This window comes from Peribacillus sp. NPDC101481 (genome assembly GCF_044767165.1).
GTDB lineage: Bacteria > Bacillota > Bacilli > Bacillales > DSM-1321 > Peribacillus.
Window position 1 is genome coordinate 1601482 of record NZ_JBIWNJ010000002.1, and the last position, 57671, is coordinate 1659152.

Annotated in this window: 53 protein-coding genes (1 of these 53 running past the window's edge); 42 read left to right on the forward strand and 11 right to left on the reverse strand. The window is 40.2% G+C overall.

Annotation, left to right across the window (positions count from 1 at the left end):
* The first annotated feature begins 69 nt into the window (after positions 1-69).
* From ACIROD_RS17685 to ACIROD_RS17755, 15 genes are all read left to right on the forward strand, one after another.
* The gene (locus ACIROD_RS17685) at positions 70-933 is read left to right on the forward strand and encodes a branched-chain amino acid ABC transporter permease (RefSeq protein ID WP_402942513.1); all 864 of its coding nucleotides are present in this window, start codon (positions 70-72) and stop codon (positions 931-933) included.
* A gap of 1 nt (position 934) precedes the next feature.
* Complete coding sequence (locus ACIROD_RS17690; protein WP_101221911.1) at positions 935-1930, forward strand: branched-chain amino acid ABC transporter permease; 996 nt, start codon at positions 935-937, stop codon at positions 1928-1930.
* Entirely contained in the window at positions 1927-2697 is a 771-nt protein-coding gene (locus ACIROD_RS17695) for an ABC transporter ATP-binding protein (RefSeq protein WP_402942516.1), read from the forward strand. The genes ACIROD_RS17690 and ACIROD_RS17695 overlap by 4 nt, the downstream gene beginning before the upstream one ends.
* The gene (locus tag ACIROD_RS17700; protein WP_402942519.1) at positions 2690-3397 is read left to right on the forward strand and encodes an ABC transporter ATP-binding protein; all 708 of its coding nucleotides are present in this window, start codon (positions 2690-2692) and stop codon (positions 3395-3397) included. Before ACIROD_RS17695 ends, ACIROD_RS17700 begins: the two co-directional genes overlap by 8 nt.
* A 22-nt stretch (positions 3398-3419) precedes the next feature.
* The gene (locus tag ACIROD_RS17705; protein WP_101222243.1) at positions 3420-4601 is read left to right on the forward strand and encodes an ABC transporter substrate-binding protein; all 1182 of its coding nucleotides are present in this window, start codon (positions 3420-3422) and stop codon (positions 4599-4601) included.
* A 272-nt stretch (positions 4602-4873) separates the two neighbouring features.
* Complete coding sequence (gene murQ, locus ACIROD_RS17710) at positions 4874-5782, forward strand: N-acetylmuramic acid 6-phosphate etherase (protein WP_402942982.1); 909 nt, start codon at positions 4874-4876, stop codon at positions 5780-5782.
* Positions 5783-5793: 11 nt separating this feature from the next.
* The gene (locus tag ACIROD_RS17715) at positions 5794-6651 is read left to right on the forward strand and encodes a MurR/RpiR family transcriptional regulator (RefSeq protein WP_101221915.1); all 858 of its coding nucleotides are present in this window, start codon (positions 5794-5796) and stop codon (positions 6649-6651) included.
* A 32-nt stretch (positions 6652-6683) separates the two neighbouring features.
* Positions 6684-8054: a PTS transporter subunit EIIC gene (locus ACIROD_RS17720; RefSeq protein WP_101221916.1), complete on the forward strand. Its 1371-nt coding sequence runs from the start codon at positions 6684-6686 to the stop codon at positions 8052-8054.
* Positions 8051-9061, forward strand: a complete 1011-nt coding sequence (locus tag ACIROD_RS17725) for a MupG family TIM beta-alpha barrel fold protein (RefSeq protein WP_402942524.1) — start codon at positions 8051-8053, stop codon at positions 9059-9061. Before ACIROD_RS17720 ends, ACIROD_RS17725 begins: the two co-directional genes overlap by 4 nt.
* 211 nt (positions 9062-9272) lie before the next feature.
* Entirely contained in the window at positions 9273-11213 is a 1941-nt protein-coding gene (locus ACIROD_RS17730; protein WP_402942527.1) for a glycoside hydrolase family 3 protein, read from the forward strand.
* 13 nt (positions 11214-11226) lie between these two features.
* Positions 11227-12465 (forward strand): exo-beta-N-acetylmuramidase NamZ family protein, encoded by a 1239-nt coding sequence (locus ACIROD_RS17735; protein ID WP_402942530.1) that lies wholly within the window; start codon positions 11227-11229, stop codon positions 12463-12465.
* Positions 12466-12655: 190 nt separating this feature from the next.
* Complete coding sequence (gene nagE / locus ACIROD_RS17740; RefSeq protein ID WP_402942533.1) at positions 12656-14131, forward strand: N-acetylglucosamine-specific PTS transporter subunit IIBC; 1476 nt, start codon at positions 12656-12658, stop codon at positions 14129-14131.
* A 366-nt stretch (positions 14132-14497) separates the two neighbouring features.
* Positions 14498-14926, forward strand: coding sequence for a DUF1801 domain-containing protein (locus ACIROD_RS17745; RefSeq protein WP_260357525.1), 429 nt, complete (start codon positions 14498-14500; stop codon positions 14924-14926).
* 45 nt (positions 14927-14971) lie between these two features.
* Complete coding sequence (locus ACIROD_RS17750; RefSeq protein WP_402942536.1) at positions 14972-16015, forward strand: oxidoreductase; 1044 nt, start codon at positions 14972-14974, stop codon at positions 16013-16015.
* A 121-nt stretch (positions 16016-16136) separates the two neighbouring features.
* Positions 16137-16457, forward strand: a complete 321-nt coding sequence (locus ACIROD_RS17755; protein WP_402942539.1) for a hypothetical protein — start codon at positions 16137-16139, stop codon at positions 16455-16457.
* A gap of 21 nt (positions 16458-16478) precedes the next feature.
* Here ACIROD_RS17755 and ACIROD_RS17760 read toward each other — a convergent pair whose 3' ends face one another.
* A complete protein-coding gene (locus tag ACIROD_RS17760; RefSeq protein ID WP_402942541.1) occupies positions 16479-17666 on the reverse strand; it encodes an MFS transporter in 1188 nt (395 codons plus the stop codon).
* Positions 17667-17788: 122 nt separating this feature from the next.
* Here ACIROD_RS17760 and ACIROD_RS17765 point away from each other — a divergent pair, with 122 nt between their 5' ends.
* The 8 genes from ACIROD_RS17765 to ACIROD_RS17800 all read left to right on the forward strand — a co-directional run bounded on the left by ACIROD_RS17765 (position 17789) and on the right by ACIROD_RS17800 (position 27095).
* Complete coding sequence (locus tag ACIROD_RS17765) at positions 17789-18235, forward strand: MarR family winged helix-turn-helix transcriptional regulator (RefSeq protein ID WP_101221922.1); 447 nt, start codon at positions 17789-17791, stop codon at positions 18233-18235.
* Positions 18236-18525: 290 nt separating this feature from the next.
* Entirely contained in the window at positions 18526-20115 is a 1590-nt protein-coding gene (locus ACIROD_RS17770; RefSeq protein WP_402942544.1) for a long-chain-fatty-acid--CoA ligase, read from the forward strand.
* Positions 20116-21021: 906 nt separating this feature from the next.
* On the forward strand, positions 21022-22125 hold the full coding sequence (locus ACIROD_RS17775) for an amidohydrolase/deacetylase family metallohydrolase (RefSeq protein WP_402942547.1): 1104 nt from the start codon (positions 21022-21024) through the stop codon (positions 22123-22125).
* Complete coding sequence (locus ACIROD_RS17780) at positions 22103-23212, forward strand: DgaE family pyridoxal phosphate-dependent ammonia lyase (RefSeq protein WP_402942548.1); 1110 nt, start codon at positions 22103-22105, stop codon at positions 23210-23212. Before ACIROD_RS17775 ends, ACIROD_RS17780 begins: the two co-directional genes overlap by 23 nt.
* Positions 23209-23964: a 2-dehydro-3-deoxy-phosphogluconate aldolase gene (gene dagF / locus ACIROD_RS17785; protein ID WP_101221925.1), complete on the forward strand. Its 756-nt coding sequence runs from the start codon at positions 23209-23211 to the stop codon at positions 23962-23964. Before ACIROD_RS17780 ends, dagF begins: the two co-directional genes overlap by 4 nt.
* Complete coding sequence (locus ACIROD_RS17790; protein WP_260357533.1) at positions 23957-24970, forward strand: sugar kinase; 1014 nt, start codon at positions 23957-23959, stop codon at positions 24968-24970. Before dagF ends, ACIROD_RS17790 begins: the two co-directional genes overlap by 8 nt.
* Before the next feature lie 16 nt (positions 24971-24986).
* Complete coding sequence (locus tag ACIROD_RS17795) at positions 24987-25709, forward strand: GntR family transcriptional regulator (protein WP_402942553.1); 723 nt, start codon at positions 24987-24989, stop codon at positions 25707-25709.
* Between the two features lie 60 nt (positions 25710-25769).
* Complete coding sequence (locus ACIROD_RS17800; protein WP_402942556.1) at positions 25770-27095, forward strand: GntT/GntP/DsdX family permease; 1326 nt, start codon at positions 25770-25772, stop codon at positions 27093-27095.
* A 213-nt stretch (positions 27096-27308) separates the two neighbouring features.
* On the opposite strand, the gene yppF is transcribed toward ACIROD_RS17800, so the two are convergent.
* Both yppF and ACIROD_RS17810 read right to left on the reverse strand, forming a co-directional pair.
* Complete coding sequence (yppF, locus tag ACIROD_RS17805) at positions 27309-27491, reverse strand: YppF family protein (RefSeq protein ID WP_214746539.1); 183 nt, start codon at positions 27489-27491, stop codon at positions 27309-27311.
* A gap of 253 nt (positions 27492-27744) precedes the next feature.
* Positions 27745-29037, reverse strand: coding sequence for an MFS transporter (locus ACIROD_RS17810; RefSeq protein WP_402942561.1), 1293 nt, complete (start codon positions 29035-29037; stop codon positions 27745-27747).
* 1388 nt (positions 29038-30425) lie between these two features.
* On the opposite strand from ACIROD_RS17810, the gene ACIROD_RS17815 reads away from it, so the two are divergent.
* The 11 genes from ACIROD_RS17815 (at position 30426) to ACIROD_RS17865 (ending at position 41683) form a co-directional block, all read left to right on the forward strand.
* The gene (locus tag ACIROD_RS17815; RefSeq protein WP_402942564.1) at positions 30426-31241 is read left to right on the forward strand and encodes an IclR family transcriptional regulator; all 816 of its coding nucleotides are present in this window, start codon (positions 30426-30428) and stop codon (positions 31239-31241) included.
* Positions 31242-31515: 274 nt separating this feature from the next.
* On the forward strand, positions 31516-32049 hold the full coding sequence (locus ACIROD_RS17820) for a cupin domain-containing protein (protein WP_034312308.1): 534 nt from the start codon (positions 31516-31518) through the stop codon (positions 32047-32049).
* Between the two features lie 121 nt (positions 32050-32170).
* Complete coding sequence (locus ACIROD_RS17825; RefSeq protein ID WP_101221932.1) at positions 32171-33109, forward strand: VOC family protein; 939 nt, start codon at positions 32171-32173, stop codon at positions 33107-33109.
* Between the two features lie 101 nt (positions 33110-33210).
* Complete coding sequence (locus tag ACIROD_RS17830) at positions 33211-34002, forward strand: SDR family oxidoreductase (RefSeq protein WP_101221933.1); 792 nt, start codon at positions 33211-33213, stop codon at positions 34000-34002.
* Between the two features lie 30 nt (positions 34003-34032).
* Positions 34033-35721: a thiamine pyrophosphate-binding protein gene (locus ACIROD_RS17835; protein ID WP_402942568.1), complete on the forward strand. Its 1689-nt coding sequence runs from the start codon at positions 34033-34035 to the stop codon at positions 35719-35721.
* 12 nt (positions 35722-35733) lie between these two features.
* A complete protein-coding gene (locus tag ACIROD_RS17840; protein WP_402942571.1) occupies positions 35734-37179 on the forward strand; it encodes an aldehyde dehydrogenase family protein in 1446 nt (481 codons plus the stop codon).
* 16 nt (positions 37180-37195) lie between these two features.
* Positions 37196-37981: an aspartate dehydrogenase gene (nadX, locus tag ACIROD_RS17845; RefSeq protein ID WP_101221936.1), complete on the forward strand. Its 786-nt coding sequence runs from the start codon at positions 37196-37198 to the stop codon at positions 37979-37981.
* 38 nt (positions 37982-38019) lie between these two features.
* Complete coding sequence (locus ACIROD_RS17850) at positions 38020-39321, forward strand: aromatic ring-hydroxylating oxygenase subunit alpha (RefSeq protein WP_402942575.1); 1302 nt, start codon at positions 38020-38022, stop codon at positions 39319-39321.
* A gap of 21 nt (positions 39322-39342) precedes the next feature.
* Complete coding sequence (locus tag ACIROD_RS17855; protein ID WP_076371322.1) at positions 39343-39852, forward strand: aromatic-ring-hydroxylating dioxygenase subunit beta; 510 nt, start codon at positions 39343-39345, stop codon at positions 39850-39852.
* A 42-nt stretch (positions 39853-39894) separates the two neighbouring features.
* Positions 39895-40683: an SDR family NAD(P)-dependent oxidoreductase gene (locus ACIROD_RS17860; protein ID WP_230176370.1), complete on the forward strand. Its 789-nt coding sequence runs from the start codon at positions 39895-39897 to the stop codon at positions 40681-40683.
* A gap of 40 nt (positions 40684-40723) precedes the next feature.
* Positions 40724-41683 carry a VOC family protein gene (locus ACIROD_RS17865; RefSeq protein ID WP_402942578.1) on the forward strand — a complete coding sequence of 320 codons (960 nt, stop codon included), beginning with the start codon at positions 40724-40726 and terminating at the stop codon, positions 41681-41683.
* Between the two features lie 279 nt (positions 41684-41962).
* Here the strand turns inward: ACIROD_RS17865 and ACIROD_RS17870 are convergent, their stop codons facing one another.
* The 3 genes from ACIROD_RS17870 to ACIROD_RS17880 are packed head-to-tail and all read right to left on the reverse strand — an operon-like array spanning position 41963 to position 42587.
* On the reverse strand, positions 41963-42421 hold the full coding sequence (locus ACIROD_RS17870; protein WP_402942985.1) for a GntR family transcriptional regulator: 459 nt from the start codon (positions 42419-42421) through the stop codon (positions 41963-41965).
* Positions 42382-42504, reverse strand: a complete 123-nt coding sequence (locus ACIROD_RS17875; RefSeq protein WP_290370100.1) for a hypothetical protein — start codon at positions 42502-42504, stop codon at positions 42382-42384. The genes ACIROD_RS17870 and ACIROD_RS17875 overlap by 40 nt, the downstream gene beginning before the upstream one ends.
* Positions 42477-42587, reverse strand: a complete 111-nt coding sequence (locus ACIROD_RS17880) for a GntR family transcriptional regulator (protein ID WP_402942581.1) — start codon at positions 42585-42587, stop codon at positions 42477-42479. Before ACIROD_RS17880 ends, ACIROD_RS17875 begins: the two co-directional genes overlap by 28 nt.
* Before the next feature lie 599 nt (positions 42588-43186).
* Between ACIROD_RS17880 and cuyA the strand changes: the two genes are divergently transcribed.
* Positions 43187-44182, forward strand: coding sequence for a D-cysteate sulfo-lyase (gene cuyA, locus ACIROD_RS17885; protein ID WP_402942584.1), 996 nt, complete (start codon positions 43187-43189; stop codon positions 44180-44182).
* Between the two features lie 158 nt (positions 44183-44340).
* Here cuyA and ACIROD_RS17890 read toward each other — a convergent pair whose 3' ends face one another.
* The 5 genes from ACIROD_RS17890 to ACIROD_RS17910 all read right to left on the reverse strand — a co-directional run bounded on the left by ACIROD_RS17890 (position 44341) and on the right by ACIROD_RS17910 (position 51804).
* On the reverse strand, positions 44341-45972 hold the full coding sequence (locus ACIROD_RS17890) for an amidohydrolase (RefSeq protein ID WP_402942588.1): 1632 nt from the start codon (positions 45970-45972) through the stop codon (positions 44341-44343).
* Between the two features lie 43 nt (positions 45973-46015).
* Positions 46016-47359 (reverse strand): APC family permease, encoded by a 1344-nt coding sequence (locus tag ACIROD_RS17895; protein ID WP_402942591.1) that lies wholly within the window; start codon positions 47357-47359, stop codon positions 46016-46018.
* 98 nt (positions 47360-47457) lie between these two features.
* Positions 47458-49068, reverse strand: a complete 1611-nt coding sequence (locus ACIROD_RS17900) for an amidohydrolase (protein WP_402942988.1) — start codon at positions 49066-49068, stop codon at positions 47458-47460.
* Positions 49069-49101: 33 nt separating this feature from the next.
* A complete protein-coding gene (locus tag ACIROD_RS17905; protein ID WP_402942593.1) occupies positions 49102-50445 on the reverse strand; it encodes an APC family permease in 1344 nt (447 codons plus the stop codon).
* Positions 50446-50940: 495 nt separating this feature from the next.
* Positions 50941-51804, reverse strand: a complete 864-nt coding sequence (locus tag ACIROD_RS17910) for a MerR family transcriptional regulator (RefSeq protein WP_402942596.1) — start codon at positions 51802-51804, stop codon at positions 50941-50943.
* A gap of 435 nt (positions 51805-52239) precedes the next feature.
* On the opposite strand from ACIROD_RS17910, the gene ACIROD_RS17915 reads away from it, so the two are divergent.
* The 7 genes from ACIROD_RS17915 to ACIROD_RS17945 all read left to right on the forward strand — a co-directional run.
* Positions 52240-52743, forward strand: coding sequence for a DinB family protein (locus ACIROD_RS17915; RefSeq protein ID WP_101221946.1), 504 nt, complete (start codon positions 52240-52242; stop codon positions 52741-52743).
* A gap of 574 nt (positions 52744-53317) precedes the next feature.
* Positions 53318-53965: an RNA polymerase sporulation sigma factor SigH gene (gene sigH / locus ACIROD_RS17920; RefSeq protein WP_402942599.1), complete on the forward strand. Its 648-nt coding sequence runs from the start codon at positions 53318-53320 to the stop codon at positions 53963-53965.
* A gap of 415 nt (positions 53966-54380) precedes the next feature.
* On the forward strand, positions 54381-55355 hold the full coding sequence (locus tag ACIROD_RS17925; RefSeq protein ID WP_402942602.1) for a sugar-binding transcriptional regulator: 975 nt from the start codon (positions 54381-54383) through the stop codon (positions 55353-55355).
* Between the two features lie 68 nt (positions 55356-55423).
* Positions 55424-55846 (forward strand): transcriptional regulator GutM, encoded by a 423-nt coding sequence (locus tag ACIROD_RS17930; protein ID WP_260357550.1) that lies wholly within the window; start codon positions 55424-55426, stop codon positions 55844-55846.
* A gap of 20 nt (positions 55847-55866) precedes the next feature.
* Positions 55867-56412: a PTS glucitol/sorbitol transporter subunit IIC gene (gene srlA, locus ACIROD_RS17935; protein ID WP_402942605.1), complete on the forward strand. Its 546-nt coding sequence runs from the start codon at positions 55867-55869 to the stop codon at positions 56410-56412.
* A 13-nt stretch (positions 56413-56425) separates the two neighbouring features.
* Positions 56426-57451: a PTS glucitol/sorbitol transporter subunit IIB gene (gene srlE, locus ACIROD_RS17940; protein ID WP_402942608.1), complete on the forward strand. Its 1026-nt coding sequence runs from the start codon at positions 56426-56428 to the stop codon at positions 57449-57451.
* A gap of 56 nt (positions 57452-57507) precedes the next feature.
* Positions 57508-57671, forward strand: the 5' portion of a protein-coding gene (locus ACIROD_RS17945) for a PTS glucitol/sorbitol transporter subunit IIA (protein WP_402942611.1). 202 nt of this gene lie beyond the right edge of the window; 164 of the gene's 366 nt are visible here — the first part of the coding sequence; it begins with the start codon at positions 57508-57510; its stop codon lies off the right edge, out of view.

Below are 57671 nucleotides of genomic sequence, written 5' to 3' on the forward strand. Positions count from 1 at the left end.
TATGGACAGGATGGTAGGCCAGGGAATGAACAGCAAAGTGAAATTCAATAATTTTCAAGGAGGAAGTAAATGGAAATTTTGATCCAGCAGCTTTTTAATGGTTTGACGATTGGCAGCGTATATAGTCTTGTTGCCCTGGGATTGACGCTAGTATATGGAATATTGCATATCCCGAACTTTGCCCACGGTGCCCTATATATGTTGGGTGGATATATCACGTTATCAATGATGACCTTATATGGGGTCAATTACTGGATTGCCATGTTCGTATCCATTATCGTTGTTGGTTTGTTGGGAGTCCTTTTGGAACGTTTCGTGTTTCGCCTGTTAAGGGAGGCACCTCCATTGCACGATAAGATAGCGGCAATCGGAATTCTCCTTTTTCTTGAAGCCTTTGCCCAATTTGTCTGGGGTGCCGACTTCCATACAATGCCTTCTCCATACGGCCAAGTGGTCAATATCATGGGCCTGACGTTCACACTTCAGCGATTATTGATCATCATATCAGCTATCGCAGTGATGGTTTTACTTTACCTTTTCCTAAAGAAAACTTATGCCGGCTCGACGATTATAGCGATGTCCCAAAGCCGTGAAGGTGCTTCATTAGTGGGAATCAACATTAATAAAGTCGCAATGCTTACCTTCATGATATCGGGAGGATTAGCAGCCATCGCTTCATCCCTTGCATCACCGATTAACCTTGTTTTTCCCGGCATGGGGCATTTAGTCATCCTAAAAGCATTCGTCATTATCATATTGGGCGGGATGGGGAGCATCCCGGGGGCGATCGTAGGCGGATATATCCTAGGTTTCAGTGAGAGCCTGGGCGCAACTTATATTTCAAATGATTATAAAGACATCATTGCATTCATTCTTTTAGTCGTAATATTAACCGTGAAACCAACAGGTCTTTTTGCCAAGGGGGAGAGGTAGCGTGAAGATATTAACGAAAAGAAATGGGATTATCGCACTTATCATCTTTGCTTTTTCATTCCCCTTTATCGCTCAAAACGATTATTATCTCCATATGCTGACACTTTCGTTCATCTGGGCGATAGCTGTTTATGGAATCAATTTATTATCAGGATATACTGGATATCTCTCGCTTGCACATGCTGGATTTTTTGCGATTGGAGCATATTCACTTGGCCTCCTGACGGTAAAAGCGGAAATGAACTTTTGGCTGGCACTTGTATGTGCATGCTTAATCACATGTGCAATTGGGTTTTTAATCGGTTTGATCGCGCTGAGGACAAAGGAACACTTTTTCGCGATTTATACCCTATGTGTGGGTTACATCATATATCTGGTCATCGATAAATGGGAAGGACTTACAGAGGGGGTTAGGGGATTGATCGGTATCCCTGCTCCTGGCAATATAGGGCCGATCACCTTCGATACTGCAGCATCCCAATATTATCTAGTCCTCATTTTCCTGCTTGCAGTGATTTTAGTCGTGTATCGAATTATACGCTCGTTGACCGGCAGGACGTATATGGCCATCAGGAACAGCGAGGACCTTGCAAAAACCATTGGTATATCCACAATGAAGAATAAGTTAACCGCATTTGTCCTTTCCACATTCTTTGCAGGTTTGGCAGGTGCTTTGTATGCTTCATTCATTCGTTTCATTGGACCTGATATCGGATCAACTGCCATAATGTTCGATCTATTGATGTATTTATTGGTTGGTGGAATCGGGACACTTTCAGGTCCTTTGGTAGGAACATTATTGTTAGTAATCCTTTCGCAAAATCTGCAATTCCTTCAAGAATATCGAATGTTGATATTCGGGCCATTGCTTACGGTGATCATTATCTTTTATCCGCGCGGAATCGCAGGTGCCTTCTTTGATTGGAAAAGAAAGCGAAAAGATAATGAACTGTCCAGGGTGAGAAGCGAAATGCACATAAAAGCTGAGGAGGGATGAATTTGCTAATCGAAACGAAGAGTTTGACAAAGCGGTTTGGAGGATTGGCGGCCGTCAATAATGTGGATTTTACGATTGAAAAAGGTAGAATCAATGCAATAATCGGACCAAATGGTGCAGGAAAATCAACTTTTTTCAACTTGATCAGTGGCTTTCATCGACCAACTTCCGGGACGGTCCTATTTAAGGGGATTGATATCACCAAACTTCCTGCCAATGAAATAGCGGGGCTCGGAATTTCAAGAACCTTTCAAACGACAAGCCTTTTTGATCAAACGACCGTGTTGGATAATGTCATTGTCGGTCATAGGCTGCGAACCAAATCCAATCTGGTGGATGCCATTCTAAGAACAAAACGTTTAAAACGGGAGGAAGCGGCTTGCAGGGATAAGGCAATGGAGGTTCTTGATATTGTCGGATTGACGAAATCGGCTGACAGAATGGTCTCCAGCATCTCGCAGGAGGAAAAGAAACGGACAGCCATTGCCCTTGCCCTTGCGACTGAACCGGAAATTATCTTTCTTGATGAACCTGCTGCGGGAATCAACCCTGATGAAACGGAAGGCTTGACAGAACTGATTAAAAAATTGAATCGATCGGGACTGACCGTTTGTTTAATCGAGCACAAAATGCATATGATCATGAACTTGGCAGACCACATCATGGTCCTTAATTACGGAGAAAAAATTGCCGAGGGCACACCTAAGGAAATCCGCGGAAATGAAGCGGTGATTAAAGCCTATTTAGGAGGGAGTGCCAGTGCTTAAGTTAACCGATGTCGCCGTGAATTATGGTAGTTTCACTGCGATAAAACATGTGAATATCGAAGTTGCCAAGGGAGAGATCGTTGTTTTGTTGGGAGCTAATGGGGCAGGAAAAAGCACGACTTTTCGTTCCATAAGCGGAATCAGTAAGCTGTCCAAGGGGGAAATTCATTTTCTGGGCATGCCGATAGCGGGCCGTGCCCCGGATAAGAATGTTCGGGAGGGAATCGTCCAGTGTGCCGAAGGACGTAAACTGTTTCCACAAATGACCGTCCAGGAAAATCTGAGGATGGGTGCTTATGTGCATCGAAAGAAGAAAGCGGAGATCAAGGATTCCTTGGAATACGTCTATCACTTATTCCCGATTTTAAAAGAAAAGCATCATGATGAAGCGGGAAGCCTGAGCGGCGGGCAACAGCAGATGCTCGCAATTGGAAGAGCTTTGATGTCGAAACCGAAATTGTTGATGCTTGATGAGCCTTCGGTGGGACTCGCTCCACTTATTGTTGAACAAATGTTTCTGGTCATTGAAGAAATAAACCGCGAAGGAATCACGGTCCTGCTTGCTGAACAAAACGCGAATGCTGCTCTCGGCATTGCAGATAAAGGATATGTTTTTGAAAATGGGGAAATTGTCGTTCAAGGGACAGCAAGTGAGTTATTAGCCAATGATGAAGTAAGGAAAGCGTATATTGGAGCCTGAAAAAATTGAATGGGGGATTTTCATGAAAAAACTGAAAGTATTATTTATTTTTCTCCTGCTAATGATCACTGTGTTGACTGGGTGCAATAAAGGGGATAGCACTGTGTCAAGCAGTGGCAGTAAAGGCAAAAGTGATAATGTCGTTAACATCGGTTTTAGCGGTCCTTTAAGCGGTGCGGCAGCGTTATATGGGAAACGGACATTGAATGGTGTAGAAATGGCTGTCAATGAAATTAATGATGCTGGCGGGTTTGAAGTAGATGGTAAGAAATACACATTAAATTTAGTTTCGTTGGATGATAAATACCTTCCAAATGAAACAGGGTCGAATGCTAAACGGTTAATTCAGGAATATGATACGCCGATCATTTTCACGCCTCATAGCGGAGGTGTGCTGGCACTTCAGGTTTTTAATGAACAAGAGGAATTCATAATTGGGGCATATACGAGTGAACCGGCAGTGACCGAAAGCGGAAATTCATTAACCGTTCGAATTCCACCGAATTACGAGGGGTATATTGAACCTTTTACAACATATGCAATGGAACATTTCGGCAAGAAGATTGCCGCTTTGCCAACATCTTCGCAATACGGTAAAGACTGGACGGAGGCCGTGCTCCCACATTGGGAAAAGCAAGGCGGAAAAGTCGTTTATAATTCATCGATTGATTTCGCCAAAGAAACCGATTTCTTTACGATTGTCACCAATGCCTTGAAAAAAGATCCTGATGTGCTATTTATCGGTGGTGCTTCGGAACCTACGGCAAAAGTAGCGAAGCAAGCTCGGGAGCTAGGCTTTAAGGGTGGTTTCATCATCATGGATCAAGCAAAGCTGGATCAAATGAAGCCGATTGCAGGGTCATATGAAACATTGGAAGGCTCGATTGGCGTTTTGCCACTGATGGACTCAGATGAAGAAGCAATACCTGCTTTCGTTGAGAAATATCAAAAGAATTATAAGGAAGATCCAAGCTCAGAAGTAGGATTGAATTATATCGCCATGTATGCGTTTGTAGAAGCGATGAAATCTGCAGGCAGCGTTGATGATGCCAAGGCCATCCGTAAGCATATGCAAGATGGACTTTCCAATATAGGGCCAGATCAAAAAATATACGATATTCCCTCGATTGATGAAAATGGAGGATTTGCATCAACTATTGTCGTCGGTGCAGTAGAAAACGGGAAAGTAGTCCCTATTCGTTAACTGGGTAAAGGAATGAGGTATCCTGGGGCCGAAGTAGTATACTAGTTTGGCATTTTATTATATAACTTGTGCGTGTATCGTTCCCAAGTTTGGGGACGGTACACGTTTTTTTATTGTTGAAAAAATCCTGTGGTGCAAGATCACCAAAAATATCTTGTATCCGAGTAATGAAAACGCTATCATTGAATATAATATGAAATATAATTTCATTATTTTCTATTAAAAAACGAAATTATATTTAAGTAATTGTTTATGGGAGGATTTAATTGTCTATGGAAGAACATTTGCGTTCATTAACGACTGAATTACGGAACGAAAAGACAATGAATATCGACAGTGTAAATACGATGGAAATCATTTCTGCAATCAATAAAGAAGATTTTAAAGTGGCAGCAGCGGTTGAGGAGGTATTGTCAGAAATTGAAACGGTGGTTGAATGGGCTTGCGAATCGTTAAAAAAAGGGGGGAGACTCATTTACATCGGAGCAGGAACGAGCGGAAGACTCGGTGTGCTTGATGCAGTGGAATGTCCCCCGACTTTCAGCACACCGCCTGATAGTGTACTGGGAATAATCGCAGGAGGGGAAAAGGCGTTTGTTCGGGCTGTTGAAGGAGCAGAGGATAAAGAAGAGTTTGGGGAATGTGATCTGATGGATGTGGGCCTTACAGCAAATGATACGGTTATTGGCATTGCGGCAAGCGGTCGTACCCCTTATGTGAAGGGCGCTTTACGTTATGCAAGAAAAGTCGGGGCTAAAGCGGTTGCTTTATCATGCAATAAAAACGCGAGCATCACAGAAGCAGCGGATATAGGGATTGAAGTGGTTGTCGGACCGGAAGTGTTAACAGGATCCACGAGAATGAAAGCCGCAACCGCACATAAAATGGTACTCAATATGATTTCAACGGCAACCATGATCCGGCTGGGAAAAGTCTATGAAAATCTGATGGTAGATGTAAATGTCAGTAATCAAAAACTGAAAGACCGTGCAATAAGCATCATAGAAACTGTAACGAATGCTGACTATGATCAAGCATTGAATACGCTTGAAAAGGCAAATAATCAAGTTAAGCCAGCGATTGTCATGATAAAAACGGCAACAGATTATGAAAAAGCAATGGAGTTACTGGAAAATGCTGATGGAGATGTCAGAAAAGCCATCTCAATCTATGAAGATTAAGGAGGGAAGAAATGGCTACAGGAGGATTATCAATCATACAGACAATGTTGAGCAAGCTGCCGCAATCTGAACAAAAACTAGCAGAATATATTCTCAAGAATCCTCATGAAGTTGTGAACAGCACTGTACAGGAATTAAGTACGTCTGCCCAAACAAGCGGGGCTGCTGTTATTAGGTTGTGTAAGTCGCTTGGCATAAAAGGATTTCAAGATCTGAAAATAAGGATTGCTGGAGATTTGATGAAGACCGTTGAACAGGGCTACCGGGATATCGAACCTTCCGAATCACTGTATCGGATTGTTGAGAAAACAACGAGTAATTCGATTCAGACCATCCGGGACACATCTGAAATAATCGATCACGATAATCTCAAACATGCGATAACGCTGATGCTGAATGCTAAAACTGTCCACTTTTGCGGTGTTGGTGCTTCGAATATAGTTGCGGCTGACGCTCAGCAAAAATTACTTCGCATCAATAAAGGGGCAACGGCTTTTACAGATATGCATTTAGTTGCAACCTTGATTGCAAATGCTGATGAAAATGATATCGTTTTTGCCATTTCATTCTCAGGGGAAACACCTGAAGTTGTCAATATATTAAAGCTGGCAAAAGAACGTGGGGTAAAGACGATTGGGCTGACTCATTATGGCCAAACAACGGTATCTTCTTTGTGTGACGCTACACTGTATACATCCTTTTCGAATGAAGCACCGTTTCGAAGTGCAGCCACATCCTCACGATTGGCACAATTATATATGATTGACATTTTGTTTTTGGGGATGGCTTCAGAGCAATATGAAGAGACTGTCCAATATATTGATAACACCAGGTCTGCCATTAAATCGATGACAGATCGATATAAATGATTGATACGAGATTTGACAAAGGGGGCTTTTGAATGGGTAAGGGGGATAAGTACGCCAGTTTAGCCGAAGAATTATTGGGGAAATTAGGCGGGGCATCAAATGTTGCCGATGCTGCACATTGTATGACCAGACTAAGGGTATTGCCAATCGATCGTTCGAAAGTAAAAATGGAAGATATAAAAAATACTGAAGGCGTTTTTGGCGTCATTGAAGAGGAAACGATACAAATCGTCCTCGGTCCAGGCGTGGTGAACAAGGTTCATGCAGAATTTGAAAAGCTTTTGGAAGATTATTCAGGCAATTTGAACTTAAAGGAAGTAGCCTCGAAAAATAAATCAGAGATTGATAGGAAAAATGCAAAACCTTTTAAACTTTTTTTACGCAGGATTGCAAGTATTTTCATCCCTTTAATTCCCGCCCTAGTGGCATCAGGTTTGATAACCGGTATTACAAAAGCAATCGTTCAAGCAGGCTGGCTAGCAGCAGAATCACAATTAGCCATCATTTTAACCGTTATCGGATCGGGGCTGTTTGCCTACTTGGGGATTTTGGTTGGGACCAATGCAGCAAAAGAATACGGTGGATCACCTGCACTAGGTGCACTTGCAGGCATTTTGGTCATCAACCCCGCTGTCGGTGACATTTCATTGTTCGGTGAAAATTTGCTCCCTGGCCGCGGTGGGTTGATAGGAGTCCTCTTTGCAGCTATTTTCATAGCCTTGGTGGAAAAACAGGTCAGGAAATTCATTCCTCAATCACTGGATATCATTTTGACGCCAACCATCGCTTTACTCATTACTGGGATTGTCACTTACATTGTATTTATGCCGGTAGGTGGGTTTTTATCGGATGCCATTACGACTGGGTTATTGAATGTATTGGATTTCGGCGGTGTTGTAGCTGGATTCGTCCTTGGTGCAGCCTTCCTCCCTCTCGTCATTACTGGTTTACATCAAGGTTTAACGCCTGTCCATCTAGAATTGATAAATTCGATTGGAGATGATCCACTGCTTCCCATTTTGGCGATGGGTGGCGCGGGCCAAGTGGGAGCGGCATTTGCCATCTATATGAAAACGAAGAAAGCAAGTTTGAAGAGAGCAATCGGAGGAGGCCTTCCTTCCGGGATGCTAGGTATCGGCGAACCTCTTATATTTGGAGTGACCCTGCCATTGGGCCGGCCTTTCTTAACGGCATGTTTAGGTGCAGGAGTAGGCGGAGCATTCCAGGCTCAATTCGGAATCGCAACGTCGTCCATCGGTGTGTCCGGACTGCCGCTTACCTTTTTAGTTCATCCAAATCAAATCGCTCTGTTCCTCGCTGGACTGTTCATTTCCTATATAGCAGGATTTATTTTTACGTATCTGTTTGGATTTAATGATGAAATGGCGGTTGAATTCAAGTGATCGGAATCTCTTTTTATCTACAAGACCCGCATGCAGAAACACAAATCAAACATGCTGCTGACCTGGGAGTGAAGAGAGCATTTACCTCGCTTCATATTCCTGAAGAAAAGGGCGAACTGGTAAAGAGAATGATCAGGCTTTTAAAGCTTTCAGAATCCTGCGGAATGGAAATCCATGCAGATATCTCAATAAAAACGCTTCATCATTTGGGGATTAGCAAATTTATGGATTTATGGAGATTAGGTATTAAAGGTATTCGCCTTGATGATGGATTTGATAAAGAAACGGTCATATCCTTATCCAAGGTGTTTTCACTTTCACTGAATGCAAGCACGTTGAATGAAGATGAACTTTTAGCCGTGCTTGGAGGCGGTGTGGAACCGGAAAATCTGATAGCTTGGCACAACTTTTATCCAAGGCCTGAAACGGGCCTTGAGGAAGAATTCTTTCATGAACAAAATCAAATGTTCATGAAATACGGCATTCCGATCTTTGCTTTCATCCCAGGTGCAGGAAGTAAACGCGGTCCAATTCATGAAGGTCTTCCAACGCTTGAAAAACACAGGTTGATGAATCCTTACGCTGCCGGTATCGAGCTGTTTCAGCATGTGGAAGGAGTTTACGTTGGAGATCAAGGAACGGAGAATAATCTGCTTGAGAATCTGACTGCCTATAAAAATCAAAATATTCTAACTGTTAGAGCGGAATCCCGACTCTTACAAAGCCGTCAGTACGAATTGAGGCCAGATGTTTCTCAAGATGTTTTCCGGCTGCAGAATACCCGGGTCACAGCAAATGTTGAGCCGAGTAATACAGTTGCACGCAGCCTTGGATCCATAACGATGGACAATGATGGTTACGGAAGATATCGGGGAGAGGTCCAAATTTGCAAAAGAGACCTAGGGGCAAATCATCGAGTTAATGTGATTGGGCGAATTATAGAAGAAGATATTCCCTTGCTGTCCCTTCTAAAGCCTGGTCAAACGATAAAACTTATAATTGAGTGACCAATTGGGCTCTATGAATCAATTATACGGAGATAATAGGATATATTTCATGATGGCTTGTTAAAAGAGGCGGCAGAAGGGATTCCCAATGCTGCCTTGGTTTCTTTATAGGATCTATATAGTTCTTTTCCATTCATTTATACCCCTTCATGAAAGTGGTTATGGAATTGCTGCTAACAGAGCTAGAAAGTATACAAGGGAGGAAGCCTAAATGATAAAAAGGATATGTGCCCCTGCTGGAATAGCATTATTCTTGGTTTTATCCATTCTGGGAGGGAATGCGACAGCAAAAGGATCAGAGACTGAAAAAACGGTATCGGATATTCAGGGAATCGTAGCAAACATGACAGTCGATGAAAAAGTCGGTCAAATGCTCATGCCTGATTTTCGTAATTGGCAAAAACAAGGAGAAGCGAAGACGACGGGGTTTATTGAAATGAACTCAGAAGTTGCAAGCATCATCAAAAAATATCATCTGGGCGGTGTTATTCTGTTTGCAGAGAATGTAGTCGATACCGAACAAACGGTACGGCTCACCGATGGTTTGCAGATGGCAAGCCCGGACCTTCCGCTGTTCATAACGATTGATCAGGAAGGTGGAATCGTAACTCGCCTTCAAACTGGAACGAACCTTCCTGGCAATATGGCACTTGGTGCAGCCAGAAAAGAAAGTTATGCTTATCAATCCGGAGAAATCATTGGCAAGGAACTGTCGTCACTTGGCATAAATGTCAATTTCGGGCCGTCTGTCGATGTCAATAATAATCCTGGAAATCCCGTTATTGGCGTTCGTTCCTTCAGTTCTGATCCGGAACTTGTAGCAAAGCTGGGCATTCAAACGATAAAAGGATTGCAAAATCAGAACACGATAGCAACGACCAAGCATTTCCCCGGCCACGGAGATACAGCAGTCGATAGTCATTATGGTCTTCCCCTTGTTTCTCATGATAAAGGTCGTTTGCGTTCCATCGAGTTGATGCCTTTCCAAAGGGCCATTGATGCTGGAGTTGATATGATGATGACTGCACATGTTCAGTTTCCTGCATTCGATGACACTACCTATATCAGTAAAAAAGACGGTCAAGAGATTATGGTTCCTGCAACGTTGTCACATAAAGTCATTACGGGTCTATTACGTGAAGAAATGGGTTTTGACGGTGTTGTGGTTACAGATGCATTGAATATGAAAGCCATCGCGGACAACTTCGGACAGGAAGAAGCCGTAGTCCTTGCCCTGAAGTCTGGTGTTGATATTGCATTGATGCCTGCACAGGTTAATTCGCTTCAAATGGAAAAGAATTTAACCTCTGTATTCAATGCAGTGAAGGCAGCAGTGGCAAGCGGGGAAATTCCTCTAAATCAAGTCAACCAATCTGTAACGAGGATCCTTGAACTAAAAGTGAAAAGAGGGATATTAAACCCTGATGAAACTCCGATCGATAAAAAAATCGACACCGCGCTTCAAGTGGTAGGGAATGAAGATCATTTGAAAAAAGAACGGAAAATCGCGGAAGATGCCATCACCTTATTGAAAAATGAAGACAAAACATTGCCTTTCAAACCTAAGAAAAATGATAAAGTTTTAATTCTTGCTCCTTTTGATGACCAAGTTGAATCCATGTCCAGGAGCATCAGCGAATTAGCTGATAAAAAGAAAATAAAGAAAGTCCAAATAACGGGTATGAGTTTTTCAGGAAAGTCATTTACTGATCAAGTGGCAAGGCTCATTGATGAATCGGACTTTGTCATAACTGGTTCCTATGTTGTCAAAAACGATCCGGCTGTCAATGATGGAGTGATCGATGATAGCATTCAAGATTCTTCGAAGTGGGCAACAGCCTTCCCTAGAGCGGTCATGAATCATGCTAATAAGAAAGATAAAGAATTTGTATTAATGAGTTTAAGAAACCCTTATGATGTTGCAAACTTTGAAGAAGCGAAAGCGGTTCTTGCTGTTTACGGGTTCAAAGGGTATTCGAATGGGCGTTATAGACAGCCGAATATCCCGGCAGGAATTTCGGCCATTTTTGGAGTATCAAAACCTAAAGGTACTTTGCCGGTTGATATACCATCAGTAATTAAGCCCTCTGAAAGTCTTTATAAATTTGGATATGGATTAGATATTAAATCTGGAAGACCCATTAAAAAATAGGGAGGGAAGCAGTTTGAAAAGAATGATAATCCTATTTACCATTTGTCTGTTGACTTTCGGCATTGTATCCTCAAAAAGTGTAACCGCTGTTAAAGAGAAGAAAAAACAAAAGGTCAGTCCCGGTATTGAAGTCCTTTTAAAAGAAGAAAAGAACGTGTTAAGCGGAAAGAAAGTCGGCTTGATTACGAACCCAACTGGCATCGATTCAAAATTAACCAGCATCGTCGATCTACTTCATGATGATCCAGACATTAATTTGACAGCGTTATTTGGTCCTGAACATGGAGTGCGTGGAGATGCGCAAGCTGGTGCAAGCGTTGAATATTATATTGATGAAAAAACAGGGTTGCCTGTTTATAGCTTATATGGCAAAACGAAAAAACCGACGCCTGAAATGTTAAAGGATGTGGAGGTCCTTGTTTTTGATATCCAGGATGTCGGAACACGCTATTACACTTATATCTACACGATGGCATATGCAATGGAAGCAGCCAAAGAAAATAATATCCCCTTTATCGTGCTGGACCGGCCGAACCCACAGGGCGGGGAGTCGGTAGATGGGCCGGTACTTGAACCTGAATTCTCATCGTTTGTCGGTTTGTACCCAATACCGCTAAAGCATGGGATGACAGTTGGGGAACTCGCGACTTTGTTCAATAAGGAATTTAATATTGGTGCAGATCTAAAGGTCATCAAGATGAAAGGCTGGAAGCGAGATATGGACTATGATGATACTGGTCTCCCTTTTGTCTTGCCGTCACCGAATATGCCCGCAGTTTCCACTACTTTCGTATATCCGGCTACAGGCTTGATCGAGGGAACAAATGTCTCGGAAGGCAGAGGGACGACTAAACCATTCGAGTTGATTGGTGCTCCTTATATAAACAGTGATGAGCTTGCTGGGAAATTAAATGAATTAAGGTTACCTGGCGTAAAATTCAGGGCAGCCTCCTTTACACCTACATTTTCAAAACATGCAGGTAAACTCAGCCACGGAGTGGAAATTTATATAACAGATAGAGAGGAATTCAAGGCTGTCCCTACTGGACTTCACATCATCAAGACCATTCAGGATCTATATCCTGATGATTTCGAATTCCTTGCAGCCAAAAATTTCAATTTATTGATTGGCAATGGCTGGGTAATGTCCAGAATTGAAGAAGGTTCATCAGTAAATGAAATCATGAAGGAGTATCAAGTAAAGCAGGATGCTTTTAAAAAGGTTCGTAAAAACTACTTGCTCTATAAATAAGTGAAAAAAGAAAAGTCCGGTTGGACTTTTCTTTTTTTTATGAACTTTTGATGGAGGATTAAATCGCTAAGACTTTATTTCTGAATATAGCCAACTTTATATATGAAATGAAGTTCTAAAATGGAAGGAACCGTTGTCTAATAGAATATGGGGTTTGCCCTAAATCAGTAATTGACAGGAGGAAAGCGGGATGAAAAAATATCTTCAAAAAATTGGACGTTCCTTGATGCTGCCAGTAGCCGTATTACCAGCAGCCGCCATTTTAATGGGGATCGGTTATTGGATAGATCCGGCAGGATGGGGAGCGGGAAGTCCTTTAGCGGCTTTCTTAATAAAAGCAGGTTCTTCGATTATAGACAATATGGCTATATTGTTTGCTGTTGGAGTGGCGTTGGGGATGTCGAAAGGAAAAGATGGAGCCGCCGCTTTAAGCGGGCTGGTAGCCTATCTGGTTGTAACGACATTGCTTTCCACGGACTCTGTAGCGATGCTGCAGGGAATTGATGCAAAAGATGTAAATCCAGCATTTGTGAAAATAGAAAATGCATTTGTCGGAATCCTCTCGGGCCTTATAGCGGCAGCTATGTATAATCGGTTCAGTAAGGTCGAGCTGCCGGATGCACTCGCTTTCTTTAGCGGTAAACGCCTTGTCCCGATCCTTACTGCGGTTGTCATGTTACTGGTTTCCCTATTATTATTCTTCGTATGGCCGCTCATCTATTCCTGGTTAGTTATATTTGGGGAAGGAATAAGTGAATTAGGAGCTGCTGGAGCAGGACTCTATGGATTCTTTAATCGGCTTTTGATACCAACAGGTTTACATCATGCGTTAAACTCCGTATTCTGGTTCGATGTGATAGGACTTAACGATATCGGTAAATTCTGGGCTGGAACAGGAGTAAAAGGAACCACAGGCATGTATCAAGCCGGATTCTTTCCCGTCATGATGTTCGGTTTGCCGGCAGCAGCTCTTGCCATGTACCATACGGCAAAATCACGGAAGAAAAAACAAGTTGCCTCATTAATGCTCGCAGCCGGTTTCGCTTCATTTTTCACAGGAGTTACTGAACCGTTGGAATTTGCTTTCATGTTTGTTGCACCAGCCCTATTCGTTGTGCATGCCTTATTAACAGGAATATCATTAGCTATTGCTGCGACTTTCCAATGGACAGCAGGTTTCGGTTTTAGTGCAGGATTTATTGACTTTATTTTAAGTTCAAGGTTGCCATTGGCAAATGAACCGTATATGCTACTTCTTCAAGGACTGGCTTTTGCTGTCATCTACTATTTCTTATTCCGATTCTTGATTACAAGGTTCAATTTAATGACTCCCGGAAGAGAAGATGATACAGAAGATGAGCTTGATGGCGGAGGAGCGACTGCGGAAGCAGACAGCAGTCAAGGCGGGAATAATGAGAGTAAATTCTTTGGAATGGCTTCCGCTATTTATGAGGGATTAGGCGGAGACGCAAACGTTACATCTGTAGATAACTGCGTTACCCGTTTAAGAGTTGAAGTGGAAAATATGGGAGCTGTCGATCAGAATAAAATCAAATCAACAGGGGTTGCTGGAATCAATATCGTGGGTCCCCAAAGCATTCAAGTCATCGTAGGGACACAGGTACAATTCATAGCTGATGAAATTGAAAAAATCCGGCGGCAATAGGTCTGGATAAACTGCATTTTGCCTTTTAATGCAAAAATCTACGATCAGAATTATATTTTCTGATCGTAGAGATTTTTATGATAAGTACCGATTTTTAACGCACAAAAGATTTATCTTTATAAACTCTGTTCTTAAAATAGAATAAAACGAATTAATGTTCTATAATATAAAAGGGTATTGAATGAAGGATTTGCCATGAAGCTTGGAGAACTAATAATGAAGATCGTCCGCCAATCATTGATATATCGGGGATGAAGGTAATATACATACATATCAACCTAAAAACATGATTGTATAGGGTACTAATATACTGTGCAATCGATATCTTATGAATTTTTTCTACCTTTTATAAGGGAGGTTCCGGTCATGTATAAACAAAAAACCAAAGAAACTGACAGTAGTGTCATTGAGTTCATTGAGAACGTCGATAATCCGAAAAAACGTGAAGATGCATACGAATTGTTGGATGTTTTTACCCAAACGACAGGTTATGAGGCAAAGATGTGGGGACCGAGCATAATTGGGTTCGGTACCTATCATTATAAATATGAATCAGGTCACGAAGGCGATGCCCCCCTGGTAGGCTTCTCGCCTCGAAAAGCAAAAATCAGTTTATATTTTGCTACGGGAGACAAAAAAAGAGAAGAATTGTTACAGGCATTTGGTAAACACACTTCCGGGAAAGCGTGTGTGTACATCAATAAAGTGGCAGATATCGATATTAACGTATTAAAAGAATTGATTAATCAATCTGTCAAGTTTTTGAGAGATACATACCCGGACAATGAAATATAATAAAATGTATGTTTAAGAGGAACAAGAAAGCGAGTGGGAACGAAAATGAGAAAAATTAAAGTGGGCATAGTTGGATACGGATTGTCAGGAGCTACTTTTCACGCGCCGTTATTAAGTGTTTTAGGGCAGTTTCAAATAGCGAAAGTTGTCAGCTCCAATAAGGAAAAAGTCCAAAAAGATTTGAAAGATGTTGAAGTGGTAAGCAGCTTAGAGGAGATTCTTGAAGACCCATCCATTGATTTGGCTGTTATTACGACACCGAGTGGTTTACATTATGAAATGGCCAAGCAAAGCTTGTTAGCAGGGAAGCATGTCATTCTTGAAAAGCCAATGGTAGTGGAAGCTTGGGAGGCGGAGGAGCTCATTAAGATTGCCGAGGAAAAGGATCTGCTATTAAGTGTCTATCATAACCGGAGATGGGATAATGACTTTTTGACCGTGAAAAAACTTATGGATGATGGAGTGCTTGGGGAAATCAATACATACCAAGTCCATTATGATCGATACCGGCCTGTGGTCAGGGATAGATGGAGGGAAAAACCAGGTCCGGGATCAGGCATGCTTTATGATTTAGGATCACATCTCATCGATCAAGCACTTCATTTGTTTGGGTTGCCGCAATTCGTTTGGGCAGATGTATTTTCCCAAAAAGAAAATGCAGAAACGGATGATTATTTCCATGTAATATTAGGATATGAAAAGCTGAGAGTTATCTTGCATTCAGGCTCAATCGTTCCGTTTAATGGACCGCGCTATCAGGTGCATGGAAGTAAAGGATCATTTATCAAGTACGGTCTTGACTGCCAAGAGGCAGCCCTAAGTGAGGGGAAAAAACCTTTGGATGACTCTTGGGGTGCAGATGAACCCGAATTCTATGGTAAGCTGGTTACGGTTGAAGGTGAAAATGAGACACATGAAACCATTGAAACACTGAATGGATCTTATTTAACATATTACCAGGCAATTGCAGATAGTATATTGAGCGGAAAAAAAGCTCCAGTAACCGCCCAAGAGGGATTATCGGTCATTAAAATCATTGATGCAGCTTTTGAAAGCAGTAAAGGGAAAAAAGCCGTATATATTAAATGATCATTTTCCCCTAATAACAATATAAATGAGAAAAACTGAATGATAAGCGGCCTTATTCTCTATTAGAGGAAAAAGGCCGCTTTTTGTTTTGGTCAAATAAAATCATTAACTTAAGAAGCAAATGGTTTCGATTGTTACGCAAGATTTTGAGCTGTTTCCGCATGAAAATGGAGCGAATATCCAAGAGATTGAAGCGTTACTCGTGAATTCGGATCATATACTCGTGAGATTCATCCATTTACTCGTGAATTTGACGCATTTACTCGTGAATTTGAATGTTACGGAAGATTTAGAGCTGCTTACGGAAAATGGAGGGAATATCCGCGAGATTTTACTTTTACTCGTGAATATACAGTTTTGGAGGATTTCAATTGATATAAAAATCATAAATGAAAAACCCCCGAATGGCGGCTGCTACTCGGGGGTTTTGTTAAGGCATTAAACTTGAAATGCCTTCTAAGCTCTAGGATAATGCCTTCGCATGAAGAGATCGCTTTTGCCAAGCCATGGTAATCATCAAAGTAATGAATAAAAGGATAAGGCCCAACATGAACGGATAGGTAATGTGTACATCATACATCATTCCGGCAAGTGTAGGTCCGAGCACATTTCCAATGCTCATATACGCATTATTCATGCCCATTGCAAAGCCCTGTTCATTCCCTGCCATCTTGGAAATCAGTGTGTTAAGAACTGGACGCAAGATGGAAGTGGAAAGGAAGATGATAAGCGAAATCAAAAAGAAAATCAGGTAACTTGTAGCAAAAAGTGATAGAAGGAAACCGATTGCTGCAACACTGATAAAGATATTCAGCACATTCACTTCCCCGAAACGCTGTACAATCCGGTCGACGACAAACAGTTGCACTATTACACTGACGATACCGGTGGCTGTAACCATGATGGCGATGTCCTTAGGACTTGAATTGAATTGATTATCAAGATAAAGACCAATTACAGATTCATATGCCATTAGGCCAAAGCTCATTACAAGAGTAATGATGAGTGGGATGAAATAAGGCATTTTCACAGATAAGGCAATCTTCCGAATCATTGTTTCAGTTTTTGCATCCATGGATTGTGGAACCTGTGCCGTTTCGCTTTCTTTTAAAACAAAAATCGAAAATACAACAGCTGATAGGGATACCAGAGCAGAAATCAAAAAGGGAAACTTCAAGCCAAAGTCAGCTAAAAAACCTCCAATTCCCGGACCGACTACAATTCCTAGGGACATGGCGGCAGATACTAAACTATTGCCTTTGGCGCGTTGATCAAATGTGGTGATATCGGCTACATAAGCAAAAATTGCGGGTATTAGCAAAGCTGCCCCGATCCCGCCGATGATACGTGAAGCATATAATAACCAAATGGAATTGACTGCATAAAAAATAAACATGGATAATGTCAAACCGACCAATCCATAAATAATCATTTTTCTGCGCCCGAATTGGTCAGTCCATTTTCCGGCAATTGGCGAAAAGATAAGTTGTGCACCCGCGAAAATGGCGATCATTAGGCCAGCGGCGGTTCCGCCTTGATTAATGGAGGCCAGGTATGCTGGTAAAATGGGAATGATGATACCGAAACTTCCTATTGCTATAAACATATTGATCATGAGGATAATGATCTTTTTACGTTGTTCTGCTGACATGGACAGCCTCTCTCTCTCTTTAAAAAATCAATAACCAATTTAATTCGCATGGTTAATTTTTTGATACGTTAATTATGTTATAGTTTTAGATAGATAGTGTCAATAAGAAAGGATTGTCAAACATGAATTCAAGTGAATTGTATAATTTACATCTAGAGATCAGGGAACTAAGCAGACTATCACAAGAATTGGTTGAACCGTTATTGGTTAAATATGATTTAACTTCTGTACAGTATCGCGCATTGCAATTAATAGTCTTGAATGAATCCATAGCTGTTAAAGATGTTTCGAATCATTTGAAGATTAAACCTGCGGCAGGAACTGCACTAATTGATCGGCTTGAACGGAAGAAGTTGATTGAGAGGGTACATAGTGAGGATGATCGGCGGGTAGTTTTTATCCAATCCACTGAAAGTGGAAGGAATACCTATCATTCCATCAATAAGTGTTTTACCAAAATCTTTCGTGACTTTTATAGCGTCCTAAATGGAGAGGAAACGGAACGTCTCAAACAAATCGTTGGGAAGCTTACCGAACATCTGTCGTCATGCATAGAGAATAAAATATAGTCTTCCTGACGTGTACAGTTTCCATTATAATAGAATGAAGATGCACTATATATTTATTAAAGCAGTGAATTTCACTGTTTTAGGAGGTTAATTATCAGAATAATTAAAAAAATTTAGGTAAAAACGTCATTCAATGATTTTATTTTGGTGTAAGTAATCCATTAAAGAAGATATGACGGCTGGAAAATGAATATGTATCAAAAGGATAAGAAGTTTTTTTCTCAGGATTCATCATGACGAACCAGGCAGGGTGCTGAATACAAAGAATCTGAAAAGAAGGAGATGGTAAAATGTTTTCCCCATTAACTCCAATGGAATGGAAGCGCAGGGCCGTAAAATATTATCCTCAAAAAGTGGCAGTCATTGATGAAGAGAAAGAGTTTACTTATAAGGAATTCGGGCAGCGAACAGATCAACTTTCCAAAGCATTGCATTCTTCGGGAATTGAAAAAGGCGACCATATTGCAGTAATGTTGCCAAATACGCATTATATGTTGGAATGTTTTTATGGCATTTGTCAAATGGGAGCGGTAATGGTTCCTTTGAATTATAGGCTTGCTGCAGAGGATTTGGAATATATCATCAAGCATAGCGATTCAAAAATGTTGATAGTCGATGAAGAATTCACCGCTCCAATCGAAAAGATCATTACTAGACTATCATTGGAAAAAATCATTATCGTGCCTGTTGAAGGACATGAAACCACTTTACCTGGGATAGACTATGAGAATTTCATTTTGCATGCAAATGATGGTGGTCTGCCAGAGGTTACAATCGATGAAAATCAACTTTTGACTATAAATTACACGAGTGGAACTACTTCAAAACCAAAAGGGGTAATGTTGACCCATCGCGGGAATTACATGAATGCCGCTAATTTCATTTATCACCTTGGAGTGAAGCATGACGATGTATACTTACATACCTTGCCAATGTTTCACGCTAATGGCTGGGGAGGTGTATGGTCGGTAACGGCTACTGGCGGGACCCATGTATGTTTAAGGAAGGTCGATCCCCCTCTTATCCTCAAATTATTCAGCCGTCATAATATTACATTGTTATGTGGAGCACCTACTGTCGTCAATATGTTGGTAAATGATCCTAAAGCAAAAGAAACAAATATCAAAGTGCGTCCAAGGATGGCAACAGCCGGTGCTCCTCCAGCAGCAGCGCTTATACAAAAGGCACAAGAAATCCTTGGTTTGAATATGATCCACGTATATGGATTAACAGAAACTTCCCCTTTCATCCTATATAACGAGTGGAAGGATGAGTTTGAAGCTAAATCGGCGGACGAACAAGCAATAATAAAGGCAAGACAAGGTATTGAATTGGTTTTCAATGGGGAAACGATGGTGGTCAATCAAGAAGGGAAAGAAGTCGCTTGGGATGGAAAGGAACTGGGGGAAATCATCACTCGCGGCAATGTTGTAATGGAAGGATATTATAAGGATCCGGAAAAGACGGCCGAAGCAATTAGAGATGGCTGGTTTCATACCGGGGATCTGGCAGTTACCTATCCTGATGGATATATTGAGATACAGGACAGGGCTAAGGATTTAATCATTTCCGGCGGGGAAAATATTTCTTCAACAGAGGTAGAAGGGGTATTGTATAATCATCCAGAGGTTTTGGAGGCTGCGGTCATTGCCATCCCAGACGATAAATGGGGAGAAACGCCTAAGGCAATCATTGTGCTGCAGCCCAATGCAAAAGTGACAGAAAAAGAGATCATTACTTTTTGCCGCTCAAAAATGGCTCATTTTAAAGCACCGACAAAAGTTGAATTCGTAGAGTCTTTACCGAAAACGGCAACAGGTAAGCTACAAAAATACCGTTTGAGGGAAATCCATTGGAAAGGATCAAAAAAGGTAAATTAAAGGCTTTCATCGGAACGGGATATATATTGAGGGGGTGTCATAAAAAGGTAAATCAAATGAAGTACGGCAATTAACAAGACCAAGAATGCTTTTAAATAAGCATTCTTGGTTTTTATATTATGGAAAGCAACATTTCCTCTGTAATACTAGGAGCGGGATAAATTAATTAACGAGGGCTTCTAAATGAAAGATTTGACTTGTAATATATATACGTATTTTAGATAAACTTGGTTTTTTACAACTAGCATAACTGATGCATGATAGGCGTGCTTTCCGGAATAATATGCTGCTATTAAACTATTTGGACTGCAAGCAAGTGATCAGGATGTCCTCAGTAATAATAGCTGATCGAAATTAATTTTAAATGTAAAACATAGACTTATTAATTTTATTTATAGCAATAATTATTGGATTAATTATATGGTTGAATAAAAAGAAAAAAGGATCTAAATCAGTTTATAGACAAAAGGGGTTCTATCTAAATTTTGAAACAAAGCTGATTGGAGCGAGTGTCTTGAGGCAATGTTCAAACCCCCTTTAGTCTGACTTAGAGTTAGTTTTTTATTAAAAAAACTTATATCAATGGATTTTTGTGAATTCGTTAAAAAAAAGGCGGGAAGAAAAATTATCTATTTTTCTTCCCGCCTTTTTTATGAATAGCACGAAAATTTTTAAAAATCCTAATGAGATCTTATTATATGAAGAAACTAAGAAGCACATAGAAAAACAAACGATATTCTATTAAAAATTCTGTAAACTTAAATCAAACATTATAACGTTATATTGATTAGTTCGGTAAAATATGATAATCTATTTTTGTAAAGAGAAATGAAATGAATTCTTATTCAGTGTAACCGTATACAAAGTACTTGCAATCGGTAGGAAGTATCGAAAAGGATGAGGGAAATGACAGATACGTTAGTTCTGAAGAATGTAAAGATGTTAGAGGGGAATGCAGCGGATATCATACTGGAAAAAGGGATGATTAAAGAAATCGCACTTCCCGGAACTGCAACAGGCAATAAGATAATAGATTATGATCAAAAAGTTTATGTTTCGAGCGGATGGATTGATATGCATGTACATGCTTTCCCGGAATTCGATCCTTATGGTGATGAGGTTGATGAGATTGGATATAAAACTGGTGTAACAACGGTCATCGATGCGGGAAGCACGGGGGCAGATAGGATATCTGATCTGGTTATCAGTTGTGAAAATTCCAAAACGAATGTTTTCGCCTTTCTGAATATTTCGCGGATAGGTTTGAAAAGGATTGATGAGTTATCGGATATTTCATGGCTGGACGAAGGGGAATTAAGGAAGGCAATTTCCAAGTACGGGGAGTTTATCGTTGGACTTAAAGCGAGAATAAGTAAAAGTGTGGTTGGTCCAAATGGTGTCCAGCCATTAAAAATCGCTAGGAAGTTTTCGGCTGAAACTGGTTTACCATTAATGGTTCATATCGGTTCAGGGCCGCCTGATATTAAGGAAGTCCTTGATTTACTTGAGGAAAAGGACATTATTACACATTTCTTAAATGGTAAAGCGAATAATTTATTTGATGTAAGAGAAGAGCCACTGCCTGAGTTAAGTAAGGCGATTGAACGTGGTGTTCATTTGGATGTAGGTCATGGAACGGCAAGCTTTTCTTTTAAAACTGCCGAAATGGCAAAAAAGCGGGGGATTCGTTTCAATACGATCAGTACGGATATATATCGTAAAAACAGGGAGAATGGGCCAGTTTTTAATATGGCAAATGTGCTTACAAAATTTTTGTACCTCGGTTATCCATTAAAAGAAGTAATAGATGCCGTTACGGTCAATGCAGCAGCTTGGTTGCATAAACCAGAGCTTGGCAGGATTTCAACTGGGGATATTGCGAACTTGACCTTATTCTCGATCGAGAATGAACAGACCCTTTTATTGGATTCCGAAGGTGAAAAAAGGATGGCAGAAAAAAGAGTTGTTGTAAAAGGAGTGGTTATAAATGGAGAATTCATTGAACGCTAAATACGGTTTGAAAAGAGTCATCAATGCAAGTGGAAGAATGAGCATATTGGGGGTTTCTTCCCCAACTGACACAGTGATGGACGCGATGAAAAAAGGTGGGCAAAATTATGTTGAAATTTCTGATTTAGTCGATAAGTCAGGCCAGCATATAGCGAATTTGCTTCATTCCGAAGCAGCGGTCGTCGTAAACTCAGCATCAAGTGGAATTGCGCTTTCCGTAGCGGCGATCGTGACTGAAGGAAACAGAAGGAAAAGTGAAAGGCTTCATCAAGATCCCATTCAAAAGAATGAAATCATCATGCTGAAAGGCCATAACGTTCAGTATGGTGCACCGGTTGAAACCATGATTTACCTTGGTGGAGGAAACTTGGTGGAAGTTGGGTATGCAAATGAAGGGAAGGCAGAGCATATTGCTGATGCCATAAATGAAAATACTGCCGCCATTTTATATGTGAAATCGCATCATGCTGTTCAGAAAAATATGATATCGGTCGAAGAAGCATGGGAAGTGGCCAAAAAGAATAGTATCCCTCTGATTGTCGATGCAGCAGCTGAGGAGGATTTAGAAAAATATATACAATTCTCCGACTTGGCGATCTATAGTGGATCAAAAGCCATTGAAGGACCCACATCAGGTATCGTTGCTGGCAGAAAAAAATATATCGAATGGGTAAAGGTTCAACTGCACTGTATCGGAAGGAGCATGAAGGTTGGAAAGGAAACTACCTTTGGGCTGCTTCAGGCATTGAATGAGTATTTTGACAAGACAGATAATAGCGAAAAAGAAAAGGCTAGTTTACAAATTCTCACATCACTTGACTCCATTGATGGCGTAAAAGTAACGATAGTACAGGATGAAGCCGGCCGTGCCATATATAGAGCCCGCATTTCCATTGATCCTTTGATAACGGAAACAACGGCGAAAGAAGTGAACGAGCAGCTCAAAAATGGGGATATTGCCATTTATACACGTGATTATGGGATTCGGCAAGGCTTTTTCGATATAGATCCGCGTCCATTGCAAGGTGATGATATACATGTCATAGAAGCACAATTAAGAACAATATTAGGAGGAAAACAAGGATGACAAACATAAACAAACGGTTATTGAATGATCGTGTAGCCTTAAATGTACTTGCAAATAGTGTAGAAAATGCAGCGGAAGTCTTTGAAGCAGCGGAAGGCCATGTATTGGTGGGTGTACTCTCAAAGGACTATCCAACTGTGGAAGCTGGTGTTACAGCAATGAAAGAATACGGAGAAGCCATTGATGAGGCCGTTTCAATAGGATTGGGCGCGGGCGATAATAGACAGGCAGCAGTTGTCGCAGAAATAGCAAAATACTATCCAGGTAGTCATATTAACCAGGTTTTTCCGGCTGTTGGTGCCACCAGGGCCAATTTAGGTGAGAAGGATAGCTGGATAAATTCACTTGTTTCTCCAACTGGGAAAGTCGGTTATGTGAATATCTCCACTGGTCCAGTAAGTGCAGGTGCAAGTGAAACTGCCATTGTGCCTATAAAAGCTGCCATTGCGCTTGTTCGTGATATGGGAGGAAATGCATTAAAATACTTTCCGATGAAAGGCCTGAAGCATGAAGATGAATATCGTGCTGTGGCAAAAGCTTGTGGTGAAGAGGGATTTGCTTTGGAACCAACAGGTGGAATCGATTTAAATAATTTCGAGACCATTTTAGAAATTGCATTAGAAGCAAAAGTGCCTAAAGTCATTCCCCATGTATATTCTTCTATCATCGATGAAGAGACTGGTAAAACGAATGATGAGGATGTACGGAAATTATTGGCCATAACAAAAAAATTGGTTGAAAAATATGCCTAAAAGGATTGTGGCATTCGGGGAAGTTATGATGCGTTTGCAGGTACCAGGGTATGAATTACTATCACAGGCTAACACTCTGCAATACTCCTTTTCAGGCACGGGAGTAAACGTAGCTTCTGCGATGACAAAGCTTGGACATGATGGGTATGTTGTGACCAAGTTACCGGATAACCCCCTCGGGGATTCAGCGATCTCAGCTCTGCAGCGCTTAGGAATTGGAAGGGGCTACATCTCCAGAGGCGGCAAATACATGGGGATGTACTTTTTGGAAAATGGATTTGGACAGCGGGCGAGCCGTGTCACATATTCCAATCGACTGGAAAGCAGTTTTAATACAGCCACCTTATCCGATTATGATATGGATATGATTTCGGAAAGTACGGATATCATCCATTTTTGCGGAATCACGCTTGCAATGGCGGAAAATGTACGGGAAAGTATGAAGGCGCTGGCTGGAAAAGTCAAAGAAAAAGGCGGTACAGTCTGTTTCGATTGCAATTACCGTCCCTCTTTATGGGAGGGAGGTTATTCTGACGCAAAGCCTCATTATGAAGAAATGCTTTCTTTGGCTGATATCGTCATGATGAATGAGAAAGACGCCCTATATATTTTAGGAATGAAGTCAGAAGGCTCCACAAGGGAAGAGCAGCTTATTGAGTTGATCCCTGAAGTGGCCAAGAAATTCAATATTCAATCGATAGCAGGGACACATCGTTCAATCAACAGTGATAATAGCCATACGCTGAGGGGGTATATATACAAAGAAGAGACATTTTACTTTTCCGATATCCTATCATTTTCCGTATATGATAGAATAGGTTCAGGCGATGCTTACACAAGCGGAATCCTGCATGGCGAATTGCTAGGATATTCCCCTGAAAAGACAGTTCGGTTTGCGGCTGTATCAGGAATGCTGGCATGTACTGTCGTTGGAGATACTCCTTTGGCAACCGAAAAGGAGATACTCTCGGCAATGGAAGGTAAAATGGAAGATATTAAGAGATAAAGGCAGGAGATTAGGAATGAATGTGAACAGAAAAAATGGACCGATGTATTTACAGATAAAAGAAATATTAAAGGATCGTATTTTACATGGGGTTTATGCCATCGACACAAACATTCCCTCTGAGCCTCTTTTGGAAGAAGAATTTAACGTAAGTAAGGTCACTGTCCGTAATGCAATCAAAGAACTCGTTCAAGAGGGGTATGTTGAAAAGAAAAGCGGCAAAGGCACTAGAGTCATAGCTAATGGTTCGATTGTCAAATTTTCCAAAGGAAAGCGTTTCACAGAGCTTTTGGTGGAGGAAGGGCACTCCATTTTAAAAAAGGTGTTAAACATAAGTCATGTTGACCTTTCTTCAGACTCTAAGCTGCATTCTTTATTTGGTGACCATTGCTTATGTATTGAACGGATATATTTATTGGACAATGAGCCTTATATTTACTTTACACATTATGTTTCACTGGATTTAAACCAAGAAGAAATAGAAGAGGTCCAGATCAATTCTTTGTACCGCTTTTTGGAAGATCAAAACGTCAAACTTGAAATTTTCAGAGATGAGTTTGCCGTTGCTATCGCTCCGGATCACATTTGCGAAACACTGAAAATCGAAAACAATAGTCCAGTACTAAAGAGGATTCGGATTTCCAGTGATGGGGACGGAAATGTTATGGAATACAGTGAAGGATATTACAACACGGCTAAACAGAACTACATTGTGACATATAACGAGCCGGTACAATAATCCCATTTATTGTATTGGTTGGTTTGATTGTAAGCGATTTCTTGAGAATGGGGAGAACATATGGATCTATATTTATTAGGAATCACGCTGGTAGCAATCGTAATAGTTATTTTGGGGGTATCATGGTGGAAATGGCATGCATTCATTAGCTTGACTGTAGCCAGTTTATTTTTAGCGGTTTTTTCCGGACTGCCAATGGACAAGATTGTTGGGGCTTATGAAACGGGTGTCGGAGCGGTCCTTGGTCACCTTATTGGAATATTGGCATTGGGTACCATCTTAGGAAAGATGATGTCCGACTCTGGAGCTGGTATGCAGGTTGCTGACTTTTTCATTAATAAATTCGGTGTGAAAAACCTGCCATGGGCCATGCTTTTATCTGGTTTCATCATCGGCATTCCGGTATTTTTCGAGGTTGGTTTAGTAATATTGCTTCCTTTGGTCATTTCCATTCGGAAATCAACCAAAGTGAACATCTTGTTAATTGGTATTCCAGTACTTGCTGGTTTATCGATCGTACATGGGCTGGTGCCTCCGCATCCTGGAGCCATGACAGCTATTGGAATTTATAATGCTAACATGGGGCAGGTACTTTTGTACTCATTGATCATCGCATTCCCGACGGCTGTAATTGCGGGACCGCTATTCGCAAAATGGATTCATAAACGGGTTATTCCTGTTGGAGAACCGGAATTGATCCGTGTCGAAACAAAGTCAAGTGGATTACCCGGCACTGGAGTATCGTTCTTCATCATCCTTTTGCCAGTATTGTTGATGGTTTTAACTGTAGTGGCGCCTTATCTGCCGCTACCTGGTTCGATTGAAAAATTCTTATTGTTTATCGGAAGTCCAGTGATCGCCCTATTAATCTCCTGTTTTGCAGCTTACTATTTCTTGGGCTACAGACAGGGAATGGACAAATCACTAATTAAAAAGTTGACGGAAGAATGCTTATTGCCATTAGCATCCATAATTCTAATTATCGGTGCTGGCGGAGGGTTCAAGCAAATTTTAATTGATAGTGGCGTAGGGACTGCAATCGCTTCCATGTCTGAAGAAATTTCTTTATCACCGATCGTTCTTGCATTCCTTGTGGCCGGATTGATTCGGATTGCCACAGGTTCTGCAACCGTAGCTTTGACCACGGCAGCAGGGATCGTTTCACCGGTCGTTGCCAATATGACGGGTGTTAATCTAGAATTGCTCGTAATTGCCACGGGAGCAGGCTCACTTATGTTTTCCCATGTTAATGACGCCGGTTTCTGGTTAGTAAAAGAATACATGGGATTAACCGTTAAAGAAACTTTCAAAACATGGACAGTGATGGAAACATTACTTTCCTTCGTGGCATTCGGTTTGGTTTTAATTTTCGATATATTCATATAATTAAAGAAAATTTTTGCAAAACATGATTATGTAGTATTTACCTCCGTGAACTGTCTTGTTGTGACAGATCACGGAGGCTTTTATTTAGTTATGAACATACTGGGGAGGGAGAAAAGGAGCGGCTGTACTCTTAAAGATAGGTCGTTGCAGAAAAAACAGTAATAAAATTCATTCAAAATCGTAGTTATTTTTACTATTGACAAGGGTGTAGTTTCATCCGGGTGACGTTTGTTTGGCTCCTCGAAGATATAAGTCCTGACAGAGACTTCTATATTGCAAGATTGACAGCTTCCCGTTTACATATTCATTCTGAATATAATCCAATAATTCATTGGCATGGTTAGGCTTTTGACGTTTTTCCTGAATATAATGGAGAATTAAAACTTCTATATTCACACACTCACCTTACTTGACAAGTATTTTTTTCCATTAACAATATAACATGGGTATTCAAAAAAATATCATTTTTTGAATATTTTAACTATCGACATATTTATACAAATAAAGGATTGATTCGGAGTAACCGGTGGGAAATTTTATTGGGAAATGCAAAAAAGAGCGATATTATTTCGACTTACTTTTAAGTCGGCACAAGAAAAAACCCCTGATAATTCAAGGGTTGGAGGAATAAAACGATTTTACAAGGACTTCATGCCTGTATCTTTTGTACATGTATTGGTGATAAGCGCAGTTCTGCGGATTCTCTCTTAATGGAGAATAAATAAGCTGCCAAACCTAAGAGGGCTGTAAAAATCAGCATGGCGATCGATGAACTGAAGTCCCCGCCAGACAAGTCACGAAGCCATCCCATGATATAACTCGAAAAGCCGCCCATGATATTCGTGAATCCAATTAGACCTGCGGCTCGTCCTGCTGTTTCAGGTGTTGAGTATTTTACCATGAGCATATTGCTTAGGTGGAACACACCGCCTTGACATCCCATTGCCAGTCCCATACATAGTCCGGCCAAAATAGGATTGGGGATGAAGACAGCTACAGTCAAAAAGACAGCCGTCAATGAAAATAGAATCGTGGCCATCAAACTTGGACGTCTGGTTTTGTCAGCCAGAAAACCGCATGCCAAGACAAATCCTAAAGCGAATAGCCAGGAAAGTGAAGTAATGCTCGACATTCCTTCCTTTTCGAATCCTTTTGCCTCAATGAGGTAGGTAGGAAGCCAAATGCTGATTCCGAAAAATAAGAAGGAGCATACGAGCATGCCGAACCAAACGATCCAGAAACGATAATCTTGGGCGAAACTTTTCTTGTTCTCGGAGGGGGCGGTTTCAGTCACTTCATCATCATTTTGGCGAATGAAAGCCAATTCCTCCTTACTTATCCGGGGGTGCTCTTCTGGTGTATTCCTTGTCATAAAGATGAACATCGGGATATTTATAAATAAGTTGAAAGCTGCAAGCATAAAGAAAGCTGCTTGCCAGTGGAGTAAAGATATTACGAGCACCAAGAAAATGGCTCCCATTGCCGGTCCTAAATAGTTTCCGGTAAGCCAAGATGCCTGGGCCCTCCCCAATTCGCGTTTATTAAACCAGTTAGAAATGAATTTTCCGGAAACCGGAATCATCATCCCTTCACCAAAACCAAGAATGATCCTGCTTATTAAAAACATTTCATATGAATTTGCCAGTCCTGACGTGATCATCGTGAGTGTCCAAACGAATAAACCGGCGATGGCTGTTTTTCGGGCCCCTAATTTATCAATGATGAAGCCCCAAAAAAGATTTGAAACTCCATAAGCAATGGTGAATACAAAAGATAGAAGACCGATCTTTGCATTTTTGTCATCGCCTGTCATACCGAGTGCATGCAAGAATTCCGGATCTGTTTGAATGATGGAAATGCCAACTTTATCAATTTGTCCAAAAAACCAAAAGAAAAAAATTGGAACGGCAATATACAACCATCTTTTTTGCCCATTTAACATAATACCATCTCCTTATCGCTTTTTAACATTCCTTAAAACGCTTACATTTGAGAATAAGTGTTTTTTCGGTTATCCCTTTAGAAAGGTACTAGTTTTGAATATTCATTTAAGAGCTATATCCCGCCTTTCTTTATAATTTTGATAGATAAAAAGTAACGGTAGTGTTTTGTAAGGAAAACATAGTTTTACTTTCTTAACGATAAATTAAAATAATTTGATTGTCAATTTAATATTTTGATAATTTTCTATTTTTAGAATATAAGCGCTTTCAGTTCGATATCGAACTTTGTTTCATCCTATGGAGTAGATGGAACTCTATCAAGCAAGGACTTTAAAATGGAATTAATTCTACTTCTTTGTGTCCAAAAAACAAATTATTTACAAATTATCAAAAATTCTGACTTGTTGATGTTGAATTTAAAATCAGGAAAATCTATAATTCATTTATATTGTTTTATATATGAAATACTTAATATGGAAAATTTTGTTAGCGAAGAATATCGATGTATTAAAATTTATTTGTTTTTACTTTTATAATTGGTTATATTTGGTTGTATAACAAAGAGCTGGTCTTTCGATACGTCAATTACGCTGAGCATTCCAAATAGTTTTATATATGTAAATATGCTTTAATTGACACATATACACTATTCTATTTATACATGAAGAGTAAAGGATTGTAAGGTAGAAATGGTTGCCAATTAGAGTACTGCCTGATTCATTATCAGGAATTGCAATTGTTATCCTGCAGTGTGAAACACGGTGACACTTGCTCGGGTATCGCTCTTGGCTTTTACTAGCTGTTTTCCGGAAGTGGTGAAAGCGTTGATTATATCTGATGTGACTCGTTGGACAGCTGTTGTTAACATGAAGGAAAGTAAACGGAAACTTCTGATTTGATTACAATCCATCGAAATGTGATCGGATGAACTTGCAAAGCAGAGGGCAGTGCACTCCTGACGCCAAATGTTATGGCTAGTTAGGGAAGCACAAGTGCTCACGTCAGGATACTGGTCATTTTCCTTCTCTATATCAAATTTAAAACAAATGGACATCCTATCTTCAATATCTGTCCCGACAGTGTCTTGTGTAGTGACTGAATCAGGTCAGACCTGATAGTGAGTCAAGCATATTTTAAAAATTGATTCCTAATTCCGGGTTTTCCATTATACACGGAAAGATAGGCCATTTAAGTTGCAGCAGGATCCAGGGGTGTTAAGGAAGGTAAAGAAAACAAGCAACCATTGAAGTATGCATCAAAACATTCACCAAATGAACGATCAGAAAAAAATGTACATATACTACAAGTTCTTCTTTCTAGGTATGAAGAAAGCTTGGGTTATAGTCAGGAGAAAATGAGATTTATTCACAACGGGGGGAATACTCAAATGGCAAGCGAAGAAAAAGAGAAAGAGAAATATAGTGCTAATTCATTGGTTAGGGGCTTGGAAATCATTAAGCTCTTTAATGAAGTACAGCCGAGCTTGTCTCTTTCAGAAATAGCAAAACAACTGGGAGTAAGCAGAACAGTACCATATCGTTTATTATTCACATTACAAAATATTGGTTACTTGTCTCAGGATGAACATACCAAACGTTATAGTTTAACTCCTAAAGTTCTTGAACTGGGGTTCAGCTATTTGAATAGCTTGAAATTCCAGGAAATTGTCCAACCTTATATGGAGACCTTGCGTGATGAAATCGGAGCCTCCTGCCATCTTTCCATTTTGGATGGACAGGAAGTTGTTTATGTTGGAAGTGCCCCGATCAGAGGTGTATCCGCTGTCAATGTGAACATAGGTTTGCGGCTGCCGGCACATGCTTTGGCCAATGGAAAATTACTTTTGGCATATCAACCGAAAGAATTGCTCATGCAAATGTTCAAAATCTCAAACCTTACTCCTTATACAGACAAAACACTCACCGCGCCTGGTGAATTTCAAAAACAGCTGGAATCGATTCGGCAAAATGGTTATTCGATGACAAGCGGGGAATTCCACCCTGGCATCCGTTCCGTTGCCGCCCCGATCTTTGAAAGGACTGGGAAAGTATTGGCTGCCTTGAATGTCGTGGCAACAGAATCTGCTTACCAGGAGGATTTCATCGATAAAATTGCCTTGCCGAAACTGTTGGAAGTTTCTCGGCAGTTATCCGTTTATATGGGATATAGCGGGGTTAAGCCTTATCAACACGAAGATGTCTGAACGATTTAAAATCGATTAATAAGTGAATAACCTCTTTCGAAAGTGTGGATCTCCCAATAGGGAAATCCACACTTTTTTTTTGTTAAGAAAAGCAAATCGTTACAATTTTATCCTATAGTGGTGAACGTTCGGATTATAAAAATAGTTTTAAATATTCTAAAAACTCATTGACAATGAAGCGGTTTCATTTTAGACTTAATTCATAGACAAAACAATGTTTTGCTTATGAAACATAATTCGGTTTAGAAACAACAAATAAGGGAGGAATTTTAAAATGACAAAAGAAACTTTCTCAGTGAAGGATTTTGAAAAAAAATATGTTGCCCGATTGAAAGACCGTACTCTTGATTGGAATGTCTTGAAGTTCCAAGAAGAAATTGATCCCGCTTATAGACGCGCACAGATGAGATATATCGGACGTGGTGCCACTGCCAATAACGATACGAATGTAATTGCAGGTGAACATTTCACTTTAAGTACGATGGTGCTTCCTCCGGGATGTATCGGTCCTTTGCATCTTCATGACGATGTTGAAGAAGTGTTTTTCATTCTTGAAGGTGAAGTCACGGCATTAATTCAAGAGGACAGCTACAGTGAAGTGCATGAAATTAAATTAAGTGCGAGAGACTGCATAAGCAGCCCACCAGGGGTTTATCGGGGAATTAGGAATGACGGGGATGTAGAGGCGCGCATGCTAGTGATGCTTGGGGCAGTGAAGCCTAACTTACCGACATATCCTGAAGGCAGTGAACTGGAAGAACTGCGTAAACAACGCTCTAAAGAAAGAGAAGCCATCATTAAAGATTGATCATTTAGCCGAAAGGGCACCTGCATTATGAAAATTAATGAGGCGCCCTTTTCGATTAGATGTTAAATATGGCCAATGCGAATGATCAAAAGGGCAATTTAAATTATGGGAGGTATAAAAAATGCTTGGTATTACTCATTTACGACATATAAGCATGATAACTCCGAATTTCGACGATCAAGCAGAGTTTTATGAAAAGGTTTGGGGTCTGGATAAAGTGGATGTTCCGGAAGAGGAGAATACGGTTTATTTCCGGGGGGCTGGACCGGAACATCATATTCTTAGCCTTCACAAGGGAGAAAAACGAGGGTTGCACCATATAGCTTTTGGCATGGTCGATAAAAATGCGGTGGACCGTGCAGCAGGGATATTACAATCGAAGGGCGTTCGAATTATTGAACCGCCTGGATATTTGGATGAAGCAGGTGCCGGTTATGGCCTTCGGTTTATTGATCCGGAAAACCGCGTGATCGAGCTTTCGGCTTGGGTGGAAGTGCAAACGTCTATTTGGAGCAAGAAAAATGTTGATCCAGTGAAATTGAATCATGTTGTAATGAACACGAAGAACTTAGATATGATCGTTGAGTTTTATACGGACGTACTCGGTTTTAAAGTTACTGATTGGAGTGAGCACCAAATGTCATTCCTGCGGTGCAACAGGAAGCATCACTCCATTGCCTTCAATCAAGATGAGCATGCGTCAGTCAATCATATCGCATACGAAGTCGATTCCGTGGATGAACTGATGCGAGGAATAAGCAATGTCCGAAAAGCGGGCTTGTCAGAACTTTGGGGACCTGGGCGTCATGGGCCTGGAGACAATATTTTCTGTTATTTTCAAGACCCAGGCGGTTTTGTTATGGAGTATACATGTTATCTGGAAACGATCGAAGATGAATCTGAGTGGAGAGCACGTGTATGGAAACGGGTTCCGCATTTAATGGATCAGTGGGGGATTGCAGGGCCTCCGAAACCTGAAGCCCGCAAAGCAATGGGAGGAGATCCCGATCCAGGATGGGTTGATTCTCATATAGATGGTTCTGTCATGGCGGAAAAATGAGGAGGATTTTGATTTCCTCCCATGATACTTGCGCGTAGTTAGCTTCTTGTAGATTAAAGGACAGCATTTGAGGAAAATGGCTTTGAAAAGGAGTGAAGAGAGTGGATTTAGGATTGCAAGGAAAAGTGGCTGTCATTATGGGCGGCACGTCGGGCGTGGGATTAAAAACAGCAGAAATGTTTTTAGCTGAAGGAGCGAAAGTGGCTATTTGCGGCAGAAGCGCTGAGCGTATGGAAAGTGCACAAAGTCAATTACTCTCATTTGGTGAAAAGGCAGATATTTTTGCATCAACATGTGATGTCACCTCAAAATCGGATGTGGATTCTTTCATTAATGGTACCGCTGAGAGGTTTGGCGGAATCGATATATTGGTGAATGCAGCCGGTCAAAGCGTGATGGGTCACTTTTTTGACATAACGGATGAGCAGTGGGAAGAACAGATTCAGTTAAAGTTCTTTGCCATCATATATGCAGTTCGTGCTTCGCATCCTCATTTAGTGAAAAGGGGAGGAGGGCGGATTATTAATATTAATGCGACGCTTGCTAAAGAACCTGAACGTCATATGGTAGCGACTGCAGCAGCAAGGGCTGGCCTCCTTAATTTAAGCAAAACCTTGTCCCAGGAATTGGCCTTTGACAATATATTGGTCAATTCAGTGAGTCTTGGATTGATCCGGACTGATCAATGGGAGCGAAGAAGATTGAAAAATGCGCCTGATATGGACCCTGAAGAGTATTACGGGGACCTTGCGAAAAAACGGAATATCCCCCTCGGCCGCGTAGGCGAAGCGGAAGAAGTGGCCAGTGTCATTGTTTTCCTTGCTTCAGACAAAGCAAGTTATGTAGCGGGTTCGACGATTGAGACGGCAGGAGCGATTGGAAAGGCACTATAAATATATTACTAAAAAAGGTAGGATAACGCGATGAAAATAAAAGAAGAAATAGAGTTTACGACCGCCGATTCCATCGTAAAGGAGCTTGTTCAAGCAGGAGTGGAAGCAGCTTTCGGGATTGTCAGCATTCACAATATGCCCATCTATGATGCAATTCTTAGAGAAGGGAGCATCAAACTCATATGTTCACGCGGTGAGAGCGGTGCCGTAAACATGGCTGATGGATATGCCCGCGCCACTGGGAAATTGGGTGTAGTGATTACCAGTACTGGAACAGGGGCAGGAAATGCTGCTGGTTCCTTGGTGGAAGCTTGGGCAGCTGGTGTTCCCCTTCTTCACCTTACAGGTGAGGTGGCTTCTTCTTATCTTGGTACAGGCAAAGGATACATACATGAGTGTAAAGACCAGCTTTCAATGATGAGCGGGGCTTGTAAAAATGCAGTTAGGCTTAGAAACCCTGATCAAACCGCAGCAGTAGTTAGGAAGGCAATCGAAGAAGCGTTAACTGCACCAACGGGCCCGGTTACATTGGAAATTCCCATCGACTATCAATCGGCGATCATAGAAGATCTTTCACTCGAAGGGCTACGAGCTTCAATATCTGAAACAAATCCAGTGCCATTCATTCCTGAACAAGCTGTGCAAAAAATGGTGGGGGCACGCCGTCCTGTGATATGGGCCGGTGGTGGAGTCATCAGTGCCAATGCTTCGCAAGAGCTGCAAAAATTAGCGGAAATCCTTGGTGCAGCGGTTATAACCAGTCAGTCAGGAAAAGGTTCGATTCCAGAAAACCATGAACAATGCATAGGACATTTTGCGGCATATGAAACAACTAAAGAGTTTTTAAGAAATGCAGATTTATTGATTAGCGTAGGTGTTAGGTTTAGGGGGAATGAAACATCCAACTGGAAAGTGCCGGTGCCACAAGAACATATAGCGATCGATGCGGATTGGCAGGCCATTAACCGGAACTATAAAGCCACGTTAGGATTGGTTGGCGATGCAAAAGATATGCTTGCTGCCGTCATTGAAAAGCTTGAAGAACATTCAGTTCATGCGGAGCCATCTTATTTACAAGAAGTTCTTTCGCTTAGAAATGAAGTACGTGCCCAACTCAGGGAAACGCTTGGACCTTATGAGCAATTTGTGGATGGCATGAGGGATATATTACCAGACGATACTATTCTAGTCCGTGATGTAACCGTTCAGGCAAACGTTTGGGGCAGCCGTTTATTTGAAATCTATGAACCGAGAACATCCATTCATGCATCAGGGGGAGGAATTGGTCAAGGTCTTCCAACAGCAATCGGTGCCCAAATGGGTTGTCAAGATAAAACCGTCGTTCTTATGGCTGGAGATGGTGGGTTCATGGTTAACGTCGGGGAAATGGTTACTGCAGCAGAAGAAAACTTACCAGTTATCATCGTATTATTCGATGACTCAGGTTATGGGGTTCTTCGCAATATTCAAACAGCCGCATATGGCCGGCAGGTAGCCGTGGATTTATTGAGCCCTGATTTTGTGAAACTGGCTGAGTCCATGCATTTTGAAGCGGTGCGTATTGGTTCTGGAGATGAATTCATATCCGAACTGAAAAAGGCTAAGGAAAGACGTAAACCTTCAATGATCGTTGTTGATATGGAAGCTGTGGGGCCAATGGCCAAGCCATTTGGCGGACCGCCAGGAGCTGCAGAAGCATTCAAGCCAAAAAAACTATAAGGAGGATTGAGAATGATTTCGACATACCCATTTGTTTCAGGAAAATATCTAGTTAATGGAGAATGGAGAGAATTACCGGAAAAAGTCGATGTAGTGAATCCGGCAAATACATCGGAAGTAGTTGGCCAGGTGGCAAAATGCTCTGAAGAAATCGTGAATGACGTAATTGAAGCGGCGGAAAATGCTTTTGATACGTGGTCCCGCTCTGATATCGGGGAACGGGCAACCCGTATGAATACTGCGGCAGAAGAGCTTTCAAAAGTTATCGAGGAAAATGTTACAGTGTTTGTACGTGAAAATGGCAAAACACTTGTTGAAGCTAAAAAGGATTTATTGCGCTGTGTTGAAGTCATGAAGGGCTGTGCAGCAGAGTTACTTGATTGGTGGAAGCCTGAAGTCCTCCCAGGAAAACAAAAAGTCCAAATCCGAAGAAGGGCAAGAGGTGTTACGGCAATAATCACACCATGGAATTCTCCGATGATATTGACCTTTAAAAGGGTCATACCTGCTGTTTTGGCAGGCAATGCCGTTGTCGTAAAACCTGCAACGAATTGTCCCTTAACGATCATGACCTGTTTAAAAGTAGTTGCCGAACATTTTCCTCCAGGAGTCATCAATATAGTCTCAGGATCTGGAAAAGCAATCGGCGACACACTATGTACCGATTCACGCGTACGGACATTGGCGTTTGTCGGAAGTACGGAAACCGGGAAAGATATCATGCAGAAATCATCTGGAAATCTGCAAAAAGTATATATGGAACTTGGCGGCAATGATCCTGCCATCATTTTGGAAGATGCCAATATAGATGAAGCGGCTATCAAACGTTTGAGGATGGGGATTTTACGAGCTGCGGGTCAGGTCTGTTCTGCTGTAAAAAGAGTGTATGTCCAAGAATCACGTTATGATGAAGTTGTGGAGAAGCTGACCAAAGAGTTTAGCCGGATGGTAATCGGTGATGGCATTCAGCCTGATGTAACTATGGGTCCATTGAATAATAAAGCACAATATGACTTTGTGAATAGCTTGATCGAACGTACCGCTAAATCAGGAGGAAATATAATCACAACCGGCATCCAGCTGAATCCGGAAACTTGGGATAAAGGTTATTATATGCTTCCTTCCATTATTACTGGCGTCAATCAGCAGAGCGAATTGGTTCGAGTGGAACAATTCGGGCCCATCATTCCAATTTTACCTTTCAAAGATATTGATGAAGCTGTAAAATTAGCGAATGATAGTGAGTTTGCGCTGCGTGCATCTGTTTGGACCGAGAATGAAGATATCGCTGTCGAAATGGCAGATCGTCTTGAAGCTGGTGCTGTTTTCCATAATAATCATACCGTTTTCAGCGACTTGGCCCTGGATTTCCCTGGCTTAAAAGAAAGCGGTGTTTCTCGGGAAACAAGACATTGCGGGTTGGAATTCTTTGCGGACTCATACGGGTTTGCTGATTGAGGAAGGATGAAACTACATGAAGTTAGGTTTAATAGGGTGCGGTAATATCGGAAAATTTCTGCTTCAGGCCATTAATAACGACGGGCTTCTTCCAGGTGGGAGAATCGTTGCGATTTATGCCCGCCGTGAAGAAATTGCCTCACAACTAGCTGAAGAATTCAGGACACAGTCATATGGTGATGTCGACGAACTTCTTGAATCCGATGTAGATTTAGTCATAGAGGCTGCAACGATTGAAGCAGCTGAAGAGTATGCATTGAAAGTGCTTAAAAGCGGGAAGGATCTCTTGCTAAGCAGCATTGGCGTTATGGCGAATTCTGCCTTTGAAGAACAATCAAACCAGATTTGTAAATTGAATAACGTGAATATTCTCCTTCCGTCTGGTGCGATTGGAGGTCTCGATTTACTTAAATCGGCAAAAGCAGTGAATGGCCTTGAATCTGTTTGCATCACCACAAGAAAACCGCCAAACGCATTGCCCGCAGGGTCTTCAGTGACAGAAGAAACGTTATTATTTGAAGGATCTGCTGCAGAAGCGATAAAACAGTTTCCGAGAAACATTAATGTTGCGATTGTGCTGTCTATGGCTGGTCTTGGATCAGAAAAGACGAAAGTGAAAATCATTGCCGATCCAAATGTGTTAAAAAACAATCACCTGATAGAAGCGTCAGGTTCGTTCGGGAAACTGAAACTGGAAGTGGAAAATGATCCGATGCCTAATAATCCGAAAACGAGTTATCTAGCGGCATTAAGTGTTTTGGCGACTCTGCAAAATAAGGAAAAGAGCGTTCAAATCGGGTAATGCATTACGATGTAAAGCTTGGAAGGGAGAGAAAAAGTATGCTTAAAACTGAAAAATCCTTAGAAGAAATGTCGAAACAGCAAGTTGTTAACTATTTGAACGAAACGGTTAAACCAGAGGAAGGCGTTATACCTGCATACCTCCTTGGAGACCCAAAAGTTTATGATATAGAACATGAAAAAGTGTTTTTGAAAACATGGGTTTTTATCGGTCATGAATCTGAAGTACCGAACAAAGGAGACTTCATGACCCGTGAACTTGCTGGCTACTCGCTCATCATAACTCGTGATGCTGAAGGGGAAATCAGGGCGTTTTATAATATGTGCACCCATCGCGGAATGAAACTATGCCGTGCAGATAAAGGGAACAAGTCATTATTTACGTGCCCTTACCATGGGTTTAATTTTAAAAACACTGGTGAGCTCGTAGGAGTGCCATTACAAAAGGACATATATGGGGGGGACCTTGACCGCTCGGAAATGGGACTCCACAAAGTGAAGCTTGAATCCTATAAAGGTCTTTTATTTGGAACTTGGAATGAAGATGCAGAGCCACTTGAAGAGTTTCTTGGAGACATTAAATGGTATTTGGATATCCTTGTAGGACGTGCAGAAATGGAAGTGATCGGGGTTCCGCAAAGATTCGTTGTTAATTCCAACTGGAAAGTTGGTTCCGATAACTTTGTTGGTGATTCCTATCATACGATGGTCACACACGGATCCATTGCAAAACTGGGCATGGTGCCCAATGCTACCTATTCAAAGCGCGGTTTTCAAATCCATACGGATAACGGGCATGGACTAAACTTAGGGACACCTAATCCTGACTTCGCTTTCCCGGAAGAATTGAAAGATGAATTTAAAACAAATTTGTCTGAAGAACAATATGGAGTGTTATCAAACTTAAAGAATATGATTGGGAATGTCTTCCCTAACTTATCATTTTTAATATCCCATACAAAAATCAAAGACCAATTCATCTCCAACACTTCAATAAGGATGTGGCGGCCAATCGGTCACAATAAAATGGAAGTGATCGCTTGGATGCTCGTGGAAAAAAACGCCTCCCAAGATTGGAAAGATAGATCAAGAGATTCATTTATCTTGACTTTTAGTCCATCCGGTATTTTTGAACAGGATGATACGGAAGTTTTTACGGATATTACTGAAGCAGCCCAAGGCCCAATGCCTTTCCTAAAGAATCTAACCTACAATTATACAATGGGTCTTCATCGTGAACCAGTTGATTTTATAGGACCTGGTGTTGCATACGATGATAAATTCACTGAAGCGAGCCAAAGGAATTTTTACAAATACTGGCTTGAATTGATGACGAAATGATAAGTGGGAGGGGGAACGGAAATGAATGTGGAGAAAATGTTGCTCAAATGTGAATTTGAACAGTGGCTGTATGATGAAGCTCAATTATTGGATGATATTGAATTTGATGATTGGTTCGATTTAATGCACTCGAGCTTACGCTATCAAATGCCTGTACGTGTTAATAAAGAAGGGGTGGAACGCCCGGATTATTCAACGGAAATGTTTACATTTAATGATGATATTGAGCTGCTGAAACTGCGAGTGGATCGTCTGAAAACGGATTATGCATGGGCGGAAATACCGCCATCAAGAACACGGCGTTTTGTCTCAAATGTACGTGTTAAAGACTATGTTGAAGGTGAAAAGGCAGTCGTCAAGAGCTATCTGCTTATCTATCGGAGCCGCAGCACGGATATTCAGCATGATTTGATTTCAGGGGAACGAAATGATGAATTCATTTTCGAAGAAGGTAAATGGAAACTTTCAAAACGGATATTCATTGTTGATCAATCAACGATAAATACCAGAAATCTTGCTATCTTCGTATAATATTGACTTGAATAAAAAGAGATAACAAGGAGGCTGGTTACAATGGCAATGGCGTTAAAGGATAAAGTAGTGTTGATTACTGGAGGCAATTCAGGTATAGGAGAGGCTGTCACTAGACGTTTTATACAAGAAGGGGCAAAAGTCAGCATTATCGGACGCTCGATAGAAACGCTAAATAAAATGAAAGAGGAATTTGGTGAAGAAATCCTCATTAACCAAGGTGATGTAAGTAAATATGAAGACAATGAGAGGGCTGTTCAGGCCACTGTCAAGCAATTTGGAAAGCTGGATGTTTTCGTTGCCAATGCAGGAGTCTTTGATGGATTTGCAAAATTTGCCGACGTAACGCCAGATGCACTTTCAGAAGCATTTGATTTTCTGATCGATATTAACGTTAAAGGATCTTTCTTTGGTGCTAAAGCCGCTCTTAAAGAACTGCAAAAATCGAATGGCAATATTATTTTCACCGTATCCGGTGCTAGTTTCTATCCGGATGGCGGCGGGGTTTGGTACACAGCAAGCAAGCATGCCCAAATAGGGCTGATGCGCCAACTTGCTTTTGAACTTGCTCCTGACATAAGGGTGAATGCTGTAGCGCCTGGTGGCACTCTGACAGCATTATCGGTCATTCCTCCACTACGTCCATTCGTTAAAATCGTGGATAATGAAACGAAGGCCAATAGCATTAAAAAAAGAAACCCTCTTCAGCTTGCACAGATGCCAGAAGATCATGTAGCTGCTTATGTCCTGTTAGCATCTGACGCTGCTCGTGCCATCACCGGCGAAGTCATCTCCAGTGATGGAGGATTGTCAGTTCGCGGATTAGGTTGAGTTCATAACAAAATAAACTACAGGAAGAAGGTTTATAGGTATGGCTGAATCACTATTGGGCAATAGGATTATTAATCAACTCGCATTTGTTGTAAATGATATTGATGCTGCTAATCTAGCTTTCACAAGATTGCTGGGCATTAAGAAGGCAGAACCGTTTCTAACTGGTGACAGTTCTGTTTCGAAAGTCACCTTTAGAGGTGTACCAACGGAATCACAATCCAAACTGGCTTTTCTGAATACACCAACCGTCCAATTTGAACTAATAGAACCCGATAAAAATCCAGGAACGATGCGTGAGTTCCTGGATGAAGTGGGTGAAGGGATTCACCATATTGCTTTTGATGTAGACTCTATCCAAAAAAGGCTGCCAATCATGGAGAAAAGTGGATACCCAGCTTTGCAAACGGGAGAATTCACTTCAAGTGACGGCCGATATGTATATGTGGATACACTAAATGATCACAAAACGTTAATTGAAATGCTTGAAAGTTCGGAGCCGAGAGAAACGGAATGGGAAAGACCAGAAGATGCTAGCGTTCAGCCGCTATTAGGGACTAACAAAGTGGAACAGATTGCGTTAGTTGTAAAAGACCTGGATGCGGCTGCAGAAGCATATTGTAAGTTGTTGGGGATTGAAAAACCTCAAATCATCCATTCTGGTTCAACGGATATTACAAACGTGATTTACAAAGGGAAGCCCACTGAAGGTAAGTCAAAATATATGTTCATCGATACGCCGTTAATTCAAATTGAATTAATCGAGCCGGGTGAATCACCCAGTACGTGGAAAGACCATCTTGAAACATATGGTGAGGGTGTTCACCATATCTCTTTTGTCGTTAAAGACATGGAGGCTAAAATGAAGATGTTAGAAGAAATGGGCTATCCGGTCATACAGACAGGTAACTTTTTTAACGGAAAAGGTCGATATGCCTATATGGATACAACATCGACCTATAAAGTCATTATTGAATTGCTAGAACGTTTTGATGAGTAAACATGTACCAATTGATCATCAAAAGGTGTTCTGGATGCAATTGTCTGGGCATTTGGAACTTACATAATTTAAAATAATGAACTCCGCAGGTCATTAAATCAAATCCTAGCAATTTTTCCACCTAATCAGCTGATTAACTTTCTAGTAGTGAAAACGTAAAAAGTATACAAGGCAATGGGCAGGAAGGGGACTTCAACCATGGCCTTGTACGGTTGGAATAAAAGTGAAAAATTTAACAACAAATGGGGAAGTGAAAAATAATTCATAATATTAATATTATTAAAAAACACAAAAAGGAACCCATTTATTAAATTTTATTGTGATACAGGCTTTATGTAATCTAGGTAATATCATTTGGATATGGATCGTATTGACCTTTATTGCCTTTTCTGCATCTTTGTCACGAATGGCATGGATTACCTGTAAGTGCTCGTTGTTTCGTTCCTCATACCAAGATTTATCAACCATTGTAACATCTTCATTACGGGCGGATAAAAAGGAAATTCGAAAAGAAAGCCATAATGAATCCGTAGTCCTTTGGAGAAAGTTATTTCTCGAGTAAGAATATAATAAGCGGTGAAATTCAATGTTCGCACGGCTTGCCGCTATTCGTTCATTACTATTAATTGCCTGTTGAAGTTTATCCGTTGCCCATTCCAGTTTTTTAAATTCCTCTTCCGTAATTCCTTCACAAGCTTTTATATCGAATAGTTTTCGAGCATTTTCCTGAATTCCAATTCCTGCTGTAAAAGTTCAATATCCACATTGGATATGACCATCCCTATACCAGGTTTCACCTGAAGTAAATTTTCCTGTTCCAATTCCTCAAAGCTTCACGAACCGGTGTACGGCTACAATTGAATTGCTGGGCGATATCATCTTCCGTTAAACGGTCTCCAGGCAAAAATATCCCTTCAATGATCGCATTTTTTATACCAAAAAATATTGCTCCCTTAAGGGCTTATAAGAATAATGTTCTATTTGATCTGTAATAAATTGATAGTTATTGGTTTCCATGGTGCTCCTTTCTAAAATCCAATTATATACAAGTGTATTTATTTTATCTTAAACCGATTTAAGTCATTTCAATGCTTCATACTTTTGATTATTTATACAATTCCATTGGATGGATGAAACTATTATTGCTAAATACTCTCACAAGGCTATCTTTACATATTGGCAGGGGATAAAATTCATGGAATCCCCATCCATGCTGAAATTGGGGAACTGCTGATACTTTTGGGGAACCAAGGGTGTCATAAAGTAAGAGGAAGCTCACAGTTGTTTTATTATCATCGGTTTATATTGGTAACATTGCCGTGATGAATGATGTATATGGGGATCCTTTTTACAGATAACCATACAATACAATAGGTGAGATTCATGTTGCTCGATTACATAAAGATGCTATGATTGAAGTCGAAGCTTATACTAAAGAAAAGAATACATCAGATTGATATTTTCTTTAATATACTACATAGAGTATACAGGAGGAGTTTTAAAATGAATTTAGCACAATTTCCTAGAAAGCGATATACACCGACATATACACCAATTGAGAGATTAGATCATTTTTCTGATGTTCTTGGGGGACCATCCATTTACGTTAAACGAGATGATATGCTTGGTTTGACGGCTGGGGGAAATAAAACAAGAAAACTGGAATTCCTTGTTGCCGATGCATTGGAAAAAGGTGCGGATACGTTGATTACATGTGGAGGAATTCAGTCAAATCATTGCCGCTTGACACTGGCTGCTGCGGTTAAAGAGAAAATGAAATGCATCCTTGTTTTGGAAGAGGGACTTTCAAAAAATTCAGAGCCGGATTTTAACGGTAACTATTTTCTCTATCATTTATTGGGGGCTGAACAAATTATAGTTGTACCTAATGGAGCGGACTTAATGCAAGAAATGCAGAAAGTGGCTAAAGAGGTAACAGAGAAAGGACACCGACCTTACATCATTCCGGTTGGGGGATCCAATGTCATTGGTGCAACCGGATATGTTGCATGTGCTCAGGAGATCTTGGCACAGTCCTTTGAGCAAGGAATTGATTTGAAAGCAGTTATTTGTGTAAGCGGCAGTGGGGGAATGCATGCAGGATTGGTGGCAGGATTTCATGGAAATCAAAGTGGAGTATCAGTAATTGGAATAAACGTAAGCAGAGGAAAAGCGGAACAAGAAGAGAAAGTTTTTCAGCTTGTTAAAGAAACTTTAACACATATCGGCATTCCAAATTCAATTCCTCGTGAAGCTGTTACATGTTTTGATGAGTATGTCGGGCCGGGTTATGCTTTGCCTACACCTGAAATGGTGGAAGCAGTCAAGCTCATGGCAAGAACAGAAGGGATATTGCTGGATCCGGTATATACGGGTAAAGCGGCAGCGGGACTTATTGATTTAATACAAAAAGGCACATTTAAGCCGGAGGATAACATCTTATTTGTTCACTCTGGTGGTGCTTCATCTTTATATGCCAATACTTCTCTATTTAATTGAAGTACTGATCATGCAGGAGGCTTAATCTCACATTTTTCAATAAAGTAGGCATGGTTATTAAGCGAAAAACATAAGTCTAACGCATTGGTAGCGGATAGACAATTGTCCATGGTCAAAAGAGGATTCTACAGTTGTAGAATCCTCTTTTAATGACTATTTTACTTATTGATTAGAGTCGTCGAATGATCAAAAACAACTTTTCCATCAACGATCGTTAGCTGTACCTTTGTATTAGGAATTTCCTCTGCCGGTACTTCAAAGAGATTTCGTTCTAATACTATGATATCAGCAAGTTTGCCTACTTCTAATGTACCCAGCTCCTCATCTCTAAAAGAACCATAAGCAGATCCGGCTGTATAAGCTTTCAATGCTTCGGACAGTGTGATGCACTCATGTGGATTCCATACCGTTTCACCGCTGCTATCGATTCTCGTTACTGCACGATAGATTTGCAGAAGCGGATCAAGGGAATCGATTGGGAAGTCGGTTCCGAATGCCAATTTCGCACCGGCTACTTGCAATGTTTTAATCGAGAAAACATGCTTTTCTCGTTCTTTTCCAATTCGCTCGGTGTAAACACCTCTTTCGGACATCGCAAAGTGATCCGGCTGCATTGAAGCTGTCACGCCTAGCTCTTTGAAACGATGAACATCATCGGGGTGGATCACTTCAATGTGTTCAACAGAATGACGCGAATCTCGTTTACCATTTGTCTTTTGAGCTTCCTCATAGGCATCTAAAGCAAGGCGAATCGCTCCGTCTCCAATGGCATGAAAACGAATGCTAAAGCCTTCTTTATCTGCATCAACGACCCATTTTTTGATCGTTTCAGGAGGGAACGAAGATTCACCGCATGTTTTCGGTTGATCAGCATATGGTTCAAGTAAATAAGCGGTACGGGCAGTAATGACGCCATCTATGAATTGTTTAAGTCCTGATACACGTAGTTTATCCGATTGAAACGTATCTCGTAATTGTTTGACACGTTCAAGATTGCCATTTAATGCCGGCCATAAATGAATGCGTGCTGTTAATTCTCCATTGTCTTCAAATTCCTTGAAAACATCATAATCATTAAGCATTTCCAATGCTTCTATAGCAAATAAGTCGTGGACGGATGTTACTCCTAAACTAGCCGCATGGGCAAGGAAATTCGTGAAAAGTTCTCTCTTTTGTTCTTTAGTAAAATCATAGGCATGAAGGATAACCGCATCCATTGCTTTTTCGTATAAAAGGCCATTAGGTTCTCCAGTTTCGTCTTTACCAATAAATCCATACGAAGGGTTTTCCGTATGACGGGTAATATTTACGATTTCAAGTGCCTTTGAATTTACCCATGCGTAATGACCTTCTGCGTGAAACATAAGCACCGGACGATCGGGAAGAATACGATCCAATGAATATCGATTCGGTAATTGCTGCGTATCCCAATATCCCGCATCCCATGAAGCGCCGATTATCCATGGATCTTGCGGACGTGATTCGGCAAATTCACGAATCATTTCCAAAGCTTCTTCTTCTGAACGTGCTGAGAATAAATTGGCACTATTCATCGAAACAGCCCCATCCATCATGTGAAGATGGAAATCATGAAAACCCGGTATAATTAATTGGTCATTATATTGATAGATTTTCGTATTCTTGCCCGAATAAGATTTAACATCCTCCATAGTACCAATCGCAATGATTTTGTTGTCCTTTATCGCAATTGAGGCGGGCTCTGGTTGATCATGAAGACCTGTAAATACAGCATTACTTGAAATAATCACATCAGCTAGTTGTTGATTCATTATCAATCATTCCTTTCAATTCCATAGATTAGCTTCCTTATTATTAAGCTTGTTCAATAGCAAGCTCAGGAGGCGGTTGTCTAAACATTTTCGTAAGATTTAATAGGTACATAAATCCGATCGCAAACCAAGTTCCTCCTAGTATTAGCGAATAGATATCTAACTTTATCCAAAAGAAACCTGTCAGAGAAGCACCAATTAACGGAATAATAAGGTACCGAATTGTCCCCAGTATGGAACGCTGCTTTTTTCGGAAATAATAGTGAGCGATAACCGAAAGATTAACGAAAGTAAATGCGAATAATGCACCAAAATTTATAAGAGATACGGCAGTCGTAAGACTTAAGAATAGAGCGCTTAAAGCAACGACCCCTATAATTAATATGTTGAAGACAGGTGTACGATATTTAGGAGAAAGATATCCGAATATTTTGGCAGGAAGTACACGTTCACGTCCCATTGCATATAAAATACGTGAAGCACTTGTTCCAGACGCTATAGCTGATGAAAAACTTGACATGATCCCTTCAGCAAGCATATAACTTATCAAAAAGTTACCCCCGATATACATTGCAATTTCCATATAGGCAGATTCCGGGGCTTTAAACGATTGGTAGTCTGGCCAGACAAGCTGTAAAAAATAAGAACCGATAAAATAATATAATCCACCAATGATTGTTACAAGATAAATAGCCCTGGGTATAGATTTTCGAGGGTTTTTCGTTTCTTCAGAAAGAGTTGTTACTGCATCAAATCCTAAAAAGGAAAAGCATAATATAGGGATTATGGACATGAAGCCCTGCATATTTATATTTGGATCAATAAAAGGAAGGATCGAAAAAATCGTTCCTGCCCCTTGACCATTTAAAAGACCCTTTAATGAAAAAATCGTGAACAATGCAAGTGTTCCGAATTGCAAGAATAGAAGACCCGTATTAAGCTTAGCCGCTATCTTAATCCCTAGTATATTTATAATCGTAACCGTGACGATAAAGAGGATAATCCAAATGTACATAGGAATCAATGGGAAATAGGCCTTCATTGCAATTCCTAACAATAGAGCACTAATCATAGGACTGAACATATAATCCAGAATGATGGTCCAACCTACGAGAAAACCAATGTGAGGACTTAGGGATTTTTGCGTAAACGTATAGGCAGCACCGGCATTTGGAAAGGCTTTTACCATTTGCGCATAGCTGTATGCCGTAAATAACATAACGATTAAGGCGACGATATATGCGGTTGTAATCATCCCGTTCGTGCTTTGAACAGCTACTCCATATGTTGAAAACAAAGTAGTTGGAGCCATAAAGGCCAAACCAAAAAACACAACATTTTTTAATGGTAGTGAACGTTTAAGAGTTGTTGAGTTTGCATTATCCATATATCAGTCCTCCGTATTTAAATGGCTACATTAATATAAAGTAAACATTAGGTGATAAAGACGCCCTTAAGTGGAGCCTCTTAATATACAGCCGTTTATCAATGCCCCAAAATATCATAAACTACCTTTCCATCAACGATTGTTAATTGTACCTTTGTATCTGGTATTTCTTCCACGGCTACTTCAAAGAGGTTTCGCTCTAAGACTACAATATCTGCAAGCTTATTTACTTCCAATGTCCCTAATTCCTGCTCTCTGAATGCACCGTAGGCTGGTCCGACTGTATAAGCTTTCAATGCCTCGGCAAGCGTTATGCGCTCATGTGGATGCCATACCGTTTTTCCGCTGCTATCGATCCTCGTTACTGCACGATAGATTTGTAGAAGCGGATTGAGGATATCGATTGGGAAGTCCGTTCCAAATGCCAAATTCGCACCGGCTTTTTGCAATGCATTAATCGAGAAAACATGCTTTTCACGTTCAGTACCAATTCGCTCGGTGTAAACTCCTCTTTCTGACATCGCCAAGTGGTCTGGCTGTATCGAAGCAGTTACACCAAGCTCTTTGAAACGATGGATATCATCTGGATGAATCACTTCAATGTGTTCGACGGAATGCCGTGAATCTCGTTTGCCATTTGCCTTTTGCGCTTCCTCATAGGCATCTAAAGCAAGACGAATCGCTCCATCTCCAATCGCATGAAAACGAATGCTGAAGCCCTCATTATCGGCATCAACGACCCATTTTTTGATCGTTTCAGGAGGGTAAGACGTTTCACCGCGTGTTTGTGGTTGATCCGCATAAGGCTCGAGTAAATAAGCTGTCCGAGCGGTAATGACGCCATCGATAAATTGTTTCAGCCCTGACACACGGAGTTTATCCGATTGATACGTCTCTCGCAATTGTTTGGAGTGCTCGAGATCGCCATTTAAAGCAGGCCATAAATGAATGCGCGTTGTTAATTTATCTTTGTCTTCAAATTCTTTGAAAACATTTAGTGATTCTATTGTTTTTAAACCATGTAAGTCATTGACAGCTGTTATCCCAAATCTTGCTGTGTGTGCCAAGAAATTGGAGAAAATTTCCTTCTTATGTGTATTTGAAAAATTAAATGCATGACGGATAACTGCATCCATTGCTTTTTCAAATAGGATGCCATTCGGTTCTCCATTTTGGTCTCTTCCTATAATGCCATAAGAAGGATTTTCCGTATGACGAGTAATATTTGCAATCTCCAATGCTTTCGTATTCACCCATGCATAATGTCCTTCTGCGTGAAACATGAGTGCTGGACGGTCAGGAAGAATACGATCCAATGAATGTCGAGTCGGTAATTGTTGTGAATCCCAATAACCTGCATCCCATGTAAATCCGATTACCCATTGATTTTCCGGTTTTGACTCAGCGAATTCAGAAATCATTTCAAGCGCTTCATCTTCTGAGCGGGCTGCGAACAGATTGACACTATTTAGTGCAACGGCACCTTGCATAATATGAAGATGGAAATCATGGAACCCAGGTATTATTAATTGGTCCATAAACTGATAGATTTTCGTGTGCTTACCTGCGTAGTGTTTAAGTTCTTCCCCAGAACCAATCGCAACAATTTTGTTGTCCATAATTGCAATAGAAGCGGGTTCAGGTTGGTCGGAAAGACCTGTAAATACAGCATTGCCTGAAATAATTATGTCAGCTAGTCGTTGATCCATCATCAATCATTCCCTTCTTTTAGTGCTTTATTATTAAGCTTCTTCAAAGGCAAGCTCGGGAGGCGGTTGACTAAACATTTTTGTTAAGTTTAATAGATAAATAAATCCGATTAGAAGCCAAGTTCCACCTAGTATTAGTGAATGTTTATCCAGTTTTATAAAAAACAATCCAATTAGTGCTGCTCCAGTAAGCGGGATAATCAAATATTGAATCGTACCTTTAAAAGACCTCTGTTTCTTTTGTAGAAAATAATAAGAAACAACCGAAAGATTCACAAAGAAAAAGGCAAATAAAGCTCCAAAACTAATAAGCGATACGGCTGTGGTTAGATTTAAGAAAAGAGCACTTAATGCAACCACACCAATGAGTAAAATATTGAACACAGGTGTCCGGTATTTTGGGGATAGATAGCCGAAGATTTTTTTCGGCAATCCATTTTCCCTTCCCATCGCATACAAAATACGAGAGGCGCTCGTTCCCGATGCAACGGCTGAGGCAGTGGTGGATGTTAATCCTACTGCTACAAAGAAGCTCACAAAAATGTTTCCGCCGATATACATCGCTATCTCTAAATAGGCGGATTCAGGGTTATTGAAAGAATGGAACTCCGGAAAAATTAGTTGAGCAAAATAGGAACCTGTGATAAATAAAAAACCGCCGATCATCGTTATGAAATAGATCGCTTTTGGCAACGTTTTCGTAGGATCCTTCGTCTCTTCTGATAATGTAGTTACTGCATCAAAGCCTAAAAAGCTAAAACATAGTATAGGGATAACAGATAGAAGAGTGGGTACGCTAATTTCAGAATCATAAAAGGGAAGAATTGAAAATAATGACCCTGCACCTTTACCTGCAATAAGCCCTTTAATGCACAAAATAAAAAATAGCGCAAACAATAAAAATTGCAAGAAAAGCATATACGTATTAAGTTTCGCTGCTAATTTAATGCCAAGGATGTTGACAGTCGTAATAACCACAATAAATAAAATGATCCAAACAAACATCGGAATGGATGGAAAATAAGCTTTCAGTGAAATTCCTACAATTAGGGCACTGATCATCGGGCTAAATATATAATCAATGATGATTGTCCAACCAACGATGAACCCAAGATGCGGACTTATCGATTTTTGCGTAAACGTATATGCTGCTCCTGCATTCGGAAACGCTTTCACTAATTGAACATAGCTATAAGCTGTAAATAACATGACAACTAAAGCAATGGCATAAGCCGTTGGCATCATCCCGTTGGTACTATGTACAGCAACTCCATATGTTGAAAAAAACGTTTTTGGAGCCATGAAAGCCAATCCGAAAAAGACGACATACTTCAAAGTAAGAGTACGTTTAAGAGTTGCTGAATTCGTATTTTCCATAAATCAATCCTCCTTGTGAATGTCTTGGCTAAAGATCGTGGATAAAATTCATTAAAGCGCACATAGTAAATAGATGGATTATTCCGAATATTAAATTGGTAATTCCATATATTTATAGGCAATGGAAAAAGTATTCACCTGTGAACGAAATAGCTGCCATGACAGGATGGTGTTTAAGCGTTTTCATAATTTCTCTTTAGTGCTTTCCTCGAAGCGGACGCATGGAGGAGTTGGTAGTGAAAGAGTAGAAAAACGAAAGGAACGCCATCAAAACGGATTATCTTTTTTTGATTTTAAATTTTTTAATAAATGGCATCACTCCTTAGTACAAAGTTATTTTTAAATAATGCCTTGCTATTTCATTTAGGAAAGCATCACTCCATTCAGTATGTATAAATTCATTATAAAGTCTCGTCTAACAGCAGAGTAAACAGTTAATATACAAAAAAAACAGCCCTGAAATGATAATATTTTCATTTCGAAGGCTGTTTACTGTTAGTTTACTTTATCATGAATCGGAATTTGTATTTCATAATAAGCTTCATCATATTGATCAGTCAGAGAAACGTCAACCTGCATAATTCGAAAGGCATCACCAGTAATAACATAGCCATGAGTATCGCAATAATGGAGTAGCTTTTTTAGCTGGGTAAGCATTTTCTCCCTTGTGAGTCCTCCATAGTAGGAACATAAAAATTGCCCTTTTTCAATTTTTTGGGTTGGTTGGTCTGACTCTCCATCCTGAACAAGAATGAATAATTGAGATTGATAGGCACTTAGGTTACCGGTAAAGTCAGATGATTGACGAATTATATCAAAGTAATCTTTCTTGATGAAATCTCCAAATTTATTGCTGGCTAAAGCAGGAATGATTCCACCAATCCTGTTTTCCAGCTCCAAGAATCCAAGAAATAGATTTTCTGTATCCTCCCAACTTACCGGCCTGGCTAGCTGGATGTATTCCCGTTCGTCAAATTGTTTTATCACAATATCCGAATTCCTGTAACTGTTTGTGAAATGTTCAATATTGTATAATCGAGTCATCAATATATTATGGATATCTTGCAATTTCTTAATTTCTTCCTGTATATTTGCCATTGATTCTTTAAGTGATTGAACCGACTTTTTGACATTGCGATTCGTAAGAAATTGCTTGATTTCCCCTAAGGTAAACCCGATTCCCCTTAATTCTTTTATCGTTCCGAGAACTTCATACTGGGAAATGGAGTAATAACGATAGCCAGTTTCAGGGTCAATATGATAGGGCTTTAGCAATCCAATTTTATCGTAATGACGCAATGTATCTACCGTTACGCTTCGCAACTTCGCCATTTCACCTATACTCAGCTTATTTTGCATGGCTTTATCTCCTAACCAACTCTGAATTTATCTATATTAATAACATGATTACCCCTTATTATAAAGTAGTGATTCTTGTTGTGTATAGCTAGTAGTAGGATGACTTGTAGAGCATTGAACTTCCAGGTTTAAGTCGAATAATGGTCTGCAATGTAATGGACGTGGGTTATCCATTACAACTCTTGAAGGATGGGAATATACGAATTTAAAGGAAGTAAAAGTGCAGTTCAACATTTTTCCTGGAAGCTTGTAACAGAAAACTCCAGGAGGCACAAAAATGATTAAAGCCAATGTATATATAAAGTCATGACGGTCAAAGACTAAAATTTTAGTTTCAAAATGAACTGGATTACATGAGTAATTTGTAATGAGGGAACATATGTTTTATAATGTGCCTTGAGTAGGTAATTATCTATCGGATAGAGGAGGTATTATATGTATTGTACAATTTCGGATTTTATTAAAGAATGGAATAAAGAAGCAATACTGACTCAGAATGTTTTGGATAGTTTGACAGATGATTCATTAGAACAACAAGTTTATCCCGAAGGTCGCACTTTAGGAAGAATTGCGTGGCATTTCACCACGAATATTCCAGATTATCTAGCTCATTTCGGTTTAAAGATGGACCGTATAGAAAGTTCGGAAAACGTTCCATCTTCAGCTCAGGAAATTGCTATCACTTTTAAAAATGTAAGTTCTCACGCAGCCAAAATTATTGAACAACAATGGACAGACGCATCCCTAGAGCAAATACAAGAAGCGTTTGGTAGACAGGAAACAAATGCTTCCATCCTTATGGGGCTAATCAAGCATATTGTTCATCATCGCGGACAAGTGACGGTTCTGATGCGTCAAGCAGGAATAAAACCTTATGGGGTTTATGGACCGCCTAAAGAAGATTGGATTCATCTAGGTGTTGAGAGTCCACCACTTTAATAATTTATGCATGCTTACGTAATGCCTTAAACTAACGGGGAATTTGCGAATAAGTAAACCCAGTTCTCACTTTTATAATTGAGTAAAAAAGCATCCTTTGAAGGGTGCTTTTTTGCTAAAGAAGGGTTTAAATGGCATTTTCCTTTTTTTTAATTAAAGCTATTAAAGTAAAAGAAAAGGTGCAATAGATTACAGCCTTACCTTTGAATAGGCTATGTTAAACCATTATTGCAGAATAGTTCTTTAGTAGTATAATTTATAATTATGCTATTATTAAGCCACCCTATCCTGAGCGCCCCGCCGTAATTGCCACAACCACCGGCACAACTGTATCCGTCAATGATGAGGAATTAATAAAAAGACGAGATCTTTACCAAATCAATTAAAGATGACCGAATTTGTATAGTTATAGTGCAGGCCTTATAAATATCAGTATTTTGTTGAAAAATGTCGTTATTTGCGAATATCATTATCGTCATTTCTGAGATATTATTATATTGAATGTACTTTAATACATTGAAGTGATAATGCAACTTTTATGTCGGGGCTCAACTTAGCGAGTGGGGGAAAATAAATGAGTGTAATCATCGAGAACAAACAGGAAAACTATGCTCATATGGAAGATGTAATGTTGGTTGGGAAAATCCATAATGGTGATGAAGATGCACTGGACTTTTTAATTAAAAAATACAGATGTGTCGTTCAATCAAGTGCTTTGAAGTATTTTTTAACGGGTGGAGATAAGGAAGACGTCTTTCAGGAAGGGATGATTGGACTATACAAGGCCATTCGGGACTACAAGAATTGCAAAAAATCGTCTTTCAGATCATTTGCGGAACTGTGCATTTCAAGACAAATCATAACGGCTGTTAAAGCGGCTATTTGCCAAAAGCATTCTCCCTTAAATAATTATGTTTCATTGTATAAGCCTATCTATCAAGGGGAGTCGGAGCAATACCTAATTGATCTAATCCCTGAACAGAGACAAAATGACCCAGTTACGATCATAATAAAATCAGAAGAAATTTGCGATATTGAGCTAATTTTAACAAAAGTCCTTAGTGATTTGGAAATTAGTGTTGTTGACTTGTACCTGGAAGGAAAAACTTATTTTGAAATATCAAAGGAATTGAATGTTCAAAAAAAGACGATCGATAATGCACTTCAGCGGGTAAAAAGGAAGTTGGAGCGCTACTTCGAGTCCAGGAGGTTGGAACCATAATCACTATAATCATTAAACATAAAGAATCTATTCAATTCTGAATGGGTTCTTTTTTCATAATTAGTCTACTTGAATTTTCAAATCTATCCTTATCAATGTATCAACAAAAAAATTTCATACAAGAAAAAGGGGTGACAATATGTTGTTTGTAAGGTGTAAGTTCCCCGAAAATCAATGTTATCAAACAATTGATAAAAACGAAGCAGCCTGATTAAATGGAGGTGCTTCATTTTTTTGTGCTTTTTCGATGGATAATAAGCCCACAAATCTGCACAAATGACATAATATTTTTAAAATTTGCACAAGTGGTATTTTTTTGTTGACGTAGCTATTTTTGTAAGCGTATACTAAACTCAATAAAGCACAAATGATTTCATTTGCACAAATGTGCACATCAGAAAGGGTGAGGGACTAAATGGATAAAAGGGAAGAAAAAAGACTCTTAGTTAAAATTGCACAAATGTATTATGAAGAAGGTATGACACAAGGTGCCATTTCAAAAGAATTAGGTATATACCGAACTTCCGTCAGCAGACTTTTAAAAAAAGCAAGGGAAGATGGAGTAGTTAAAATTACTGTCAGTAGCGATATTGATGGAGCTTTTGAATTGGAACGTCAATTGGAAAAGTTGTTTGGCTTAAAAGAAGTAATTATCGTTCCTGAAAAAAGAGACAGTACCGAACTGGATAAAAAGAAAGTGGTAGCGATGGCCGGGGCTGAATTACTAAAACGGATTATTAAAGACGGCGATGTCGTAGGCTGTGCCTGGGGAAGCACAATGGCCAGTCTGATTGGTGAATTTACGAACGCCGGAAAAAAAGACGCTCATTTTGTCCCTTTAGTAGGGGGGCCTGGACCTATGGATACGAAGCATCACGTCAATAGAATTGTTTATAATATTGCAGAAGATTTTGGAGGAACTTCTTATTTTATTGATGCTGCGGCAGTAGTGGAAAAAAAGGAGACAAAGGATGACATTGTTCAATCTCACTACTTCACTAAAATAACGGAGCTTTGGGATAACTTAACAATTGCAGTAGTAGGGATTGGAAACCCAAACCAATCATCTAATTTAGTCTGGGCCGGCTTTTGCGGCAATCGGGAAATTGAAGATTTAAATCAACAAGGTGCCATAGGTGATATCTGCTCACGATTTTATGATATAGATGGAAACCTGATACAATCTGACTTATCTGATCGAACAATAGCCATTGAGCTGGAAAAACTAAAAAATATTCCATACTCAATCGGTATTGCAGAGTCTGTTGAAAAAGCTCCTTCCATTATTGGGGGATTAAGAGGAGGATACATCAACACTCTGATCACCACTGAGGAAACGGCAAATGAAATCATTGAAATCATCGAAGAAAATGGAACATCCTTATCTTAGGAAGTATGAATTTAATTATCTGATTGTAACGGAATCAAGATGTAAGATTATGAAAAGAGGAAATGAAAATGCTATGGTATGTCATTTTATTAATTGGCTTTTCTTGGCTCCTTCAAAGCATTTTTGGATTTTTGCAAATCAAGCATTTCAATAAAAAGTATGCAGAGTTGAGAAAGCTTGGAAGGGTCGCTATTGGGAAAAAAACGGGACTTATTAAATCAGGCACGGTCGTCATGTTTGCAATTGACCGAAAAAACAACATTTTGAAAGCCACCAAAATGCAGGGAGTAACCGTGCTTTCAAGAGTAAGGAACTTAAAAGGATTTGAAGGGAAAAATCTCTTACACCTCGGTGAAGAGGATTTTAATAAAGTAAATAAGTTAACAAGGTTAGCCATTGAGGATGCACTGAACAGCTATCATATTATCTCTAAGGGAGGTGAATTGAAGGTTAAGAAAGGCTGGATTGATTTACTTTTATCAAAAAAATAGGAATTATTGAGGTGAATTGAATGGATTGGCTTACAAATGCAGCAGATGACTTTATGAATTTATTTAGAGCAGGTGCCGAAACTTTTGTCGATTTAGTAACAGGTATTGTTCCACTCCTTATCATGCTTTTAGTTGCAATGAATGCCCTTATACGGTTGGTTGGAGAAGAAAGAGTGGAACTGATCGCGAAGAAATCGAGTAAGAACCCACTTACAAGATATTTTGTTCTTCCGGTAATTGGGACGTTCGCTTTGGCAAATCCAATGACATTATCACTTGGGAAATTTTTGCCGGAAAAATACAAACCAAGCTATTATGCTGCTGCTTCTTATTCCTGCCACACTCATAACGGACTTTTTCCACACGTTAATCCAGGAGAGCTGTTCGTATTCTTGGGAATTGCTGCAGGAATTACAGCACTGGGATTTGAAACAACAGAACTAGCCCTTCGTTACTTCTTGGTGGGGATTTTCACAAACTTTTTAAGAGGTTGGGTAACAGATTTAACAACCTATTATGTATCTAAACAGCAAGGCGTTAAATTGAAAGAAACAGTGGATCTCTAAGGAGGGGAAAGGAATGACTCAAACGGTTACGAAGTACAAGTCAATTATCGTCAATGCAGGGCAAGGCGGATTTGGCGGGCCTTTAGTGATTTCACCGACAGAAGATAAAAATAAAGTGGTATATGTAACGGGCGGAACAAGACCGGATATAGCGGACACCATTGCAGAATTTACAGGCTGTGAATTAGTCGACGGTTTTAAAACGAGTGTACCTGAGGATGAAATGGCGTGTGTCATCATTGATTGTGGCGGAACGCTTCGATGTGGCTTATACCCCAAAAAAAGAATCATGACGATCAATATCATGCCTACTGGACAAAGTGGCCCGTTAGCAATGCACATTACCGAGGACATTTACGTTTCTGGAGTAAAGCCTCTAAACATTGAATTGTATGAAGGTGCTGCAACACCTCCAACATCCAATGTGAACAATGCTAACGGACAAATTGAAAAAACAATTTCTAAGCCTAAGTATAGCGCAAATAAAAAAATTAGTGAACAAAGAAAGCCTAACGGTGTCATAGCACGCATTGGGATGGCGATGGGTTCCATCGTCAATGTCTTTTATCAGGCTGGCCGTGACACGATAGATACTGTCATTAAAACAATTTTACCGTTTATGGCTTTTGTGGCCATGTTAATCGGGGTGATTAAAGCATCTGGAATTGGGGATGTGTTCGCACAATATTTATCACCATTTGCAGGATCTTTGCCGGGCTTACTCTTAATCTCTTTAATTTGCTCATTCCCATTATTATCACCATTCTTGGGACCGGGAGCTGTTATTTCACAGGTCATTGGGACATTAATTGGAGTGGAAATTGGAAAAGGAAATATACCACCACACCTTGCATTGCCAGCTCTTTTCGCAATTAACTCACAGGCTGGAGCTGATTTTGTTCCAGTTGGGCTAGGTTTAGCGGAGGCAGAAGTGGAAACCATTGAAGTCGGGGTTCCTTCCGTATTGTACGGACGCTTTTTAACCGGAGCACCAACCGTTTTTATAGCTTGGCTTGCAAGCTTCGGTTTGTATGAATAATTACTAGAATAGATTGTGAATAGATTATTTAAAGTAAAGAATTGGAGGAGTTTCTTGTGCAGACAGTTTTTCAAACTCAAATTAACCAACTTGGTCCATCTGTCTCTGATTTTCTTGGAGAAAAAATGTTCATCCTATTCGGAGCGAATGCCCCGAGTGAATTAGCGGATTATTGCCTATTAATTGATGTAAATGAAATTAATGGAGAAATCGAAAAGGG

Bases quoted from the DNA above. Each gene is read 5' to 3' on its own strand.
- ACIROD_RS17890 (WP_402942588.1), bottom strand. From the start codon at position 45,972: ATGAATCAACAACTAGCTGATGTGATTATTTCAAGTAATGCTGTATTT.
- nagE (WP_402942533.1), top strand. From the start codon at position 12,656: ATGAAAAAATATCTTCAAAAAATTGGACGTTCCTTGATGCTGCCAGTA.
- ACIROD_RS17755 (WP_402942539.1), top strand. From the start codon at position 16,137: ATGGTTTCGATTGTTACGCAAGATTTTGAGCTGTTTCCGCATGAAAAT.
- ACIROD_RS17925 (WP_402942602.1), top strand. From the start codon at position 54,381: ATGGATAAAAGGGAAGAAAAAAGACTCTTAGTTAAAATTGCACAAATG.
- srlA (WP_402942605.1), top strand. From the start codon at position 55,867: ATGGATTGGCTTACAAATGCAGCAGATGACTTTATGAATTTATTTAGA.
- ACIROD_RS17720 (WP_101221916.1), top strand. From the start codon at position 6,684: ATGGGTAAGGGGGATAAGTACGCCAGTTTAGCCGAAGAATTATTGGGG.
- nadX (WP_101221936.1), top strand. From the start codon at position 37,196: ATGAAGTTAGGTTTAATAGGGTGCGGTAATATCGGAAAATTTCTGCTT.
- ACIROD_RS17790 (WP_260357533.1), top strand. From the start codon at position 23,957: ATGCCTAAAAGGATTGTGGCATTCGGGGAAGTTATGATGCGTTTGCAG.
- ACIROD_RS17895 (WP_402942591.1), bottom strand. From the start codon at position 47,359: ATGGATAATGCAAACTCAACAACTCTTAAACGTTCACTACCATTAAAA.
- ACIROD_RS17810 (WP_402942561.1), bottom strand. From the start codon at position 29,037: ATGTTAAATGGGCAAAAAAGATGGTTGTATATTGCCGTTCCAATTTTT.
- ACIROD_RS17855 (WP_076371322.1), top strand. From the start codon at position 39,343: ATGAATGTGGAGAAAATGTTGCTCAAATGTGAATTTGAACAGTGGCTG.
- murQ (WP_402942982.1), top strand. From the start codon at position 4,874: ATGGAAGAACATTTGCGTTCATTAACGACTGAATTACGGAACGAAAAG.
- ACIROD_RS17705 (WP_101222243.1), top strand. From the start codon at position 3,420: ATGAAAAAACTGAAAGTATTATTTATTTTTCTCCTGCTAATGATCACT.
- ACIROD_RS17730 (WP_402942527.1), top strand. From the start codon at position 9,273: ATGATAAAAAGGATATGTGCCCCTGCTGGAATAGCATTATTCTTGGTT.
- ACIROD_RS17860 (WP_230176370.1), top strand. From the start codon at position 39,895: ATGGCAATGGCGTTAAAGGATAAAGTAGTGTTGATTACTGGAGGCAAT.
- ACIROD_RS17905 (WP_402942593.1), bottom strand. From the start codon at position 50,445: ATGGAAAATACGAATTCAGCAACTCTTAAACGTACTCTTACTTTGAAG.
- ACIROD_RS17840 (WP_402942571.1), top strand. From the start codon at position 35,734: ATGATTTCGACATACCCATTTGTTTCAGGAAAATATCTAGTTAATGGA.
- ACIROD_RS17900 (WP_402942988.1), bottom strand. From the start codon at position 49,068: ATGGATCAACGACTAGCTGACATAATTATTTCAGGCAATGCTGTATTT.
- dagF (WP_101221925.1), top strand. From the start codon at position 23,209: ATGACAAACATAAACAAACGGTTATTGAATGATCGTGTAGCCTTAAAT.
- ACIROD_RS17910 (WP_402942596.1), bottom strand. From the start codon at position 51,804: ATGCAAAATAAGCTGAGTATAGGTGAAATGGCGAAGTTGCGAAGCGTA.
- ACIROD_RS17820 (WP_034312308.1), top strand. From the start codon at position 31,516: ATGACAAAAGAAACTTTCTCAGTGAAGGATTTTGAAAAAAAATATGTT.
- ACIROD_RS17815 (WP_402942564.1), top strand. From the start codon at position 30,426: ATGGCAAGCGAAGAAAAAGAGAAAGAGAAATATAGTGCTAATTCATTG.
- cuyA (WP_402942584.1), top strand. From the start codon at position 43,187: ATGAATTTAGCACAATTTCCTAGAAAGCGATATACACCGACATATACA.
- srlE (WP_402942608.1), top strand. From the start codon at position 56,426: ATGACTCAAACGGTTACGAAGTACAAGTCAATTATCGTCAATGCAGGG.
- ACIROD_RS17760 (WP_402942541.1), bottom strand. From the start codon at position 17,666: ATGTCAGCAGAACAACGTAAAAAGATCATTATCCTCATGATCAATATG.
- ACIROD_RS17865 (WP_402942578.1), top strand. From the start codon at position 40,724: ATGGCTGAATCACTATTGGGCAATAGGATTATTAATCAACTCGCATTT.
- ACIROD_RS17695 (WP_402942516.1), top strand. From the start codon at position 1,927: ATGAATTTGCTAATCGAAACGAAGAGTTTGACAAAGCGGTTTGGAGGA.
- ACIROD_RS17770 (WP_402942544.1), top strand. From the start codon at position 18,526: ATGTTTTCCCCATTAACTCCAATGGAATGGAAGCGCAGGGCCGTAAAA.
- ACIROD_RS17825 (WP_101221932.1), top strand. From the start codon at position 32,171: ATGCTTGGTATTACTCATTTACGACATATAAGCATGATAACTCCGAAT.
- ACIROD_RS17850 (WP_402942575.1), top strand. From the start codon at position 38,020: ATGCTTAAAACTGAAAAATCCTTAGAAGAAATGTCGAAACAGCAAGTT.
- ACIROD_RS17915 (WP_101221946.1), top strand. From the start codon at position 52,240: ATGTATTGTACAATTTCGGATTTTATTAAAGAATGGAATAAAGAAGCA.
- ACIROD_RS17795 (WP_402942553.1), top strand. From the start codon at position 24,987: ATGAATGTGAACAGAAAAAATGGACCGATGTATTTACAGATAAAAGAA.
- ACIROD_RS17745 (WP_260357525.1), top strand. From the start codon at position 14,498: ATGTATAAACAAAAAACCAAAGAAACTGACAGTAGTGTCATTGAGTTC.
- ACIROD_RS17775 (WP_402942547.1), top strand. From the start codon at position 21,022: ATGACAGATACGTTAGTTCTGAAGAATGTAAAGATGTTAGAGGGGAAT.
- ACIROD_RS17780 (WP_402942548.1), top strand. From the start codon at position 22,103: ATGGAGAATTCATTGAACGCTAAATACGGTTTGAAAAGAGTCATCAAT.
- sigH (WP_402942599.1), top strand. From the start codon at position 53,318: ATGAGTGTAATCATCGAGAACAAACAGGAAAACTATGCTCATATGGAA.
- ACIROD_RS17835 (WP_402942568.1), top strand. From the start codon at position 34,033: ATGAAAATAAAAGAAGAAATAGAGTTTACGACCGCCGATTCCATCGTA.
- ACIROD_RS17685 (WP_402942513.1), top strand. From the start codon at position 70: ATGGAAATTTTGATCCAGCAGCTTTTTAATGGTTTGACGATTGGCAGC.
- ACIROD_RS17750 (WP_402942536.1), top strand. From the start codon at position 14,972: ATGAGAAAAATTAAAGTGGGCATAGTTGGATACGGATTGTCAGGAGCT.
- ACIROD_RS17715 (WP_101221915.1), top strand. From the start codon at position 5,794: ATGGCTACAGGAGGATTATCAATCATACAGACAATGTTGAGCAAGCTG.
- ACIROD_RS17930 (WP_260357550.1), top strand. From the start codon at position 55,424: ATGCTATGGTATGTCATTTTATTAATTGGCTTTTCTTGGCTCCTTCAA.
- ACIROD_RS17800 (WP_402942556.1), top strand. From the start codon at position 25,770: ATGGATCTATATTTATTAGGAATCACGCTGGTAGCAATCGTAATAGTT.
- ACIROD_RS17765 (WP_101221922.1), top strand. From the start codon at position 17,789: ATGAATTCAAGTGAATTGTATAATTTACATCTAGAGATCAGGGAACTA.